This window comes from Pantoea sp. USHLN256 (assembly GCF_037149875.1).
Lineage (GTDB): Bacteria > Pseudomonadota > Gammaproteobacteria > Enterobacterales > Enterobacteriaceae > Pantoea > Pantoea nemavictus.
Window position 1 is genome coordinate 171,999 of record NZ_JBBCQO010000006.1, and the last position, 57,671, is coordinate 229,669.

The 57,671-nt window shown below is 55.1% G+C and carries 49 protein-coding genes and 4 tRNA genes (2 of these 53 cut by a window edge); 39 read left to right on the forward strand and 14 right to left on the reverse strand.

Going from position 1 to position 57,671, the window contains the following annotated elements:
- Both bcsQ and bcsR read right to left on the reverse strand, forming a co-directional pair.
- Positions 1–228: the 5' end (the start) of a cellulose biosynthesis protein BcsQ gene (gene bcsQ, locus WFL93_RS16455; protein WP_336778588.1), read on the reverse strand. 504 nt of this gene lie to the left of the window's left edge; the window shows 228 of its 732 coding nt (coding positions 1–228); the start codon lies at positions 226–228; the stop codon falls past the left edge of the window.
- Positions 228–422 carry a cellulose biosynthesis protein BcsR gene (gene bcsR, locus WFL93_RS16460; protein ID WP_009127769.1) on the reverse strand — a complete coding sequence of 65 codons (195 nt, stop codon included), beginning with the start codon at positions 420–422 and terminating at the stop codon, positions 228–230. The genes bcsQ and bcsR overlap by 1 nt, the downstream gene beginning before the upstream one ends.
- 175 nt (positions 423–597) lie before the next feature.
- Between bcsR and bcsE the strand changes: the two genes are divergently transcribed.
- The 6 genes from bcsE (at position 598) to WFL93_RS16490 (ending at position 9,785) form a co-directional block, all read left to right on the forward strand.
- Complete coding sequence (gene bcsE, locus WFL93_RS16465) at positions 598–2,154, forward strand: cellulose biosynthesis protein BcsE (protein WP_336778589.1); 1,557 nt, start codon at positions 598–600, stop codon at positions 2,152–2,154.
- Positions 2,145–2,333, forward strand: a complete 189-nt coding sequence (locus WFL93_RS16470) for a cellulose biosynthesis protein BcsF (protein ID WP_336778590.1) — start codon at positions 2,145–2,147, stop codon at positions 2,331–2,333. The genes bcsE and WFL93_RS16470 overlap by 10 nt, the downstream gene beginning before the upstream one ends.
- On the forward strand, positions 2,326–3,942 hold the full coding sequence (bcsG, locus tag WFL93_RS16475) for a cellulose biosynthesis protein BcsG (RefSeq protein WP_336778591.1): 1,617 nt from the start codon (positions 2,326–2,328) through the stop codon (positions 3,940–3,942). Before WFL93_RS16470 ends, bcsG begins: the two co-directional genes overlap by 8 nt.
- A 566-nt stretch (positions 3,943–4,508) precedes the next feature.
- Positions 4,509–6,521, forward strand: a complete 2,013-nt coding sequence (gene hmsP / locus WFL93_RS16480; RefSeq protein ID WP_180823714.1) for a biofilm formation regulator HmsP — start codon at positions 4,509–4,511, stop codon at positions 6,519–6,521.
- A 229-nt stretch (positions 6,522–6,750) separates the two neighbouring features.
- A complete protein-coding gene (locus WFL93_RS16485) occupies positions 6,751–8,031 on the forward strand; it encodes a dicarboxylate/amino acid:cation symporter (RefSeq protein WP_009127778.1) in 1,281 nt (426 codons plus the stop codon).
- A gap of 245 nt (positions 8,032–8,276) precedes the next feature.
- Positions 8,277–9,785 carry a M16 family metallopeptidase gene (locus WFL93_RS16490; RefSeq protein WP_180822806.1) on the forward strand — a complete coding sequence of 503 codons (1,509 nt, stop codon included), beginning with the start codon at positions 8,277–8,279 and terminating at the stop codon, positions 9,783–9,785.
- Between the two features lie 134 nt (positions 9,786–9,919).
- On the opposite strand, the gene WFL93_RS16495 is transcribed toward WFL93_RS16490, so the two are convergent.
- Positions 9,920–10,789 carry an alpha/beta hydrolase gene (locus tag WFL93_RS16495; RefSeq protein ID WP_049852298.1) on the reverse strand — a complete coding sequence of 290 codons (870 nt, stop codon included), beginning with the start codon at positions 10,787–10,789 and terminating at the stop codon, positions 9,920–9,922.
- A 386-nt stretch (positions 10,790–11,175) separates the two neighbouring features.
- Positions 11,176–12,108: a sugar kinase gene (locus WFL93_RS16500; protein WP_336778592.1), complete on the reverse strand. Its 933-nt coding sequence runs from the start codon at positions 12,106–12,108 to the stop codon at positions 11,176–11,178.
- A 282-nt stretch (positions 12,109–12,390) separates the two neighbouring features.
- On the opposite strand from WFL93_RS16500, the gene pdeH reads away from it, so the two are divergent.
- Positions 12,391–13,164 (forward strand): cyclic-guanylate-specific phosphodiesterase, encoded by a 774-nt coding sequence (gene pdeH / locus WFL93_RS16505; RefSeq protein ID WP_336778593.1) that lies wholly within the window; start codon positions 12,391–12,393, stop codon positions 13,162–13,164.
- A 62-nt stretch (positions 13,165–13,226) separates the two neighbouring features.
- Positions 13,227–15,287: an AsmA family protein gene (locus WFL93_RS16510; protein ID WP_336778594.1), complete on the forward strand. Its 2,061-nt coding sequence runs from the start codon at positions 13,227–13,229 to the stop codon at positions 15,285–15,287.
- Here WFL93_RS16510 and ppiC read toward each other — a convergent pair whose 3' ends face one another.
- Positions 15,288–15,569 carry a peptidylprolyl isomerase PpiC gene (ppiC, locus tag WFL93_RS16515; RefSeq protein WP_036621218.1) on the reverse strand — a complete coding sequence of 94 codons (282 nt, stop codon included), beginning with the start codon at positions 15,567–15,569 and terminating at the stop codon, positions 15,288–15,290.
- Between the two features lie 78 nt (positions 15,570–15,647).
- On the opposite strand from ppiC, the gene rep reads away from it, so the two are divergent.
- Positions 15,648–17,669, forward strand: a complete 2,022-nt coding sequence (rep, locus tag WFL93_RS16520) for a DNA helicase Rep (RefSeq protein WP_009127791.1) — start codon at positions 15,648–15,650, stop codon at positions 17,667–17,669.
- Between the two features lie 158 nt (positions 17,670–17,827).
- On the opposite strand, the gene ppx is transcribed toward rep, so the two are convergent.
- A complete protein-coding gene (gene ppx / locus WFL93_RS16525; protein ID WP_336778595.1) occupies positions 17,828–19,312 on the reverse strand; it encodes an exopolyphosphatase in 1,485 nt (494 codons plus the stop codon).
- Between the two features lie 7 nt (positions 19,313–19,319).
- On the reverse strand, positions 19,320–20,615 hold the full coding sequence (gene rhlB, locus WFL93_RS16530) for an ATP-dependent RNA helicase RhlB (RefSeq protein ID WP_009127796.1): 1,296 nt from the start codon (positions 20,613–20,615) through the stop codon (positions 19,320–19,322).
- A gap of 117 nt (positions 20,616–20,732) precedes the next feature.
- Between rhlB and trxA the strand changes: the two genes are divergently transcribed.
- The 18 genes from trxA to WFL93_RS16620 all read left to right on the forward strand — a co-directional run bounded on the left by trxA (position 20,733) and on the right by WFL93_RS16620 (position 36,326).
- Complete coding sequence (gene trxA / locus WFL93_RS16535) at positions 20,733–21,065, forward strand: thioredoxin TrxA (protein WP_008105741.1); 333 nt, start codon at positions 20,733–20,735, stop codon at positions 21,063–21,065.
- Positions 21,066–21,410: 345 nt separating this feature from the next.
- Positions 21,411–22,670 carry a transcription termination factor Rho gene (rho, locus tag WFL93_RS16540; RefSeq protein WP_008105744.1) on the forward strand — a complete coding sequence of 420 codons (1,260 nt, stop codon included), beginning with the start codon at positions 21,411–21,413 and terminating at the stop codon, positions 22,668–22,670.
- Positions 22,671–22,947: 277 nt separating this feature from the next.
- Complete coding sequence (wecA, locus tag WFL93_RS16545; protein ID WP_009127802.1) at positions 22,948–24,033, forward strand: UDP-N-acetylglucosamine--undecaprenyl-phosphate N-acetylglucosaminephosphotransferase; 1,086 nt, start codon at positions 22,948–22,950, stop codon at positions 24,031–24,033.
- A 21-nt stretch (positions 24,034–24,054) separates the two neighbouring features.
- On the forward strand, positions 24,055–25,104 hold the full coding sequence (gene wzzE / locus WFL93_RS16550; protein WP_336778596.1) for an ECA polysaccharide chain length modulation protein: 1,050 nt from the start codon (positions 24,055–24,057) through the stop codon (positions 25,102–25,104).
- 10 nt (positions 25,105–25,114) lie between these two features.
- Positions 25,115–26,239 carry a non-hydrolyzing UDP-N-acetylglucosamine 2-epimerase gene (gene wecB, locus WFL93_RS16555; RefSeq protein ID WP_049852305.1) on the forward strand — a complete coding sequence of 375 codons (1,125 nt, stop codon included), beginning with the start codon at positions 25,115–25,117 and terminating at the stop codon, positions 26,237–26,239.
- Between the two features lie 2 nt (positions 26,240–26,241).
- Positions 26,242–27,501 (forward strand): UDP-N-acetyl-D-mannosamine dehydrogenase, encoded by a 1,260-nt coding sequence (wecC, locus tag WFL93_RS16560; protein ID WP_009127808.1) that lies wholly within the window; start codon positions 26,242–26,244, stop codon positions 27,499–27,501.
- Positions 27,498–28,574 carry a dTDP-glucose 4,6-dehydratase gene (rffG, locus tag WFL93_RS16565; RefSeq protein ID WP_336778597.1) on the forward strand — a complete coding sequence of 359 codons (1,077 nt, stop codon included), beginning with the start codon at positions 27,498–27,500 and terminating at the stop codon, positions 28,572–28,574. The genes wecC and rffG overlap by 4 nt, the downstream gene beginning before the upstream one ends.
- A gap of 24 nt (positions 28,575–28,598) precedes the next feature.
- The gene (rfbA, locus tag WFL93_RS16570; RefSeq protein ID WP_180822812.1) at positions 28,599–29,480 is read left to right on the forward strand and encodes a glucose-1-phosphate thymidylyltransferase RfbA; all 882 of its coding nucleotides are present in this window, start codon (positions 28,599–28,601) and stop codon (positions 29,478–29,480) included.
- Positions 29,458–30,156: a dTDP-4-amino-4,6-dideoxy-D-galactose acyltransferase gene (gene rffC / locus WFL93_RS16575; RefSeq protein WP_336778598.1), complete on the forward strand. Its 699-nt coding sequence runs from the start codon at positions 29,458–29,460 to the stop codon at positions 30,154–30,156. The genes rfbA and rffC overlap by 23 nt, the downstream gene beginning before the upstream one ends.
- On the forward strand, positions 30,153–31,283 hold the full coding sequence (gene rffA / locus WFL93_RS16580; protein ID WP_336778599.1) for a dTDP-4-amino-4,6-dideoxygalactose transaminase: 1,131 nt from the start codon (positions 30,153–30,155) through the stop codon (positions 31,281–31,283). Before rffC ends, rffA begins: the two co-directional genes overlap by 4 nt.
- Positions 31,283–32,536, forward strand: a complete 1,254-nt coding sequence (wzxE, locus tag WFL93_RS16585) for a lipid III flippase WzxE (protein ID WP_336778600.1) — start codon at positions 31,283–31,285, stop codon at positions 32,534–32,536. Before rffA ends, wzxE begins: the two co-directional genes overlap by 1 nt.
- A complete protein-coding gene (locus tag WFL93_RS16590) occupies positions 32,533–33,597 on the forward strand; it encodes a TDP-N-acetylfucosamine:lipid II N-acetylfucosaminyltransferase (protein WP_336778601.1) in 1,065 nt (354 codons plus the stop codon). The genes wzxE and WFL93_RS16590 overlap by 4 nt, the downstream gene beginning before the upstream one ends.
- Positions 33,598–33,599: 2 nt before the next feature.
- Positions 33,600–34,943 (forward strand): ECA oligosaccharide polymerase, encoded by a 1,344-nt coding sequence (gene wzyE / locus WFL93_RS16595; protein ID WP_009127825.1) that lies wholly within the window; start codon positions 33,600–33,602, stop codon positions 34,941–34,943.
- Between the two features lie 28 nt (positions 34,944–34,971).
- Positions 34,972–35,706, forward strand: a complete 735-nt coding sequence (wecG, locus tag WFL93_RS16600) for a lipopolysaccharide N-acetylmannosaminouronosyltransferase (protein WP_049852313.1) — start codon at positions 34,972–34,974, stop codon at positions 35,704–35,706.
- A gap of 159 nt (positions 35,707–35,865) precedes the next feature.
- A tRNA-Arg gene (locus WFL93_RS16605) sits at positions 35,866–35,942 on the forward strand.
- Between the two features lie 92 nt (positions 35,943–36,034).
- Positions 36,035–36,110, forward strand: a tRNA-His gene (locus WFL93_RS16610).
- Between the two features lie 16 nt (positions 36,111–36,126).
- Positions 36,127–36,213, forward strand: a tRNA-Leu gene (locus tag WFL93_RS16615).
- A 36-nt stretch (positions 36,214–36,249) separates the two neighbouring features.
- Positions 36,250–36,326: transfer RNA gene (locus WFL93_RS16620), tRNA-Pro, on the forward strand.
- A 576-nt stretch (positions 36,327–36,902) separates the two neighbouring features.
- On the opposite strand, the gene hemY is transcribed toward WFL93_RS16620, so the two are convergent.
- The 4 genes from hemY to hemC are packed head-to-tail and all read right to left on the reverse strand — an operon-like array spanning position 36,903 to position 40,934.
- Positions 36,903–38,099, reverse strand: coding sequence for a protoheme IX biogenesis protein HemY (hemY, locus tag WFL93_RS16625; RefSeq protein ID WP_336778602.1), 1,197 nt, complete (start codon positions 38,097–38,099; stop codon positions 36,903–36,905).
- 2 nt (positions 38,100–38,101) lie between these two features.
- On the reverse strand, positions 38,102–39,232 hold the full coding sequence (gene hemX, locus WFL93_RS16630) for a uroporphyrinogen-III C-methyltransferase (protein ID WP_009127830.1): 1,131 nt from the start codon (positions 39,230–39,232) through the stop codon (positions 38,102–38,104).
- Positions 39,233–39,255: 23 nt separating this feature from the next.
- Positions 39,256–39,996, reverse strand: coding sequence for a uroporphyrinogen-III synthase (gene hemD / locus WFL93_RS16635; protein ID WP_009127832.1), 741 nt, complete (start codon positions 39,994–39,996; stop codon positions 39,256–39,258).
- Complete coding sequence (hemC, locus tag WFL93_RS16640; RefSeq protein WP_336778603.1) at positions 39,993–40,934, reverse strand: hydroxymethylbilane synthase; 942 nt, start codon at positions 40,932–40,934, stop codon at positions 39,993–39,995. Before hemC ends, hemD begins: the two co-directional genes overlap by 4 nt.
- Positions 40,935–41,251: 317 nt before the next feature.
- Between hemC and WFL93_RS16645 the strand changes: the two genes are divergently transcribed.
- From WFL93_RS16645 to WFL93_RS16685, 9 genes are all read left to right on the forward strand, one after another.
- Positions 41,252–43,813 carry a class I adenylate cyclase gene (locus tag WFL93_RS16645; RefSeq protein ID WP_036621210.1) on the forward strand — a complete coding sequence of 854 codons (2,562 nt, stop codon included), beginning with the start codon at positions 41,252–41,254 and terminating at the stop codon, positions 43,811–43,813.
- Between the two features lie 134 nt (positions 43,814–43,947).
- Positions 43,948–44,151: an LPS translocon maturation chaperone LptM gene (gene lptM, locus WFL93_RS16650; protein WP_009127837.1), complete on the forward strand. Its 204-nt coding sequence runs from the start codon at positions 43,948–43,950 to the stop codon at positions 44,149–44,151.
- A 29-nt stretch (positions 44,152–44,180) separates the two neighbouring features.
- Positions 44,181–45,005: a diaminopimelate epimerase gene (dapF, locus tag WFL93_RS16655; protein WP_009127839.1), complete on the forward strand. Its 825-nt coding sequence runs from the start codon at positions 44,181–44,183 to the stop codon at positions 45,003–45,005.
- The gene (locus WFL93_RS16660) at positions 45,002–45,706 is read left to right on the forward strand and encodes a DUF484 domain-containing protein (RefSeq protein ID WP_336778604.1); all 705 of its coding nucleotides are present in this window, start codon (positions 45,002–45,004) and stop codon (positions 45,704–45,706) included. The genes dapF and WFL93_RS16660 overlap by 4 nt, the downstream gene beginning before the upstream one ends.
- Positions 45,703–46,611, forward strand: coding sequence for a tyrosine recombinase XerC (gene xerC / locus WFL93_RS16665; protein ID WP_009127843.1), 909 nt, complete (start codon positions 45,703–45,705; stop codon positions 46,609–46,611). Before WFL93_RS16660 ends, xerC begins: the two co-directional genes overlap by 4 nt.
- A complete protein-coding gene (yigB, locus tag WFL93_RS16670; RefSeq protein ID WP_009127845.1) occupies positions 46,611–47,327 on the forward strand; it encodes a 5-amino-6-(5-phospho-D-ribitylamino)uracil phosphatase YigB in 717 nt (238 codons plus the stop codon). Before xerC ends, yigB begins: the two co-directional genes overlap by 1 nt.
- A 172-nt stretch (positions 47,328–47,499) precedes the next feature.
- The gene (uvrD, locus tag WFL93_RS16675) at positions 47,500–49,662 is read left to right on the forward strand and encodes a DNA helicase II (RefSeq protein WP_049852314.1); all 2,163 of its coding nucleotides are present in this window, start codon (positions 47,500–47,502) and stop codon (positions 49,660–49,662) included.
- A 311-nt stretch (positions 49,663–49,973) separates the two neighbouring features.
- The gene (gene corA, locus WFL93_RS16680) at positions 49,974–50,927 is read left to right on the forward strand and encodes a magnesium/cobalt transporter CorA (protein ID WP_009127850.1); all 954 of its coding nucleotides are present in this window, start codon (positions 49,974–49,976) and stop codon (positions 50,925–50,927) included.
- 169 nt (positions 50,928–51,096) lie between these two features.
- Positions 51,097–52,149, forward strand: a complete 1,053-nt coding sequence (locus tag WFL93_RS16685) for an AbrB family transcriptional regulator (RefSeq protein ID WP_180822823.1) — start codon at positions 51,097–51,099, stop codon at positions 52,147–52,149.
- On the opposite strand, the gene rarD is transcribed toward WFL93_RS16685, so the two are convergent.
- A complete protein-coding gene (rarD, locus tag WFL93_RS16690; RefSeq protein WP_049852315.1) occupies positions 52,120–53,019 on the reverse strand; it encodes an EamA family transporter RarD in 900 nt (299 codons plus the stop codon). The genes WFL93_RS16685 and rarD overlap by 30 nt on opposite strands.
- A gap of 22 nt (positions 53,020–53,041) precedes the next feature.
- Positions 53,042–53,512 carry a thioesterase family protein gene (locus WFL93_RS16695; protein ID WP_008105780.1) on the reverse strand — a complete coding sequence of 157 codons (471 nt, stop codon included), beginning with the start codon at positions 53,510–53,512 and terminating at the stop codon, positions 53,042–53,044.
- 165 nt (positions 53,513–53,677) lie between these two features.
- Between WFL93_RS16695 and pldA the strand changes: the two genes are divergently transcribed.
- The 3 genes from pldA to rhtC are packed head-to-tail and all read left to right on the forward strand — an operon-like array spanning position 53,678 to position 57,043.
- Positions 53,678–54,556: a phospholipase A gene (gene pldA, locus WFL93_RS16700; RefSeq protein ID WP_009127855.1), complete on the forward strand. Its 879-nt coding sequence runs from the start codon at positions 53,678–53,680 to the stop codon at positions 54,554–54,556.
- Positions 54,557–54,580: 24 nt separating this feature from the next.
- Positions 54,581–56,407 carry an ATP-dependent DNA helicase RecQ gene (recQ, locus tag WFL93_RS16705; protein ID WP_336778605.1) on the forward strand — a complete coding sequence of 609 codons (1,827 nt, stop codon included), beginning with the start codon at positions 54,581–54,583 and terminating at the stop codon, positions 56,405–56,407.
- A 12-nt stretch (positions 56,408–56,419) separates the two neighbouring features.
- The gene (gene rhtC / locus WFL93_RS16710; protein WP_336778606.1) at positions 56,420–57,043 is read left to right on the forward strand and encodes a threonine export protein RhtC; all 624 of its coding nucleotides are present in this window, start codon (positions 56,420–56,422) and stop codon (positions 57,041–57,043) included.
- 73 nt (positions 57,044–57,116) lie between these two features.
- Here rhtC and rhtB read toward each other — a convergent pair whose 3' ends face one another.
- Positions 57,117–57,671, reverse strand: the 3' portion of a protein-coding gene (gene rhtB, locus WFL93_RS16715) for a homoserine/homoserine lactone efflux protein (protein WP_009127860.1). The gene runs 69 nt beyond the window's last position; the window shows 555 of its 624 coding nt (coding positions 70–624); the start codon falls outside the window, past its right edge — the gene reads right to left on this strand; its stop codon occupies positions 57,117–57,119.

The following is a 57,671-nucleotide window of genomic DNA, read 5'->3' on the forward strand; positions in this document are numbered from 1 at the left end:
TTGATAGCGCTGGGCGCATTGCTGCCACGCTTGCTGTTCAAACAGCGCGGGCGCCCAGCCCTGCGAGGTGTTGATGGGCAGATTAAAGTGGGCGGCCAGCTGATTGACCGGTGAAAAATCGATGATCAGCACCGATTCCCCCAGCGCATTGAGCGCCCAGCCTAATGCCGCGCTGAGCGAGGTGGCGCCGCAGCCGCCACGTATACCTTGCAGTGCAATCATCGGCATTAACGATCGGGCTCCTGGGCGGCGCTTATTTCACGCAGCAGCGGCCAGCGCGCCATAATGCTATTCAGGCGCGCTTCACGGGCAATATCAATGTAGCGAAATGCCTTAAGAGAAAAGGCCGCGCTTAAGGCATTAATGTCATCATGATCTTCGCTGCCAGACGCGCTCAGCGAAAAAGCATTTTCTATTTTCATTACTTTTTTGCCACCCAAAATCGACAACGGATGAATTGTGATTCTATTTTTTGTAAAGTCTAAACCAGAATATTGCGACGAACTGTGCAGCGATGCGGTTATTTTTTATTTCACCAGTTCCAATCGTTGCCGTCTAGATTAAACTCGCTGCGAGGGTAGCGATCGCGAATAAAATATGAAAAATCACTATGCGCTTGGCCTGCAACAGATTCAGCAGGAATTAAATACCCTGCAAACGCCAGGGTTTTATTGGATTACCAGCCAGCGTCAGGAGGATGCCCGGCTGTTGCTGCGTCAGGTCATTAGCCAGCAAGATGCCGCCACGCTTATCAGCGCAGATGAGAAGCCGCAGGCGCTGTTAACGCCCGATCCGATTGGCGGTCCGGCGCGAATGCCATTATTTTCCCTGCCCGCCAATAAAACCAGCCTGCAGCAGTTTGAGAGCGATCTTTCCCGCGTGCTGAATAATCGCAGTGGCATCGTGCTGTTTTATAGTAATGCCGCCTTGTGGCGTAAATTATCGCAGGATGAGCTGACTATTTGGCTTAAGCGCATGCGTCGTTTGTTAAGTAAAAAACAAATCACGCTGTTAATGATCACCTCCGGTGCTTCAATAATTCACTTACGTAATCATCTGCAAGGTTATTTTCGCCAGCTTGATGGTCTCGCACATTTAGAGTTTCAGCAGGACAGTTGGCAATATCGAATTAACTGGTGGTACGCCGCCGACAAATTACTGGCCGACCGCGCTATCCGTTTGAGTTATGTCGACAATCAATTTATTGCCGTTAATGAAGTGGAACAAAATATTCCCCTAAGCCGTAACGATGAAAACCAATTTCTGGCGCAGGAAGGTGTGCTGGAAGGGGCGCCGCCGCTCTCGGTGCAGTGGCAGCTGTTTAGCGATAATGACCGCGTGTTTTCGCGTGCCCAGCAGGCAAACGCCGCCACGGTCATCTTTAGCCTGGTCCATAACCAGGACATCAATACGCTAGCGAACATGGTCCATAGTTTGCGCCGATCGCGCGGCAGTGCGCTGAAGATTGTGGTGCGTGAAATCAGTACCACGCTGCGCTATAGCGATGAACGTTTGTTGCTGGCCTGCGGTGTGAATGCCATCGTGCCGAACGCCGCCGGTTTGTCGCGCTTTCTGACCACGCTGGAAGGTATTCAGGGACAGCAATTCTCACGACATGTGCCCGCAAATCTCAGCACACTGATGCAGGCGCTGCAGCCGTTGCAGCAAAAAGGCTATCTGCCGCTCGAGGCGTTTTGTGCGGCGGTGCAGCAGCTAATGAGCAACACGCTGCTTCCCGAGAACGATAAAGGCTTGATGGTGGCATTGCGTCCGGTGCCGCAGCTGAAACCCGAGCAGATTCTGACGCTGTGCAAACCCCGGCGCTTCGGCGATTTGGTCACGCTGATTAACGATCGCATCTATCTGTTCCTCTCTTCATGCCGATTCAATGACCTGGATATTGCGCTGAAATCGATCTTCTCGCTGCCGCACGATGAGCTGTTTAGCAACCGCATGGTGTGGTTTGAAGACAATCAGATTTTATCGGAGGCGCAGAAAATTCGGCAGCTGACGCCGGTGGCGCTGCGCGATGTCACCGAGCAGCCGCTAGCCGTCGCGCCGGTCAGTGCCCCTGCAGCAGCCACCGCGCGCGCCGCACAAACGCCGCAGCCGATCACGCTCAATCTTGATGGAGCAGAGCGCCGATGCTGCTGATGGATTGGGTGCAGGTGGCGATCCTGCTGTTACTGATTTTACTGTTGCTGAAATCACTGTTTGGGCGCGGAGTCGCGCGCCGCAGCATCAACCCGCTGATGCGATGGTTGCCCACCCGCGCGCTGAAATCAGAAGGCCAGTGGCAACGCAAAGCGAAGAAAACGGATAAACATGGATAACAGATTGACGTGGCGCGGCCTTGGTGGCTGGAATTTTTACTTTCTGATCAAATTTGCCCTGCTGTGGTACGGCTATCTCAATTTCCACGCGCTGAGTAATCTGGCCTTTGTGGCATGGCTGCTGTTGCCGCTGCCGGGTTTGCGTCTGCATCGCCTGCGCCAGTGGATTTCTCTGCCGATTGGCGTGGCGCTCTTCTGGCACGATACCTGGCTGCCGGGACTCAATTCGATCATGAGTCAGGGAAGCCAGCTCGCCGGCTTTTCGCCTGGTTACCTGCTGGACCTGCTCAACCGCTTTATCAACTGGGAGATGATTGGCGCGGGCTTGGTACTGCTGGTGCTGTATCTGTTTATCGCGCAATGGATTCGCGTCACCGTGCTGGTGACGCTGATGCTGATCTGGCTGAATGTGCTGACCATCGCCGGACCAGCAGTGAATTTACTGCCGAGCCGCGCGGCAGCGCCCACTGTGAAGCTCGATAATGCGCCAGCGGCGAAAGCACCGGATGGCCTTGATCAATCCGCGCCGCCGACCAGCGCCAATTTAACCGCATGGCTGAACCGCTTTTACGAGAGTGAGCGCCAGCGTGCGACGCACTTCCCGGAAGCGCTACCTGCCGATTCGCAGCCGTTCGATATTCTGGTCATCAACATCTGCTCGCTGTCGTGGTCTGATTTGCAGGTGACGCAGCTACGCAATCATCCGCTGTGGCAGCACTTCGATATTCTGCTCAATAACTACAACTCGGCCACCGGCTACAGCGGCCCGGCGGGGATTCGTCTGCTGCGCGCCAGCTGCGGGCAAAGCTCGCACAGCGATCTGTATAAAGCCACCGATCAGCGCTGCTATCTGTTTGATAATCTGGCGAAGCTGGGCTTTAAGCAGCAGCTGATGATGGATCACACCGGCGTGTTTGGTAACTATCTCAAAGAGCTGCGCGAAGAGGGCAATCTGCAGGCGCCATTGATGTCGCAGGCGGGTATAGCGCCAGAAGTGACCTCGTTTGACGGCTCGCCGGTGTTTAATGATGCGCAGCTGATGCAGCGCTGGCTCGACGATCGCAGTAAGAGCAGCGATGCGCGCAGCGCGACGTTCTATAACCTGATTCCGCTGCACGATGGCACGCGCGAACTGGGCAGCACGCGCAGCGCCGACTGGCAGCCGCGTGCCAAAGTGCTGTTCGACCAGCTCGATGCCTTCCTGACTAATCTGGAGAAGTCCGGCCGTCGCGTGATGGTGCTGGTGGTGCCGGAACACGGCGCGGCGCTGCAGGGCGACAAAATGCAGATGTCGGGATTGCGTGATATCCCCAGCCCGGATATCACCCATGTGCCGGTTGGCATTAAGTTTGTCGGCATGAAGGCAGCGCATCAGGGCCAGCCACTCAGCGTTGAGACGCCAACCAGCCTGATGGCGATCTCTGAAATTGTGTCGCGCGTGGTGGATGGCCAGCGATTTAACGCGCCGAACGTCAATATGTCGCTGCTGACCGATAATTTGCCGCAGACGCCGGTGGTGTCGGAGAACGATAATGCGGTGGTGGTGATGTATCAGGGCAAGCCGTGGATCCGCCTGAACGGCGGCGATTGGGTGGCGTATCCGCAGTAGTTCGGCGCGGGCATTAGTGAGGTCGCCATGAATGGCGACCCTACAGGCGTTCCAGCGATGATAATTCAGGGATAGGCATTGATGCTGCAGCGCGGGTGTTGAGGCGACATCCCAGCCCGCTGAGCGAGTGAGGGATTCCAGGGCGAGCCGCAGGGATGCGGCGAGAGGCGGCGCTGAGCAGGAGCGAATCGCCGCCGGTCCGTCAGGAATCGTGAGGAAGCGAAGGCACCGCGAAGCGGCGGGATGGGCTGGCGCAGGGCCCGGGAGTGCAGAGGGCGCGGCCAGGCGTCCTCTGCTCGGTCGCCGCACGACATAGCTGAAACTGCCTCAGCCGATGGCGAACGAAAGTCGCTCGACGCTTAACTGATCGGCATTACGCCATGAATGGCGACCCTACAAGATGGGCATTCATTTGCAATAACACCTGCCTAATTCCGAATCACTTCATAAATAACCCAACTTGCTTACTTTTCACCGATATCCCGGCGAAAAAAACGCATGAACTGGGATATACTCGCTGCGAATTTCATCTCATGACACGCCTTTGATGGCCTGGAGAAGTTTTGTTGCGCGTCAGTCGTTCTCTAACGATAAAGCAGATGGCGACGGTTTCCGCCGTGGCGATGGTGACCATCTGCATTTTTATTGTCATCCAGCTCTTTCACTTTGTGCAGCAGCGCAGGATTGACTACGCCCAACAAATGGAAAATGTGGCGCATACCGTGCGTCAGCCGCTCTCCGATGCCGTGTTGAAAGCCGATATTCCGCAGGCCGAGCGCATTCTCAATACCTTGAAACCCGCCGGTATTTTATCGCGCGCCGATGTGGTGCTGCCGAACGCGTTCCAGGCGCTACACGCCGATTTCGCGCCGGAAAAACCGGTGCCGCGCTGGGTGGCGCGCCTGTTTGAGCTGCCGGTGCAAATCACGCTGCCGCTCTATTCGGTTGAGCGCTCTGGCTTGCCAAAGCCGATTGCGTATCTGGTGCTGCAGGCCGATTCGTCGCGCGTCTATCAGTTCCTGCTCAGCACGTTATCCACCATGATCACCACCTATCTGCTGCTGGCGCTAATCCTTTCGATCTCCATCAGCTGGTGCATCAACCGCCTGATTGTGCATCCGCTGCGCGATATCTCGCGTGATTTGCAGGAGCTGCCGCCGCAGGCGATTTTGACGCACAAAATGACGCTGCCGCATAACCATCGCGACGATGAAATCGGCATGCTGATTCGCAGCTACAATCGCAATCAGCAGGTGCTGGAGTCGATTCACGACGAAATGAGCCGTATGACTACCCATTTCGCCGTGACGGATCTGCCTAATCGCGCGCTGTTCCTTGCGCTGCTCGAACAACACATGAGCCATCAACGTAACCGCCAGGCGTGGGGACTGATGGTGATTCGTATCGAGACGCTGCAGGAAGCCAACGGCGTTTTGAGCGATGAGCAGCGCGATACGCTGATGTTGACGCTAGTGGAGAAGATTCGCAGCACCGTGGACGATCACGTGCTACTGGCGCAAACCGGGCCGAGCGACTTCGCCTTGCTGATGAAGCGCGCGCACAATCCGTTCCGCGCTATGCGCCTGGCGCGCAATCTGATGATTCGCATCAATCAGCCGGTGAACCTGCAACAGCTGCAGCTGCGGCCTAATGCCAGCATTGGTCTGGCGCTGCATGAAGAGAACAGCATCTCGGCCAGCGAGCAGCTGGATCGCGCTACATCGGCGATGATGTCGGCGCGCCATCAAGGCAAAAACCAGATTCTGTTCTTCGACCCGGCACTCACCGAGCGCGCGCAAAAGCGCTTAACGCAGGAACATGACATTCTGCAAGGTTTGCAGGAGGATCAGTTCTCCCTCTATCTGCAGCCGCAAATCAATATGGAAACCGGTGAATTGGCCGGTGCCGAAGCGCTGCTGCGCATGCGCATGCCGGATGGCAGCTATGGCTTATCGGAAGAGTTTATTGCCAGCGCTGAAGAGATTGGCGTGATTTCGGCGATTGGTCGCTGGGTGTTTGAAGAGGCTTGCCGCATTCTTGCCGGCTGGCAGAAGCAGGGCATTAACATCCCGCTCAGCGTTAACATCTCGGCGGTGCAGCTGCGCGATGCCAGCATGGTGAGTCATTTGCAGGGCTTACTGGAGCGCCATCGCATTGCGCCGGGCAACTTCGTGCTGGAAATTACCGAAACCGCACAGATTGGTGATGCCGAACAGGCGATTGCGCTGCTGCGCTCACTGCAACAAACCGGCGTGGCCGTCGCGCTTGATGATTTCGGCATGGGTTACTCCAATCTTAACTACCTGCATCAGTTTAAAGCGCTGCCGGTGAACAAGCTGAAAATGGATCGCAGCTTCGTCGCGGCACTGCCCGATGATGACACCATGGTACGCATCGTGGCGGCGATTGCCGACATCATTCACCTTGATGTGATCGCTGAAGGTGTGGAAACCGCCGAACAGCGTGACTGGCTGCTGGCGCGCGGAATTACTATAGGGCAGGGCTACTTATATGCTGAAGCGCTGCCGCTCAACGTCTTTAATCAACGCTGGCTCCAGACCCCGCAACTCCCTGAATAATCACCTTGGTTATTGATTTTCCTTATAAAATTACAGCGAAGCGCTAAGCTGAAGCGTTTCAGTTCATAGTTAGAGTTTTGTAACTTTTGTAAGGAATGTTAGGGGATATTAATCTTGTTAACAGGGTGTTATTTTCCTCGCCATCGGTAAGGTTTTACGCTTCTGGCGGCTTGCCGCATGCGTTACTCCACAACAATGGCGGTGCAAACCGTCTTACTGGACACCTGTTATGAAAATCTTAAAAAGCCTCTACTTGCAGGTCATAGTTGCCATTGGCATCGGCGTCCTGTTGGGCCACTTCTATCCTGAGTTAGGCGCACAAATGAAGCCGCTCGGAGATGGTTTCGTTAAGCTGATCAAGATGATCATCGCCCCCGTTATTTTCTGTACGGTGGTGACCGGTATTGCCGGCATGGAGAGCATGAAAGCCGTTGGACGTACTGGCGCGGTTGCGCTGCTGTACTTTGAAGTGGTCAGCACCATCGCGCTGATCATCGGTTTGGTGGTGGTCAACGTGGTGCAGCCGGGTGCGGGCATGAACGTTGATCCGGCCACGCTGGATGCCAAAGCGGTCGCGGTTTACGCCCAGCAGGCGGAGCAGCAGGGCATTGTCGCCTTCTTACTGGATGTGATCCCGAATAGCGTGGTCGGCGCCTTCGCCAGCGGCAACATTCTGCAGGTATTGCTGTTCGCTATTCTGTTCGGCTTTGCGCTGCATCGTCTGGGCAGCGCCGGCACGGTGATGTTTAACGTTATCGAAAGCTTCTCGAAAGTGATCTTCGGCGTTATCAACATGATCATGCGTCTTGCGCCAATCGGAGCCTTTGGTGCCATGGCCTTTACCATCGGGAAATATGGTGTGGGATCGTTGGTGCAGTTGGGCCAGCTGATCATCTGCTTCTATATCACCTGCGTGCTGTTCGTGGTGGTGGTGCTGGGGCTGATTGCCCGCTTCGCCGGCTTCAACATCTTTAAATTTGTCGCCTACATCAAAGAAGAGCTGCTGATCGTACTCGGCACGTCCTCTTCCGAGTCTGCGCTGCCGCGTATGCTGGATAAGATGGAGAAACTGGGATGTAAGAAATCGGTGGTGGGCTTGGTTATCCCTACGGGTTACTCCTTCAACCTTGATGGCACTTCGATTTATCTCACCATGGCGGCGGTGTTTATTGCGCAGGCGACCAATGCGCATATGGATGTGTTCCATCAAATCACGCTGTTAGTGGTGCTGCTGCTCTCCTCTAAAGGCGCAGCGGGTGTCACCGGCAGTGGCTTTATCGTGCTGGCGGCAACCTTGTCGGCGGTGGGACATCTGCCGGTAGCCGGTTTGGCGCTGATTCTGGGTATCGACCGCTTTATGTCGGAAGCGCGTGCGCTGACCAATCTGGTCGGTAACGGCGTGGCGACCATTGTGGTAGCCAAGTGGGTTGGCCAGCTGGATGAGAAGCAAATGAACGCGACGCTTTCTTCAGCGAAAAAGGTGAAAAACGCATCAGAAACCGCTGCGTAAAAGGCTATTTGCGTTAATTTGCCGAGAAATGCCCGCTGTCGCTTGCCCTGACAGCGGGCATTTGCATAATAAACCCCATTGATTTTTTTCCCGATTTTTTGCCTCGTTGCGCGACATCCTGACCTTCTCGTGGTCAAAGAGTCTGTTATTAAATAAACGTGGCGGCAAACTGCCGCACCGGTCACCCCAGATGTGGCCGAACATGCCGCGCTAACGAGCGTTGATCTGTTTGAGTAGGGGTTCACATGCAGGGCACCAGAATTCGGCTTTTGGTTGGCGGATTGCTACTGGCAGCATCCGGTTTTGGCGTGCAAGCCGAGACGCTCCAACCCGATCCCGCCTGGCAGGAAGGTAAACTGGACAATGGTTTTAGCTGGCAGCTGCTAACCACACCGCAACGTCCCAGCGATCGCATTGAACTGCGCCTGATTGTTAACACCGGTTCGCTGGTGGAGAGCGCACAACAAACCGGCTACAGCCATCTTTTATCGCGTTTGGCGATGGTGCATAACGCCACGCTGGACACCAATCAGCAACGCGCGCTATGGCAACAGGCCATGGATCCGCAACGTCCGCTGCCGCCTGCCATCTCTTCGTACGATTACACCCAATACAATCTCAGCTTGCCAAACAACCGTCCGGATCTGTTGAAAGAAGCACTCAACTGGCTGGCGGCAACCGCCGGTAAAATGACGATTAATGAGCAAGTGGTGTCAACCGCGCTGACGGCGACCGATCCCATCGCGACCTGGCCCACGAATACCCAGGATGTGTGGTGGCGCTATCGCCTGAAAGGTTCGGCGATGCTGGCGCACGATCCCGGCGAGCAGCCGCGCGCGCCGGTGGATATCGCCCAGCTCAACAGTTTCTATCAGCAGTGGTATACGCCCGATGGCATGACGCTGTATGTGGTCGGCAATGTTGACAGCCGCAGCATGGCGGAGCAGATCAATAAAGCCTTCTCGCCGCTGAAAGGCAAGCGCGTGGCACCTGCTGCGTTACCGACGCTCTCACCGCTGCCGCATCAGCCGGTTAATCTGGTGAATGGCGGGATGAGTCAGGATCGCCTGTCGCTGGTATGGGATACGGCGTGGCAACCCATCCGTGATTCGCAGAATTTGCAGCGCTACTGGCAGAGCGATTTGGCGCGTGAAGCGCTGTTCTGGCACGTGCAGCGCGCTCTGGCGGACAGCAAAGCGCAAAGCGTACAGGTTGGCTTTGACTGCCGTGTGCTGTATCAGCGTGCGCAGTGCTCGATCAACATGGACAGCCCGAATGCCTCGTTGCCACAGAATATGAATCAGGTGGCGAAAGAGCTGGCGGCGGTGCGTGATAAAGGATTGCCGCAGGAGGAGTTTGATGCGCTGATGGCGCAAAAGCTGCTGGAGCTCAACAAGCTGTTCGCCACTTACGCACGCACCGATACCGATATTCTGATGGGACAGCGTCTGCGCTCGCAGCAAAATGCGGTGGTGGATATTGCGCCAGAGCAGTATCAGAAACTGCGCCAGACGTTCCTCAGCGAAATGACGCGTGACCAGTTAAATCAGGAACTGCGCCAGCAACTGTCGCAGGAGCTGACCATGGTACTGATTCAGCCGCAGGGTGAAGCCGAGACTAACGTCAAGATGCTGCAGGAAAGCTGGGATAAAGTGATGAAACTGCCAGATGCGCCAGCGGCACCCGCTAGCCCGGAAGAAGTAAAACCAGACAACAGCGCCGGCGCGTCGGAACAATCTCCACCTTCCTCGTGACATCCCCTAAATAATTCAAGCTGCAGCAAGGCGGCAAGTGGGCAAATCCCCAGGAGCTTACGTTAGTAAGTGACTGGGGTGAGCCCACGCAGCCAACGCCGCTGCAGCTTGAAGTATGACGGGGATGACGGGGATTATTTGGCTCTAAGCCACTCTGTCACCAGCATCGGCCAGCTGGCGAGCGGAAGGTCCGCCACGCCACGGATACCAAATCCGTGGCCGCCTTTCTGGTAGAAGTGAATCTCCACCGGCACCTTGTGCTCCCTTAGCGCGCTGAAAAACACCATGCTGTTATTCACCGACACCGACTCATCGTCGGAGGCGTGAATCAGCAGCGTCGGTGGCGTTTGTGCATGCACACGCGTTTCCAGGGAATACGCCTCAATCATCTTTTGATCCGGCCACGCGCCGAGCAAGCGGGTGCGCGCGCCTTCGTGGGCCAGACCTTCACGCATGCTGATCACCGGATAGAGCAGCACCATCGCATCCGGGCGCGGCGAGAAGCTGTCGGCCTGATCCTGCACCGGATAGAGTTTATCGCCGAAGCGTGTGCCGAGACTGGCGGCAACGTGTCCGCCAGCCGAAAAGCCCATCATCACGATGTATTTACCGTTCATGCCGCGCTGTGCACGTTCACGTAGCACGCGCACCGCACGCTGCGCGTCGGCCAGCGGCGCGTCTGGGCCTTCATGATGTCCGTCGTACGGCAGGCGGTAGGTCATCACCGCCAGCGTGTAGCCCATTGAGGTGAAGAAGGTTGCGAGCGCGCTGCCTTCACGGTCAATTAGCACGCGCTGATAACCGCCGCCTGGCGCGACTAACAGCGTGATACCGTTCGAGGTTTCCGGATGCCAGAGGGCAATTTCCGGGCAACGCACGCCGGTGGCGGCGCGGTCATAAGGTTCGTACTCTTTGGCGAGATCGACGATCTGCGGCTGAGCGCGCGAATCGCTCGCGCCTGGCGCATCACCGTGTGGCCAGATATTGATGATTTCTGTGTGCATAAGTCAGTCCTGAGCGAGTCATGTTGTCGTTATTCTTTTCGCGGCCGGAGTCACAGCGTCCTGCTGTTATTGATTAAAACATGGTCTCTTTTGCGGCTGACGTCCAGCCGAAAACCGGCGATTTCGCCAGTTTCAGACTATGCCTGGCGGCCGGTTTTCGTGGCATAACACATTGAATTTAAATCACTCTGATAAGCGTATTTGAAGCGGTGCAGCGGGTAATGTTACAGAAGTGGATGAGCTAAGTGATTAGTGGAAATTAGCAGGGAAAAATACTGCGTTAAGGCAAACTTTGGGGGCGAGGTTGTTAGCGGTATTTATGAATTTGGTCGTCATAAATGACGACCTTACAATATGCGTAGGGTGCGCATTCATGCGCACCTCGATTAACGTGGCATCGCGCTCAGCGGAATAATAGCGCCGCGATGCTGGATCACCGTGCTGGCGGTGAGATGACCGCGCGCTGCGGCATCTTCGGCGCTGCCACCGGCTAAACGCACCGCCAGATAACCGGCGCTGAAGGAGTCGCCTGCGGCGGTGGTATCGACCACTTTCTCTTTCGCCAGCTTGATCGCGGCAACTTCCCGCAGCGGTTCGTCGCCGACGGCCACCAGACAGGAGTCGGCACCGCGCTTAATCGCAATCTCCTGCACGCCGGCGGCGCGCGTTCGGGCAATCACCGTTTCCAGCGGCTGCTCGCCCCATAGCAGATCTTCATCGTCGAGCGTGAGGAAGGCCATATCGGTGTGGCGCAGCATCTCGGCATACGCCTGCTGCGCGCTGGCTTTGTCGGCCCACAAACGCGGACGGTAGTTATTGTCGAAAATCACCTTGCCGCCGTTCTGACGACAGGCGCTGAGCAGCGCCATAAGTTTGTTGCGACTGGCTTCCGGCAGAATCGCCAGGCTAATGCCGCTCAGATAGAGATAATCATAGTGTGCCAGCTGCTGGCAGATGTCATCCGCCTGCGCGCTATCCAGCCAGAAGCGGGCGGCCGCGTCGTTGCGCCAGTACCAGAAGGTACGCTCGCCATGTTCATCGGTTTCGATGAAGTACAAACCGGGCATTTTATTGTCGAGGTGCTGAATCAGTTGGGTTTGCACCTGCTCTTGCTGCCAGGCAGCGATCATCTGATCGCTAAAGCTGTCGGTACCCAGTGCGGTGACATAATCCACGCGCAGCTGCTGGTTATCTGACAGACGGGCCAGATATACCGCTGTGTTCAGCGTATCGCCGCCAAAACCGCGTTTGATGTTCTCACCTTTTTCGGACAGTTCAATCATGCATTCGCCAATAATGGCGATTTTTTTCTGCGTCATGGTCTTCGGCCTATAGTGAATTCTGCCTTAGTCTCGCGTCTGGTATGGCAGTCGTCAATGGTTTTTAAAACGATGTTTTAATTTAACTTAAGGCAGTGAACTGCCGGTGCTACGGCGATTTAACGGCCAAAGCGCGTTTTATTTTGCCGATTAAGCGCGAAGCACGCTGTTACACTCATCTATTCATGGGACTAATGAGATCGATAAAGTTATCCCTGCGATCGCCGATACTTGCCGCTGAGATGCTATTTGCAGGCACTCGACACCAACCAGGAAAAAACCATGGTGATGAAGAATTTGAGTCATCGGCTGCCTGTTTCAAATGAACTGGAGCAACAACAGGAAACGCGTCTCTTCTGGCAGCAGTGCCAACGATTCTATACTTTCCAGCCGATTTATCAGGTCTCAGGCCGCTTGCTGGCCATTGAATTATTGACGGCGGTAGCGCATCCCTCCGCGCCAGAAAAAAGGCTGTCGCCCGAAGACTATTTTGAAGCCCTGACTATCGCGCAGCGGCTCGGTGTCGTCCAAGAGCAGCTGGAGCTGCTGATAACATGGTCACCCTTTTTCCATCAGCGTCAGCTGGTGGCTTCGGTGAATATCGATGGTCCAACGCTGATGGAAATTGAGCAGCATGAGTTGATTCGCGCGCTGATCGCGCAGTTGCCGTGGGTGCGCTTTGAACTCACCGAACATCATGCTCTGCCGCAGGAAGAGATGGTGGCGAAGATGCCGGAACTCGGCCCGCTGTGGCTGGATGATTTTGGCTCTGGCATGGCGAACTTCTCCGCGTTGACCGAACTGCGTTATGACTACATCAAACTGTCGCGCGAGCTGTTTATGCTGCTGCGTGCCAGCGATGAAGGCCGCTCCATGTTCTCTATGCTATTGGCGCTAATTAATCGCTACTGCAACGGCGTTATCGTGGAGGGCGTGGAAACTGAAGAGGAGTGGCAACAGGTGCGCAGCTCGCCGGCAATGGCGGCGCAGGGCTATTTCTTCTCGCGTCCGGTGCCGTTTAGCGAGCTGGAACGTATGGCACTTGAGCTTCCCTGATCCCGTTCTGCAGCGTCTCGACTATCCTTAGTCGAGACGTGGAAGGGCAAGGAGGAAGCAATATGTCACGTACCCGAAAGATCCTGAGCTGGGTGGTCGGGATTTTTTTATTATTGGTTGTAGTGATTGTGGTGATCATCGCCACCTTTGACTGGAACCGCCTAAAACCAACGATAAATCAGAAAGTTTCTGCTGAACTCAATCGTCCTTTCGCTATTCGCGGCGATCTTGGCGTGGCATGGGTGCGCAATCGCGAGGAGCCCGGCTGGCGCAGTTGGGTGCCGTGGCCGCAGGTACATGCCGATGATGTGATGCTGGGCAATCCGCCGACGGTTCCTGAAGTCACCATGGTGCATTTACAGCGGGTAGAAGCGACGATCGCGCCGTTGGCGTTGCTGCATAAGCAGATCTACCTGCCGTGGATAAAGATGCAGCAGCCCGACGCGCGGCTGGTGCAAACCGCGGACAAAAAGAACAACTGGACCTTCGATTTAGCCAGCAGCGATAACAGCGAGGCGAATGCCGCGCCGTCTGCCTGGTCCTTCCGCCTCGACAACATTCTGTTCGATAAAGGGCAGGTACGTTATCGCGATGCCATCAATAAAGCCGATGTCACGGTCACCATCAACCCACTGGGCAAACCGGTGCCGTACGCACAGGTGGCGGGCGGTAACGACCAGCAAAAAGGCGCGGGTGATTTTGTCTTTGGCTGGCAGGCGAACGGCACCTACAACAATGAGAAGCTGGAGGGTGACGGCAAAATTGGCGGCATGTTATCGCTGCGCAGTAAAACCACGCCGTTCCCGCTACAGGCGGATGTGCGTAATGGCAGCACGCGCGTGCGCATTGACGGCACCTTGCAAGATCCGCTCAATCTCGGCGGCCTGGATGTGCGCCTGCGCTTCTCCGGTGACACGCTGGCGAACCTGTATGGCCTGACGGGCGTACTGCTGCCCGATACGCCGCCGTATGAAACCGACGGTCATTTGATTGCGCGTTTCAACGAGGAGAAAGGGCCGCTGTTCCGCTACGAGAAGTTTAACGGCCACATCGGCGACAGCGATATTCACGGTTCGCTCAGCTATCGTCAGGGCAAACCGCGTCCAACCTTAACCGGTGAACTCACTTCGAACCAGCTGCGCATGGCGGATTTGGGGCCGCTGATTGGCGTCGATTCAGGTAAAGGCAGCGAGAAGACGCAGCAGGCGAAAGCGCAGCGCGGTGAAGCTGCAGCGCAGCCCGCCGACCGCGTGTTGCCGCATGACAAGTTCGATACCAAAAGCTGGGACGTGATGGATGCGGACGTGAAGTTCAGCGGCAAGCGCATCGAACACAGCAGCAAGCTGCCGTTGAGCGATCTTTACACGCATGTACAGCTAAAGAATGGCGACCTGCTGCTCGATCCGCTGCGCTTCGGTATGGCGGGCGGCAGCATTAACTCCACCATTCATCTGGAAGGCGATCGCAGCCCGATGCGCGGACGCGCCGATCTGCATGCGCGTAAACTGCGTCTGCGTCAGCTGTTCCCGGATGTCACCGCGATGCAAAACAGTTTGGGTCAGCTGAATGGCGACGCCACGCTGAGCGGCATCGGCAACTCGGTGGCGGATCTGTTGGGCACCAGCAATGGCGAAATGAAACTGCTAATGAATGATGGCTTGATTAGCCGCAGCCTGATGGAGATTGCGGGCCTGAACGTTGGGAATTATGTGGTAGGGAAACTGTTTGGCGATGATGAGGTGAAGATTAACTGCGCGGCGACCGATCTGAATATTCGTCAGGGCCTGGCAACGCCGAAGCTGTTCCTGCTGGATACCGAGAATGCGGTGATCAACGTGACCGGCAACGTCAACTTCGCCAACGAACGTATGGACTTGTCGATTAATCCGGAGAGTAAAGGGATTCGCATCATCACGCTGCGTTCGCCGTTATATGTGCGCGGCACCTTCAAAAATCCGGATGCCGGGGTGAAAGCCGGGCCGCTGATTGCGCGCGGTGCCGCAGCGATTGCGCTGGGTGCTGTAGTTGCACCGGCCGCAGCATTGGTTGCGCTGATTTCGCCAAGCGATACGGACGACAACCAGTGCAGTAAGGTGCTGCAGCAGATGAAGAATCAGAAGTGATCAGTTACGCCACAGCACTTTGATGATGTGGTAGCCAAAGGCGGTTTTCACCGGTCCGTAAGGTTGCAGCAGCGGACAGGTGAAGACCGCCTTATCAAATGCCGGCACCATTTGCCCTTTGCGAAATTCACCTAAGTCGCCGCCGTTGCGGCCAGAGGGGCAGGTAGAGTGCTTTTTCGCCAGTTGCTGAAAGTTTGCGCCTTTCTCCAACTGGGCCAGCAAGGATTTTGCCTGCGCTTCCTCTTTCACCAGGATATGTAAAGCCGCCGCGGTTTTCGCCATCATTTTGTCTCGTTGTGTATAATCGTCGCGCGAGCATTATACCCACCTTTCTTTCGAATCAACTGAGCGAATTCCGTTATGCGTCTAAACCCCGGCCAACAACGCGCTGTCGAATTTGTCACCGGTCCTTGTCTGGTGCTGGCCGGTGCGGGTTCAGGTAAAACCCGTGTGATCACCAATAAAATCGCCCATCTGATCCGCGAGTGTGGCTATCAGGCGCGCCATATCGCCGCCGTGACCTTTACCAATAAAGCGTCGCGCGAGATGAAAGAGCGTGTGGCGCAAACGCTGGGGCGCAAAGAGGCGCGCGGCCTGATGATTTCAACGTTCCACACGCTGGGACTTGAGATCATCAAGCGCGAGTACAAAGCGCTGGGAATGAAATCCAGTTTCTCGCTATTCGACGATCAGGATCAGCTGGCGCTGTTGAAAGACCTGACCAAACAGTGGTTGGAAGAAGATAAGACGCTGTTACAGCAGCTGATTTCAACTATCTCCAACTGGAAGAACGATCTGGTCGATCCCCAGGGCGCAGCGGGTTTGGCCAAATCGCAGCGCGACCAGATTTTTGCCCACTGTTATCAGCTGTATGACCAACATCTGAAATCCTGCAACGTGCTGGATTTCGACGATTTAATCGCGCTGCCGACGCTGCTGCTGCAGCGTAATCAGGAAGTGCGTGAACGCTGGCAGCAGCGTATTCGCTATCTGCTGGTGGACGAATATCAGGATACCAACACCAGCCAGTATGAATTGGTGAAGCTGCTGGTCGGCGCGCGGGCGCGTTTTACCGTCGTGGGCGATGACGATCAATCAATCTACTCGTGGCGTGGTGCGCGACCGCAAAACCTGGTGCTGCTGCAAGAGGATTTCCCGGCGCTGGAAGTGGTGAAGCTGGAGCAGAATTACCGCTCGACGCAGCGCATCCTAAAATCGGCCAACATCCTTATCGCCAACAACCCGCACGTGTTTGAGAAGCGCCTGTTCTCTGAACTGGGGCAGGGCAGCGAGCTGAAGGTGCTCAGTGCCAATAATGAGGATCATGAAGCGGAGCGCGTGGCCGGTGAACTGATTGCGCATCACTTCATCAACAAAACCGCCTACAAAGATTACGCCATTCTCTATCGCGGCAACCATCAGTCACGCGTGTTTGAGAAGCAGTTGATGCAGAACCGTATTCCTTATCGCATCTCCGGCGGCACCTCGTTTTTCTCGCGTCCGGAAATCAAGGATTTACTGGCTTATCTGCGCGTGCTGACCAATCAGGAAGATGACAGTGCGTTTCTGCGCATCGTGAATACGCCGCGTCGGGAGATTGGTCCGGCAACGCTACAAAAGCTGGGCGAATGGGCCAATCTGCGCAATAAAAGCTTGTATCACGCCAGCTTTGATATGGGCCTGGAGCAAACGCTGAGCGGGCGCGGATTGGAACATCTGCAGCGCTTCACGCACTGGCTGAATGAGATTATCCAGCTGACGGAACGCGAGCCGGTTAATGCGGTGCGCGACCTGATTCGCGGCATTGATTACGAAAGCTGGCTGTTTGAAACCTCTCCCAGCCCGAAAGCGGCTGAGATGCGCATGAAGAACGTCAACCTGCTATTTCAGTGGATGACCGAGATGCTGGAAGGGGACGAACTGAACGAACCGATGACGCTGGCGCAGGTGGTGACGCGCTTTACGCTGCGCGACATGATGGAGCGCGGTGAGAGCGACGAGGAGCTCGATCAGGTGCAGCTGATGACGTTGCACGCGTCAAAAGGGCTGGAGTTTCCGTATGTCTATCTGGTCGGCATGGAAGAGGGGTTATTGCCGCATCAGAGCAGCATCGATGAGAACAATATCGAAGAGGAGCGTCGTCTGGCGTATGTGGGCATTACGCGCGCGCAGAAAGAGCTGACCTTTACGCTGTGCCGCGAACGCCGCCAGTACGGTGAACTGATGCGCCCGGAGCCGAGCCGCTTCCTGCTGGAACTCCCGCAGGACGATGTGGTGTGGGAGCGCGAGAAAAAAGTGGTGAGTGCAGAAGAGCGTGTGAAGACCGGACAGACGCGCGTTGCCGGGTTAAGAGCGATGCTTGAGAACGCGAAGAAGGGGTAATTATTTCGTTAGACCCACAAGCCTGGCCTCTGACGAGAACCGTTGCGAGCGCAGCGGAGGCAAGGCGAAGAGTTCACGGCAAAGCGGAGTTTACCTGTCGTAAATGAGCATTTGACGTGAACTCTTCAACGCAGCATCAGCAAGCAGAGCAGGTTCGATCAGGAGATGGTTAGCAACCAGTGCACATATGACTGATAATGGCTCTCCTGCTCCAGCAGCTCGGAACGCAGCGGATGCACTTCGCGCCACCCTACTGGCAGTGTCAGATGCAACGCATCATCGTCCGCCTGCAAACGCACGGCCGGTAAAGTGTCATCACGGCGACGACTCGAGAAAATAATCGCTAAACGCAGCAGACGGCTTAATCGCTCCGCCATACGTGGTGGAACGGCATTTTGTTGCGTCAGTAACGCAAGATCGATGCTGCCGCTTTGATTCTGCAACAGGCAAGCCAGCATTTTTTTCTGTGCGGGAGTGAAACCAGGAAGATCAAGATGACGAATCAGATAGGCGGCGTGCTGCGGTGCCTGACGGAAATCGACGCTCAGGCCAATTTCGTGGATTGAGCAGGCGCTCAGCAACAGGTCGCGACATCGGTTATCCAGCTTCCAGCTGCTGCTCACCTGACGGAAGAAACTCTCTGCTAGCTGACGTACGCGACCAGCCTGCTCAATATCAATGGCAAAACGACGTTGCACATTTTGCAACGTGCGGCTGCGGATATCGCGATCAACCGGCAGATGCAGCATGCCATACACTAAACCTTCGCGCAGTGCGCCGCCAGCCAGCGTCATACCTTCAATGCTGAGTTCCTGGAAGATGGCGATGAGGATCGATAATCCGCTGGGGAAGACTAATGCGCGCTCTAGCGTCAATCCTTCAATTTCCAGCTCTTCCAGCTTGCCACATTGAATCGCGCGCTGTTTCAGCTGCTGCAGCTTGCTCAGGGTGATGCGCTCATCCATGCCCTGCGCCATCATAATTTCCTGCAGCGCCTGCACGGTACCGGATGCACCCACACAGATTTGCCAGCCTTTCTCGCGTAGCGCAGCGGCTACTGGGCGGATCATCTCACGCGCCGCCGTTTCAGCTTGCTCGAAATTCTCTTTCGCCAGATGACGATCGCTGAAATAGCGTTCGAGCCAGGTTACGCAGCCCATCGATAAGCTAAAGAGCGTGGTAGCGTGCGAGCCTTCGCCGGTCACCAGTTCTGTGCTTCCGCCGCCGATATCAACCACTAAACGCTGATCGGAACCGCCAGTAGTATGCGCAACACCTTGATAAATGAGGCGAGCTTCCTCTTCGCCGCTGATGACATTCACCGGGCAGCCAAGAATTTGTTCAGCGGTAACGAGAAAATCTTGCGCATTTTCTGCAATGCGCAGCGTGGCGGTTGCCACCACGCGGATCTGTTCCGGGGGAATATCCTGCAGCTGTTCGGAGAACAACTTCAGACACTGCCAGCCGCGATGCATCGCCTCTGCAGAGAGATGATTGGCTTTGTCGAGACCGGCTGCCAGACGCACTTTGCGTTTTATCCGCGCGACGGTCTGAATACTGCCAGACACCTCGCGCACCACCAACATATGAAAGCTGTTAGAACCTAAATCAATCGCTGCATAAAGTGACGATGCGCTTAGCATGGTGTGCTTAACCTGAACGCTTACGGTTGCTATTGCGCGGCGCGCCGCTGCGACGGTTACTGTTGTTACCGCCTCGGCGTGGACCGTTTCCTGTGCGGCTGCGTTGCAGGCGCTTCGGTGGTGGCAGTTCGTTTAGCAATGCATCGCTGTTGTACTTGCTGACCGGAATACCGTGGCCAATGTACTCTTCAATCGCCGGCAGGTTCAGCGCGTACTCTTCACACGCCAGGCTGATGGAGTGACCGCTGGCTCCCGCGCGGCCCGTACGGCCAATGCGGTGTACGTAGTCTTCGCGATCGTCTGGCAGATCGTAGTTGAACACATGCGTTACCGCAGGAATGTGCAGACCACGTGCGGCGACGTCGGTAGCGACCAGGATATCGACATCACCTTTGGTGAAATCGTCGAGGATGCGCAAACGTTTTTTCTGTGCAACATCACCGGTCAGCAGACCGACGCGATGACCATCGGCAGCCAAATGGCCCCAAATGTCTTCACAGCGATGTTTGGTGTTGGCGAAAATAATGGCGCGATCGGGCCACTCTTCTTCAACCAGCGTTTGCAGCAAGCGCATTTTCTCTTCGTTAGAAGGGTAGAAAAGCTCTTCTTTAATGCGATGGCCGGTTTTCTGCTCGGGTTCCACTTCCACGTATTCGGCGTTGTTCATGTGCTCAAACGCCAATTCACGCACGCGGTAAGACAAGGTGGCAGAGAACAGCATACTTAGGCGTTGGGTGGCCGGCGGCATGCGGCGGAACAGCCAACGAATGTCTTTAATAAAGCCGAGATCGAACATACGATCGGCTTCATCCAGCACAACAACCTGAATGGCGCCAAGGTTGACATGGTTCTGCTTGGCATAGTCGATCAGACGTCCGGTGGTGCCCACCAGGATGTCGACGCCATCTGCCAGCACTTTCAGTTGTTTATCGTAGCCGTCGCCACCATAAGCCAGGCCCAGCTTTAAGCCAGTTACCTTCGCTAACGGTTCAGCATCGGCATGAATTTGTACGGCGAGCTCACGCGTTGGGGCCATGATCAGCGCACGTGGCTGATTGATCTGGCGACCTTCTGCGGCAGGATGAGAAAGAAGATAATGAAACGTTGACGTCAGGAACGCCATCGTTTTGCCGGTACCGGTTTGCGCCTGACCCGCGACATCACGCCCTGAAAGCGTAAAAGGCAACGCGAGCGCCTGGATAGGCGTGCAGTTAGAAAAGCCTTTGGTATCAAGGGCTTCTACCACCTGAGGGTGCAGGGCGAAGTCGGAAAACTTCTGTTCAGTTAAGTGTGTTTTGCTCATAGTGTGGTAGAATATCAGCTTACTAGCGCTTTACGAAAGCGTATCCGATGAAATAAAGTCAACCTACGTTGGTATAATTTACGCCAATTCGCCAGGCACAATCTTTTGGAGTTAAACATGAGCAGCGATAAGATCGTTCACTTGACCGATGACAGTTTCGACACAGACGTACTGAAAGCAGACGGTGTCACTCTGGTAGATTTCTGGGCTGAATGGTGTGGTCCTTGCAAAATGATCGCCCCAATCCTCGACGAAGTCGCCGAAGAGTACGAAGGTAAGCTTACCATCGCTAAGTTGAACATTGATGACAACCCGGGTACTGCGCCTAAATATGGCATCCGCGGTATCCCAACTCTGCTGCTGTTCAAGAACGGCGAAGTGGCGGCAACCAAGGTTGGCGCACTGTCTAAAGGCCAGTTAAAAGAGTTCCTGAACGCCAACCTGGCCTAAGCCCGGCGCGGTGTTTGTTCCGCAGTGGTGAATTTTTTCGCCACTGCTGGACGTCTCACTTTAAGCGTGTTAAGTTGAGTTCACTGCATTACGCTCTTACCTTGTAGTTTGCATCTAAGTTTTCCCTTGTCAGACCCTACTCGCAATGAACGTTATCGTGGTTTGGCAATCTGATGACTAGCACATTCGGCATCATCTTTCGACCGTCTCCTCGTTTCCTATCGCCACATCTGACGATAATCGTCGAGCTGAGTTGAAAAAGAGCCATTAACAGGCATGGAATTTTTGCCATACCACTCACGACAATCATTTCGAGAATTACCCCGAGTTTAAGAACCCATCACTATGAATCTTACCGAATTAAAGAATACGCCGGTTTCTGAGCTGATTACCCTCGGCGAAAATATGGGGCTGGAAAACCAGGCGCGTATGCGCAAGCAGGATATTATTTTCTCTATCCTGAAACAGCACGCAAAAAGCGGCGAAGACATCTTTGGTGATGGTGTGCTGGAGATACTGCAGGACGGATTTGGTTTCCTCCGTTCTGGAGACAGCTCCTACCTCGCCGGTCCCGATGATATCTACGTCTCTCCTAGCCAAATCCGCCGCTTCAACCTCCGCACTGGTGACACCATTTCTGGCAAGATTCGTCCGCCAAAAGAGGGTGAACGCTACTTTGCGCTGTTGAAAGTTAACGAAGTTAACTACGACAAGCCGGAAAACGCGCGCAACAAGATTCTGTTCGAAAACCTCACGCCGTTGCATGCCAGCAAACGCATGCGTATGGAGCGCGGTAATGGCTCGACTGAAGACCTGACAGCACGCGTGCTGGATCTGGCTTCGCCGATTGGTCGTGGTCAACGTGGTCTGATCGTGGCGCCGCCGAAAGCGGGTAAAACCATGCTGCTGCAGAACATTGCGCAGAGCATTGCCTACAACTATCCAGATTGCCTGCTGATGGTACTGCTGATTGACGAACGTCCGGAAGAAGTGACCGAGATGCAGCGTCTGGTTAAAGGTGAAGTCATCGCTTCTACCTTTGATGAGCCAGCTTCACGTCACGTGCAGGTTGCTGAGATGGTAATTGAGAAGGCCAAGCGTCTGGTTGAGCACAAAAAAGATGTCATCATCCTGCTCGACTCCATCACTCGTTTAGCGCGTGCCTATAACACTGTGGTACCTGCATCAGGCAAAGTCCTGACCGGTGGTGTGGATGCCAACGCCCTGCATCGTCCAAAGCGTTTCTTCGGCGCGGCACGTAACGTGGAAGAGGGCGGTAGCCTAACCATTATCGCCACCGCACTGGTTGATACCGGTTCGAAGATGGACGAAGTGATTTACGAAGAGTTTAAAGGTACAGGTAACATGGAATTGCACCTCTCGCGTAAAATCGCTGAGAAGCGTGTGTTCCCAGCGATTGATTACAATCGTTCAGGTACCCGTAAAGAAGAGCTGCTCACCACTCAGGAAGAGCTGCAGAAGATGTGGATCTTGCGCAAAATCATCCATCCTATGGGTGAAATCGACGCAATGGAGTTCCTCATCAATAAACTGGCTATGACCAAAACCAACGACGAATTCTTCGATATGATGAAGCGTTCATAAGTTGCATGTGTAGAGCCGCTAAGCCAAGCGGCTCTTCGCACAATTTGCCAGGAATTATTGCTAACGCCACGTCTTAACGTGGCGTTTTTTATTTATGGGCATTAGGATTAGCCCAGCAGGAAGCATTTATAATGACTGCGGCAGAAATTTGCTGATTTTTTAAGCTGTCGGATTTTTCTGCAGCAAAATTCGGAATAGGGATGAACGGCAATAGCTGGCATTTTGCATATTGTTGTCCACGATTTTAGCTGAGAGCATTAACGTGAATTTACTCACTATGAGTACAGAGCTTGGCCTAACTTTTCTTTTCTCTTTAGCCTTTATCTTTATTGCTCGCAAAGTGGCGAAAAAGATTGGGTTGGTGGATAAGCCTAATTTAAGGAAAAGACATCAAGGTGTTATTCCATTAGTTGGCGGGATTTCTGTTTATGCAGGTGTCTGTTTTGCCTTTTTGATTACCAAATCATATATGCCAAATGGATTTCTCTACCTGATCTGCGCAGGAATTTTGGTGCTGGTGGGCGCTCTGGATGATCGTTTCGATATTAGCGTCAAGTTTCGCGCTTTTGTACAGGCGGTTATTGCTGTTGTGATGATGTTTGGCGCCAAGCTGTATCTGCTGAGCCTCGGATTTATTGTTGGCCCAGTGGAATTCATCGTTGGCCCATTTGGGTACGTCCTCACGCTTTTTGCCGTCTGGGCCGCTATCAATGCATTCAACATGGTTGACGGCATTGACGGTTTACTCGGTGGATTATCATGCGTCACCTTTGGTGCCATGGGAATCATTCTTTATTTTGATGGAATGGTTAGTCTTGCGATGTGGTGCTTCGCCATGATTGCCGCCACCATTCCTTATATCCTGCTTAATCTGGGATTCCTGGGACGGCGTTACAAAGTCTTCATGGGGGATGCTGGCAGTACCATGATCGGTTTTACGATTATCTGGATATTGTTAGAGACGACCCAGGGACTGAGCCATCCAATTACCCCTGTCACCGCACTTTGGCTGATCGCGATACCTTTAATGGACATGATTGCGATCATGTACCGTCGTTTACGCAAAGGCATGAGCCCTTTTTCTGCAGATAGACAACACATTCATCATCTCATCATGCGAGCTGGATTTTCATCCCGACAAGCTTTTTTGCTGATTACTGTCGCTGCTGCATTATTAGCCGGGATTGGCGTATTAGGTGAATATCTGGCGTTCATTCCTGAATGGGTGATGCTCGTCTTGTTCTTAATGGCATTTCTTCTTTATGGCTACTGCATTAAGCACGCCTGGCGTATGGCTCGTCGATTGCGTCGTATTAAACGTCGTTGGAACAAAGCCACTTCGGGTAAAAATTACTCCCGGTAAGCGCCCAAATAAGGATTTTTTATGAACTCTGCCATTGTGGAGAACGAACTGGATATGCGTGGCCTCGCTTGCACGCTGTGGCGTGGCAAGCGCTGGATTGTTGGCCTGGCCGTGCTGTTTGCACTGCTGGCATGGCTGGCTTCCATGTTGATGAAGCAGGCGTGGAGCACCACTGCGGTCACCGATCGTCCAACGGTGAATATGCTGGGTGATTTCTTTGTTCAGCAGCAATTCCTCAATAATCTGGATGTCCGCACCAATACGCTCAATCTCAGTTCACCCGTGCCGACCGTAATGGACGAGGTTTATCAAGAGTTCACCATGCAACTGGCATCATGGGATACGCGTCGGGATTTCTGGCAGCAGACTGAATACTTCAAAAGTCGTAAAAGCGGCAATGCGCACAATGATGCGGCGTTGCTCGATGACTTGATCACCAACATCCAGTTCACGGCGGCCGATCCGGCGCGCAATATCCTGGACAACATTAAGCTGGTCGCCGAAACCGCCGGTGATGCTAACAATCTGCTGCGTCAATATATTGCGTACGCCAGCGAGCGTGCGGCGCGTCATCTGAATGCCGAGCTGAAAGGTGCCTGGCAGGCACGCAGCGTGCAGCTGCAGTCGCAGGTTAATCGTCAGCAAGAAGTGGCGCAGGCGGTGTTTGCGCGTCAACGCCAGCGTATTGAGCAGGCGCTGAAAGTGGCGAGCGAGCAGGGTATTAAAGAGAACCGCGCGCCGGCAACGGGTGAAGCATTACCAGACAGCGATCGTTTCCTGTTAGGGCAGCAAATGCTGCAGGCACAACTCGATACCCTACAAGCCAGCGGACCTGCTTACGATTTAAGCTATGATCAAAATAGAGCGATGCTGAGTACACTGCAGACCGGACCGCGACTGGATAAACAATTCCAGACTTATCGCTATCTGCGCACGCCGGAAGAGCCGGTATCGCGCGACAGTCCGCGTCGTCTGTTTATGATGATCATGTGGGGCGTCATTGGCGCGCTGGTCGGTGCGGGAGTGGCGCTGGTGCGTCGTCCGCGTTTAACGTTACCAACGAGCCACTAAGAGAAGTCATGTGAAAGTTCTGACCGTATTTGGCACGCGTCCTGAAGCGATCAAAATGGCTCCGCTGGTGCAGGCGCTGGCGCAGGATGCTGCGTTCGAGTCGCGCTTGTGCGTCACCGCTCAACATCGTGAAATGCTCGATCAGGTGCTGCGTCTGTTTCAGCTTCAGCCCGATTATGATCTGAATATCATGCGCCCCGAGCAAGGGCTGACGGAGATCACCAGCCGCATTTTGCAGGGCATGAAAACCGTATTAGCTGATTTTCAGCCAGATGTGGTGTTAGTGCACGGTGACACCACCACCACGTTTGCTGCCAGCCTGGCGGCGTTTTATCACCAAATACCTGTTGGTCATGTAGAAGCGGGCCTGCGCACGGGTAATCTGCTGTCGCCGTGGCCAGAAGAGGCCAATCGTACGCTTACCGGACATCTGGCGAGCTACCACTTCACGCCGACGGAAAATTCGCGGCAGAACCTGTTACGCGAAAATCTGCCCGATGCGCGTATCTTCGTTACCGGCAACACGGTGATTGATGCGCTGCTGTGGGTACGCGATCGCGTGCTTGATGATGCCGATCTTAACGCTCGCCTTGCGGCGCGCTATCCGTTCCTCGACCAGGACAAAAAGCTGATTCTGGTCACCGGCCACCGCCGCGAAAGCTTTGGCGACGGATTCGAACGTATTTGCAGCGCGCTGGCGCAGATAGCGCGCCAACATCCAGAGGTGCAAATCGTTTATCCGGTACATCTCAACCCTAACGTCAGCGAGCCGGTAAACCGCATTCTGAGCGGCATTGATAATATCATCCTGATTGAACCGCAGGAGTATCTGCCATTTGTCTGGCTGATGAATCGCTCATGGCTGATTCTCACTGATTCTGGCGGCATACAGGAAGAAGCGCCATCGCTCGGCAAGCCCGTGCTGGTGATGCGCGATACCACCGAGCGGCCAGAAGCCGTTGCAGCCGGCACGGTGAAACTGGTGGGCACCGATATCAGTAAGATTGTCGCGGAAGTCAGCCTGCTATTACAGGATGATGAAGCCTGGCAGGCAATGAGCCGCGCGCACAACCCGTATGGCGATGGTCATGCCTGCGCGCGCATCTTGCAGGCCCTAAAACAACACAGAGTATAACCATGCGTTTTGAAACCATTTCCGTTATCGGACTGGGCTATATTGGGCTGCCAACGGCGGCCGTTTTTGCCTCACGGGGAAAAAAAGTCGTGGGCGTGGATATTAATAGCCGCGCTGTCGAAACCATTAATCGCGGCGATATCCATATCGTTGAACCTGAGCTGGGTGATGTGGTGCGCGACGCGGTGCGAGACGGATATCTGCGCGCCACTACGCAGGCAGAAGCCGCCGATGCTTTTCTGATTGCGGTACCCACGCCGTTTATCGGCGACCATCAACCGGATCTCAGTTATGTGCAGGCCGCCGCGTTGTCCATTGCGCCGGTATTAAAGGCGGGCGATCTGGTGATTCTCGAATCGACGTCGCCAGTCGGCGCAACTGAGCAAATGGCTGAGTGGCTGGCGGCGGCGCGTCCAGACCTGCGCTTTCCGCAGCACGGTGATGCATGCGACGTGTTTATCGCTTACTGTCCGGAGCGCGTATTGCCCGGCAAAGTGATGGTCGAACTGCTGGAAAACGATCGCGTGATTGGTGGTATGACGCCAGCCTGTTCCGCGCGGGCCAGTGAGCTGTACCGCATTTTCCTGCGCGGCGAATGCGTGGAAACCCATGCGCGCACCGCCGAGATGTGCAAACTGACAGAAAATAGCTTCCGCGATGTGAATATCGCGTTTGCCAATGAGCTGTCGCTGATTTGTGCAGAGCAAGGCATCAACGTGTGGGAGTTGATTGCGTTGGCGAATCGCCATCCACGCGTCAATATTCTGCAGCCTGGGCCGGGCGTGGGCGGTCACTGTATTGCCGTCGATCCCTGGTTTATCGTGGCGCAAAATCCCGAGCAGGCGCGACTGATTCGTACCGCGCGTGAAGTGAATGATGCCAAGCCCGGCTGGGTGCTGGATCAGGTAAAACAGGCGCTGGCGGAGTGCCTTACCGCCAGCGGCAAACGTGCCAGCGACGTCACCATTGCCTGCTTTGGGCTGGCCTTCAAACCGAATATTGATGATCTGCGCGAAAGCCCGGCGATGACGGTGGCTCATCTGATTGCCGAATGGCACAGCGGTCAAACCTGGGTGGTTGAACCGCACGTAACGGCCATCCCGCAGCGTCTGGCGCACGAAGCCACATTGGTCGCAACCGAAGAGGCGCTGCAACAGGCGGATATTCTGGTGATGCTGGTCGATCACGCGCAGTTCCGTGCGGTTGATGCTACACAGATTGCGCAGCCGTGGATCGTCGATACTAAAGGTGTCTGGCGATGAAACAGTATTTGGTTACCGGTGGTGCAGGATTTATCGGTTCGGCGCTGGTACGTTTTCTGATTGAAAACACTGACCATCGCGTTGGGGTGGTCGATAAGCTGAGTTACGCAGGCAATCTGGCCTCGCTGGCGCCGGTACAGCAGGATGCGCGTTTCGCCTTCGAGCAGGTGGATATTTGCGATCGTGCCGAACTGGATCGCGTGATGAAGCAGTACCAGCCGGATTGCATCATGCACCTGGCGGCGGAAAGTCATGTCGATCGTTCAATTGACGGCCCAATTGCCTTCGTCGAAACCAATATCGTTGGCACCTATCAACTGCTGGAAGCGGCGCGTCATTACTGGAATGGCATGGCGGATGAGCGCAAAAAAGGCTTTATTCTGCATCACATCTCTACCGACGAAGTGTTTGGCGACCTGCACGGCAGTGACGATTTCTTTACCGAAACGACGCCATATGCGCCAAGTAGCCCTTATTCAGCCACTAAGGCCAGCAGCGATCATCTGGTACGTGCCTGGCTGCGCACTTATGGTTTGCCGGTGATCATCACCAACTGCTCTAACAATTATGGTCCGTATCATTTCCCGGAGAAGTTGATCCCACTCACCATCATCCATGCGCTGGCCGGTAAACCGTTGCCGGTATATGGCAATGGCAGCCAGATTCGCGACTGGTTGTATGTGGAAGACCATGCGCGAGCGCTTTATCGCGTTGTCAGCAGCGGCAAAGTAGGTGAAACCTACAATATCGGCGGCCATAATGAGCGACGCAATCTTGAGGTGGTAGAAACGCTGTGTGATTTGCTGGATGAACTGGCCCCCCAGCAGCGAGCACCACATCTCGCTCGTTATCGTGACTTAATTACTTTTGTCAGCGATCGTCCCGGACACGACTTACGTTACGCCATCGACGCCAGCAAAATTGCACGTGAGCTTGGCTGGACGCCGCAGGAAACGTTTGAAAGTGGCATTCGCAAAACGGTGCAGTGGTACCTGGCGAATCCACAATGGTGGCAGGCGATTCTTAATGGCAGCTATCGCGGTGAGCGACTGGGCCTGGCCGCACCGCGCTAAACTATCCATTCAGAAGGAGCAGCGATGAAAGGCATCATTTTAGCCGGAGGTTCGGGTACGCGTTTGCATCCGATTACTCGCGCCATCTCGAAGCAGTTGTTGCCGGTATACGACAAGCCGATGATTTACTATCCGCTGTCTGTGCTGATGTTGGCCGGAATTCGCGAAATTCTGATCATTACCACGCCGGAAGATCGCGCTCACTTTGAACGCTTGCTGGGCGATGGCAGCGAATTTGGCATCCAGCTGGCGTATGCCGAACAACCTAGCCCGGACGGGCTGGCGCAGGCATTTATCATTGGTGAATCCTTTATCGGTGACGACCCGTGCTGCCTGGTGCTGGGAGACAATCTTTATTTCGGTCAGGGCTTCAGCCCCAAACTGAAGAAGGTGGCCGCACGCAGCCGCGGCGCTACCGTGTTCGCATATCAGGTGATGGATCCCGAGCGTTTTGGCGTGGTGGAGTTTGATGATGACTTCAACGCGCTCTCAATTGAGGAAAAGCCGCAGCAGCCGAAATCGCGCTGGGCGGTAACGGGCCTCTATTTTTACGATAATCGCGTGGTGGAGTTTGCTAAACAGGTTAAACCTTCCGCGCGGGGTGAGCTGGAAATTACCGCTATCAATCAGATGTACCTCGATCAGGGTGAGCTATCTGTTGAGCTATTGGGCCGTGGTTTTGCCTGGCTGGATACCGGAACACATGACAGCCTGATTGAGGCGAGCATGTTTGTGCAGACGGTTGAAAAACGCCAGGGGTTTAAAATTGCCTGCCTGGAAGAGATTGCATGGCGCAACGGCTGGCTAAGCGACGCACAGTTGCTGGCAGCGGCACAGGCGCTCACCAAAACCGGCTACGGCCAGTACCTGCTGGATGTTCATCATGCCCGTCCGCGTCAATATTAATCCCCTTACGTGGGAAAATGACTTCTTCGGCCAGAACAGCGCTCGTTTAACGCTGGATGGCGATCTGCCGCTGGCGGAAGCGCTTGAACAGCCGTATGCGCTGTGGCAAACCAAAGTGCCTGCTGAGCGTGTTGAGGTGATCGATGCGTTGAGTCAACACGGCTTTCAGTTGGTTGAAGGTGAAGCCGACCTCGCCATCGGTATCAAACTTACCGAGCGGCAAACCGGGGTGCGCATCGCGCGGGAAGCGCAAATCCCAGCATTGCGAGCCGCCGCAGCGCAGGCGTTTAGCCAAAGCCGCTTTCGCGCGCCGTGGTTTGATGCGGCTGACAGCGGGCGTTTCTATGCGCAGTGGATTGAGAACGCCGTGCGCGGCACCTTCGATAACCAATGCCTGGTAGCCTGCGATGAGCAGGGCGCGCTGCAGGGTTTCGTTTCAATGCGCGAAGTCGACGGCGATATGCGTATTGGTCTGCTAGCGGTATTGCCCGACGCGCAAGGCTGTGGCGTGGGCCAGCGTTTACTGCTCGCTGCCGCTGACTGGGGCCGCGTGCGCCAGCTTGCGCATCTGCGCGTAGCCACCCAGCTCAGCAATCTCGCGGCGATGCGCCTCTATTTACGCAGCGGTGCGCGGCTGGAAAGCACCGCTTACTGGTTCTACAGGAAAGCCACATGATCCCCTTTAATGCACCGCCGATTGTCGGCAGCGAAGTTGAATACATGCAGTCGGCGATGGCCAGCGGCAAACTGTGCGGTGACGGCGGCTTTACTCGTCGCTGCCAGCAGTGGATGGAGCAACATTTTGGCAGCAAAAAAGTGTTGCTGACGCCGTCGTGCACCGCGTCGCTGGAGATGGCCGCGCTGCTGATCGATCTGCAGCCCGGCGATGAAGTGATCATGCCGAGCTACACCTTCGTCTCCACCGCCAATGCCTTTGTGCTGCGCGGCGCGACCATTGTGTTTGTCGATGTGCGTCCCGATACGCTGAATATTGACGAAACCTTGATTGAAGCAGCGATCACGCCGAAAACCCGCGCTATCGTGCCGGTACATTACGCGGGCGTGGCCTGCGAAATGGACAGCATCATGGCGCTGGCAGCGAAGCATAAACTCTATGTGATCGAAGATGCCGCGCAGGGTGTGATGTCGCAGTACAAAGGACGCGCGCTCGGCACCATCGGTCATATTGGCTGCTTCAGCTTCCACGAAACCAAAAACTACACCGCGGGCGGTGAAGGCGGGGCGACGCTGATCAATGAGGCGCAGCTGGTAGAGCGTGCTGAGATCATTCGCGAAAAGGGCACCAACCGCAGCCAGTTTTTCCGTGGTCAGGTGGATAAATATACCTGGCGCGATATTGGCTCCAGCTATTTGATGGCGGATCTGCAAGCCGCCTATTTGTGGGCGCAGCTGGAAGCGGCGGAGCATATTAATCAGCAGCGCTTGCGCCTATGGCAGCGCTATTATGATGCGCTGCAACCGCTGGCAGCAGCCGGTCGTATTGAACTGCCGGTGGTGCCGGAGCATTGTCAACACAATGCGCACATGTTCTACATCAAACTGCGCGACAGCAACGATCGTCAGGCGCTGATCAACTGGATGAAAGAAGCGGAAATCCTCACGGTGTTTCACTACATCCCGCTGCACTCATCGCCGGCGGGTGAACGCTTTGGCCGCTTCCACGGTGAGGATGTGTTTACCACCGCTGAAAGTGAGCGCCTGCTGCGTCTGCCCTTGTTCTATAACCTCTCGGATAATAACCAGCGCACGGTGATCAGTTCGCTGTTGAGTTTCTTTGCCTGATGTCGTTAGCCAAAGCCTCAGTCTGGACCGCCTCCTCCACGCTGATAAAAATCGTTGCCGGCTTGTTGGTGGTGAAGCTGTTAGCGATCAGTTTTGGACCGGAAGGTATCGGGCAGGCGGGTAACTTCCGCCAGTTAATCACCGTACTCGGCGTGCTGGCAGGCGCGGGTATCTTCAACGGCGTCACCACTCTGGTGGCGCAGCATCAGCAACAGCCGCAACAATTACGTGCGGTCACCGGCACGGCGTCGGCGATGGTGCTGGGCTTTTCTACGCTGTTGGCGCTGGTTTTTTTACTGGCGGCACGGCCCATTAGCGCGGCGCTATTTGGTCATGCTGAATACGAAAATGTGGTGCGCATTGTCGCCTTTCTCCAGCTCGGCATTGCCTGGGCTAACCTGACTCTGGCGCTGCTTAAAGGTTTTCGCGATGCGCGCGGCAATGCGCTGGCGCTTATCGCTGGAAGCCTGATTGGCGTGCTTGGTTATGTATTGTGCTGGTGGCTGGGCGGTTACGCTGGTGCGCTGGTCGGTTTGGCGCTGGTACCGGCGCTGGTCGTCTTTCCTGCCCTGATCATGCTGCGACGCCATCGCGACTTATTACCGCTGAGCTGGCTTAAGCCCACATGGCAGCCCGAGCTGGCGCGTAATTTGGCGAAGTTTACGCTGATGGCGCTGATTACCTCATTCACCTTGCCGGTAGCGTGGGTGATGATGCGAAATTTGCTGGCAGAACAGCAAGGTTGGGCGCAGGTCGGCTTATGGCAGGGCGTTACCAGCATCTCCGATGCTTATTTGCAGTTTATCACCGCCACCTTTAGCGTCTGGTTGCTGCCTACGCTGGCGCGTCTGGAAACTAAGCCGCAGATAGCGCGTGAAATTGGCCGTGCGCTGCGCTTTGTTTTGCCAGCCGTCGCCGCTGCCAGTTTCTGCGTGTGGCTGCTACGCGATGTAGCTATCTGGCTACTGTTTTCGCCGCAGTTCAGCGCCATGCGTGACCTTTTTGTCTGGCAGTTGTGTGGTGACGTCTTTAAAGTCGGCGCCTATGTTTTCGGATATCTGGTGATCGCCAAAGCGTCGCTGCGCTTTTATATTCTGACTGAAATTAGCCAGTTTGCGCTGCTAACCGGCTTCTCCCATTGGCTGATCCCGCTGCACGGCTCCGCTGGAGCCGCGCAGGCTTATATGGCCACCTACGTACTCTATTTCGCCCTTTGCTGTGGCACCTTCTTGATTTATTGCCGGAAAAAATGACTTTATTTCACGTGTTGGGATCGGATATCCCGCATCACAATCATACGGTGCTGCGTTTCTTTAATGACGTGATGAGCGCCGAGATGCCTGGCGATACGCCGCGTCAATTTATGGTGGTTGCCAGCGCGCCAGAAACGCTGCATGCCTATTCGTCACTGCAGATTGAAACCTTCACCAGTAAGCGTGCATTGGCGCAGGCGGTGGTGGCGCGCGCAGCCGATCGTTCGCAGCGCTTCTTCTTTCATGGCCAGTTCAATCCGGGCATTTGGCTGGCGTTACTGAGCGGCAAACTGCGCCGTCAGCAGGCGTTCTGGCATGTGTGGGGCGCGGATCTCTATGAAGAAGGACGCGGGCTCAAGTATCAGCTGTTTTATCTGCTGCGCCGCCTGGCACAGGGGCGCGTAGCGCAAGTATTTGCTACGCGAGGTGATTTGCACCATTACCAGCAACGTCATCCGCGCGTTCCGGCTTCACTGCTCTATTTCCCGACGCGCATGCCAGATATGGCAATCCCCGCGTCGCTGGAAACCTGTGATTTCACCATCCTGCTTGGTAACTCTGGCGATCGCAGTAATCACCACATTGCCGGTCTAGAGGCGATTCGTGCGCAGTTTGGCGAACGGGTAAAAATTGTGGTGCCGCTCGGCTATCCGGAAAACAATCATGGCTACATTGATGAAATTGCTGCGACAGCACAGCGCTTGTTTCCGGCGGGGCAGGTCACTTTACTGCGTGACAAAATCGACTTTGATGCCTATCTGAGATTGCTTAGCCGCTGCCAGCTCGGCTATTTTATGTTCGAACGTCAGCAAGGCATTGGCACACTTTGTCTGCTGATTCAGGCTGATATTCCCTTCGTGCTGAACCGCAAAAATCCGTTCTGGCGCGATCTCAGTGAACAAGGCTTGCCGGTATTGTTTAGTGAAGATGCGCTGGATGCGGCCAGTATCGCTGAAGCACAGCGGCAACTGAAGCAGTGTGATAAATCATCGATTGCCTTCTTTGCCCCGGGTTATCTGGCAGGCTGGCGCGATGCGTTAACCCTGAGTGAAAGGAAATGAACATGAGCCTGATGCAGTTTAGTGGTCTGCTGGTGGTTTATCTGTTTTCGCTGGGTTTCATTCTGACCTTAACCTGGCGAGAATTTAAACGGGTGCGCTTCAATTTCCACCTGTTCTTTACCATTCTCTTTTTACTGACCTTCTATTTTGGCTTCCCGCTGACCAGCGTGCTGGTGTTCCGCTTTAACGTCGCGGTGGTGCCAGCGGAATATCTGTTGCAGGCGCTGCTGGCCGCCACCAGTTTTTATGCCATCTATTACGTCAGCTACAAGGTACGGCTGCGGCCGGCTAATGCGCCAGCGCGCAAACCCTGGCTGGAAATGAACCGGGTCGAAACCCATCTAACCTGCCTGCTGCTGGCGCTGGTGGCCATTGGCACCGTAACAGTGTTCTTTATGCACAATGGCTTGCTGTTGTTCAGGCTGTCGGCGTACAACCAGATTTTCTCCAGTGAAGTGTCCGGCGTGGCGCTCAAGCGCTTCTTCTATTTCTTTATTCCGGCGATGTTGATTCGTTACTTCCTCAAGCCAACGCAGCGCCAGTGGCTGTGGTTTTTACTGGTATCGGTCGCATTTGGATTACTGACCTACGCGCTGGTGGGCGGCACGCGCGCCAATATTATTATCGCTTTTGCGCTGTTCCTGTTTATTGGTATTACGCGTGGCTGGATCACCTTGTGGATGCTGGTCGGCGCCGGCGTGATGGCGATTGGCGGCATGTTTTGGCTGGCGTTGCGTCGCTACAACCTTGATGTGGTGGGTGATGAGGCGTTTTACACCTTCCTTTATCTGACGCGCGATACCTTCTCGCCTTGGGAAAATCTGGCACTGTTACTGCAAAACTACGACAAAATCGATTTTCAAGGATTGGCGCCGATTTGGCGTGATTTCTACGTGTTCATCCCCAGCTGGATGTGGCCAGGGCGTCCATCAATGATTTTGAACAGCGCCAATTACTTTACCTGGGAAGTGTTAAACAACCATTCTGGCTTAGCTATTTCACCTACGCTGCTTGGTTCGCTGCTGGTGATGGGGGGCGTGTGGTTTATCCCGATCGGCGCGGTTGCTGTGGGCCTGCTTATGAAGGGCTTTGATAACCTTTATCTGTATGGTCGTGATACCAGTAACCGATATAGCGGGGCGATTTTGCAGAGTTTTTGCTTCGGCGCGGTATTTAACATGATCGTGCTGGCACGTGAAGGGCTGGATGCTTTTGGCTCGCGCGTGGTGTTCTTTTGTCTGATTTTTGCTGCCTGCATGTGGGTGGCTAAATTGTTGTACTGGCTGTTGGCGCGCGCGGGGCTAATTCGTCCGCGCAGTGAGCCGGTTTTACACAGCCCATCTTAACTTCTGGGCACAACGGGAAATTCATACCATGGAAACCGATAAGCCGCGCTATAGCCTGCGCGGAGTCGATCTTCACGCCTTCAACGATATGGCGAGCTTTCTGCGCTTTCTTTTGCCCGATGGTAAGCCGCGCAGCGGCACATTGGTGGCGATAAATGCAGAGAAAATGCTGACGCTGGAAGAGGATGCGCAGTTACGCTCGTTGATTGCTGAGGCGGAATTCAAATATCCGGACGGCATCAGCATCGTCCGCTCGCTGCGCAAAAAATATCCCCAACTGCAGGTCAATCGCATTGCGGGCGCGGATCTTTGGGAAGCGTTGATGGAGCATGCTGGGCGCAGCGGCATTCCAGTCTTTCTGATTGGTGGACGTCAGGCAGTGTTGCAGGAAACCTGCGACAAGCTGCGTCGGCAGTGGAATGTGAATATCGTTGGCAGTCAGGATGGTTACTTTGCCCCTGAAGATCGCGAGGCGCTGTTTGCCCGTATTGCGGCAAGCGGCGCGCAGATTGTTACGGTAGCGCAGGGTTCGCCGCGTCAGGAGTTGCTGATGCGTGATTGCCGCGCACATTGGCCGCATGCGCTCTATATGGGCGTGGGTGGCACTTATGATGTTTTCACTGGGCACGTTCAGCGCGCGCCGATCTGGTGGCAAAAATCCGGATTGGAATGGCTTTATCGTCTCATTCGTCAACCTTCACGTTGGCGTCGCCAATTAAAGCTGCTGAAATATTTACGCTACCATTGGCGCGGCGATCTCTGAAATTGCTGATTTTTCCAGCAGAATTGACAGGGTAAGCGCCTCAAACTGCAGTAATTATCGATGGAATGCACAAAGCGTAATCAAACGCGTTTTTTTTATAAAAAAGGGCTGGACAGCATGAGGTCAAGCCCGTAGTATGCCCATCCGCAACGGCGCTACGCGCCCGTAGCTCAGCTGGATAGAGCGCTGCCCTCCGGAGGCAGAGGTCTCAGGTTCGAATCCTGTCGGGCGCGCCATTTAGTTTGTGCGCAAGAGCTTCGGTGGTTGGGTTAACCGCGTTATGCAGTGAATTTACGTAAGCGTGACACGTTTACGCACCAGATTTATGGTGGCTATAGCTCAGTTGGTAGAGCCCTGGATTGTGATTCCAGTTGTCGTGGGTTCGAGTCCCATTAGCCACCCCAGATTTTGCTCGGTCACGCGATGGTGGCGGAATTGGTAGACGCGCTAGCTTCAGGTGTTAGTGTTCTTACGGACGTGAGGGTTCAAGTCCCTCCCTTCGCACCAGGCAAAATTACGCAGTAGCGGTAAAAAGTAAAAAATCGGCGAGTAGCGCAGCTTGGTAGCGCAACTGGTTTGGGACCAGTGGGTCGGAGGTTCGAATCCTCTCTCGCCGACCATATTCGAAAAGCCTGCTTGAGAAAGCAGGCTTTTTTCGTTTCTGCCCGCCAAACGCGCCTCACTTCGTAATTAACGCTCCCCGAACGCACCATTCTGCGCTTTGTCGCTATTAAGCAACATCTAACCCTTTGATTTTTAATAGCATGACAATTCCTTGCATTGCTTGTCGCTCTGCAGAGACAGCTTTTAACGCTTTCGTCGTGATTTGCCGACAGTTATGCGTACACCATCGGTTTATCTTACTGATATAAAATAACTTATTATGTAATCTGCAGTTTTGGCACAGCTTGTGCAATACTATTCCTGTAGATGCTCATTCCACCTCTTATGTTTGCTGATGCTACATAAACCTGGGAATGATGCAGAGCCCCTTACGGCATCCGTTGTCCAGCCTGGCAGTATTTGCGCACGCTTTACTGCAGTAAGAAGGACATTACGTTGAGTCGGATGCCATCAGTTGTCTTAATGACCTGATCTTACACCTGCTTATGGCAGGTGTTTTTTTATCTACGTTTGCCACAGGCGAAAAAAAAGCCGGGACAAGCCCGGCGTGCACAAAAGTAACAATCGTATAATCAGGTGCTGGGATTGGTCTTCAGCGTGAGTAACAAGCCTTCCCGACGCATTTTCGCGGCGTCTTCCGGGCGATGCAGACGATCGTAAACATCCGCCAGCCAGGCATAATCAAAGGCATCCGGTCGCTGCGCTAACGCTTGCTGGAATGCCTCTGCCGCCTGCTGCCATTCACCATGACGCATCAGCATCTGACCCAGCGTACTGTGCAACAGTGGCGTAGCGCCGTGCTGTTTAATCTGCTGGCGCAGTGCTTTCTCTAGCGATTGCGGATCGCCGCTTTTAATACGCGGCATCAGCAGCACCAGACGATCGTCATACTGGCGTTTCAGGCCGTCCAGCACGATGCTTTGCGCCGTATCCGGGTCGTCACACTCAATCAGATGTTCCACCATCGCCACTTGCAGTGCGGTTTCCTGACGCGTTTTACGACTCTGGTTCTGCCACCACTTTTTCAAACCATCGCTACCCTGATCGGCCATCGCCTGATTCATCAGGCCCAGCCAGGCTTGCTGCTGCAATGCGTCGCGCTGTGCTTCATCGTTGATCTGCACTTTTTGCATTGCAGGCAAGATATCGAGCAGTGCACCCCACGCGCCGGTACGTACATAGGCTTGTTCTGCCAGACGAAGCACTTCCGGATGGCGAGGCGCCACTTCCAGCAGGCGGTCGACGCCGTGACGAGCAGCATGATCTTCATTACGCGCTAATTGCAGACGCACGCGGGTGATTTCAACCGGAATGGTATCGTTCACCGACAACTCGGCGGCACGCTCCAGATGCTGGTTAGCGCGAATTTCATCACCACGTTGCTGTGCCGCTTCCGCAGCCAGCAAGTAGTTTGCGACCGGCTGATCGGCGTGGTCGGCATTTTTCGACAGCAGTTTTTCTGCCTGCTTGAAATCGCCTTCTGCTAGCTTCATCAGCGCGCTTTGCGTGTGACGCTGCGCGCTACGACGCTTGCGGCCCGTAAACCATCCGCGCGTGCGTGCGCCAGTGCGGAACAGGCGACGCAGAATCCACTCGACTAACAAAATTACCAGCAGGCTGAGGATCAAGATAATCGCCAGTCCCGTCACACTGGTTTCGATGTTCCAGTTGTCGGTCTGAATCAGCACATAGCCTTGATGGCCAGCAACTATCGGCCCGATTACAATGCCCGCAATCAGCAGCAGGAAAAGCACCAATACTTTAAGCATGGTTAGCCTCCCTGTTGGTCAGCGGCAACCGATGGCTGAGCCAGCAAATTACGCACACGGGTTTGCATCAGTTTTTCCAGCAGCGGCTGACTTTCCAGCGTGTCCGGCACATCCATCGAAATGCTTTGCTGGCTCAGTTCATCTAACTGAGCGAGGAAGGCTTTGGTGGCGGCATCATTGGTGTCGTACCAGGCGCGTACCCAGGTTGAGACGGCATCAATAGACTGTTTATAAATTTCGTCCTGATGACGTGGTACAGCCTGAGCAGCAATGAGCAGACGCGAACGGATGTTTTCACGCAGATAAACGTCCTGATTGGGTGCCAGCAGCGGCTGCGCGGTGTTATCGCGACGACGGATGGTGATGAAATCATCCATAAAGTTATGCCAGCTTTTCACCAGGTTTTGTCGCCACTCGTGCAGTGAGCTAGAGAGTTCACCGCCATCGGCATCCATCGGTGAATCATCGCTGTCGTTATCGGCCAGGCGCAGATTATCAACGCCGTTCGACAGCTGATTGAGCTTGAGAATGGTGCCGTCATAATCAACCTGGCTGACTGCGGAGAGCGAGCTGATATCCTGCGTCAACGCACGACGCACGTTCATCACGCTTGGATCGTTCATATCCGCCAAACTGGTATCGGCACTTTTCAGTAACGCTGCTGCGGTAGTGACATCCTGATCGCTCCACAGTTTGCGGCCAGCCAGTTTGACGAGATAATCCGCCTGAGCCAGCAGCCAGGTGCGGGTATCGTTACCCGAAATGGTGGCGACTTTATCACGCAGGGTTTCCAGCTCTTTAGCACTGTTGTCCTGCTGCGTGCGCGTCTCTTGTAAGGCGCTGTTAGCGCTCTCCAGTTGTTGCGTCAGCTGCTGTTTATCGCTGCCTAGTTGCTGCTGCAAGGCGCTCAGCTGCTCAGTCAGATTCTGATTAGTTTGAGCCTGTAAATCGGCCTGGTGTTTCCCATTGAGGTAAAGTCCCGCCCCAATCGCCAGCGCAATGACAATCGCCACCGCACTCAGCACCTTGCCATCGCTCTTTTTATCGCGAGGAGGCTTGGTTGCTGGAGAGGGAGAATTGTCCGCTGGGGTGGTTTCTTCAACCATGGCGGAGGAGGCTTTTTGTTCCGTCATTATGGCTCATCCCATTGTTAAGTTCAGCGTAACGCGCGCAGCAGCGCATCGTTATCGGCACCATCGGCTACATCAATGTCCTGCCAGCCTAATTCAGCGGCTTGCGTAGCCAAACGTTCACTGACGACTACAAGTCGACAGTGCAGTAACCATTCCCGTCGATCAATCGGCGGAAACAGAGAAAAGAGTTGTTGTAACATTTCACCGCTGGTGACCACCAGCGTTGTAATCCCGCGATCGCGCCAGCGGCGGCCTTCAATCGCGCCGTTATAGTGTTTTTCACAGCGCTGATAACACTCGCAATACTGCACTTCAGCACCGCGTTCAATCAGCGTTTCTGCCAGTAATTCGCGGCCTGGGCTGCCCCGCAGAATTAATGCGCGTTTGCCGTTTACCTGCTGCAAGCGATTCAGACGCACCAGTTCTTCACTGGTCTCCCGCGCATGAGGGTAGTCTACTTTCAGATTACTGACGGTGTGCAATGCCAAAGCGGTGCTGCGACCGATAGCATAATAGTTGAGTGCTTCGGGCCATGCTGTGGCGTGGTGCTGTAAAGCGGGTTGGGCGAAGGTCACGACCTGCTGCGATAGCAAAAATACCAGATCGCCCGGCTGCAGTGCGGCAAGTTGATGCGGCAGATGTTGAAGATCGCGACCCGGCGTGAATTCAATGAGCGGAAAACTCCATGCCAGCTTCCCCAGGTTTCGCAAGCGCGAAACCAGTTCGGTAGCAGCCGGTTCCGGACGGGTCACGAGGATGGTCATGCGGGAGGTTGTCCCTGATAAACTTCACGCAAAATGTCGCGCGCGCCGCCTTCAAGCAGCTCTTCAGCTAACGAAATGCCCATTTGTTCGGCCTGATCGCGTGGACCACGACGCTCGCCTACCACCATCTGATTGCCGTCAGGTGAACCGACTAAACCGCGCAGCCATAACTGATCGTCTTCCAGTACCGCGAAGCTACCGATCGGCACCTGACAACCGCCTTCCAGCCGCGTGTTCATCGCGCGTTCAGCGCGCACGCACACGGCGGTATCATCGTGATTCAGCGCCTGCAGCAGCGTAATCAATTGCGCATCATCAACGCGGCATTCGATGCCGACAGCGCCCTGGCCAACGGCAGGCAATGAGATCTCTGCGGGCATCGCCTGGCGGATGCGATCTTCCAGGCCTAAACGCTTCAGTCCTGCCGCAGCAAGAATGATGGCGTCGTATTCCCCAGCATCAAGTTTACCGAGACGGGTTCCAACGTTGCCGCGCAGCGAACGGATGACTAAATCTGGACGACGCGCGCTAATCTGGCACTGGCGACGCAGACTGGAGGTACCGACCACCGCGCCCTGCGGCAGTTCATCAATGCTGTGGTAACGATTAGAGACAAAAGCATCGCGTGGATCTTCACGCTCGCAAATGGTCACCAGACCGAGCCCTTGTGGAAAATCGACCGGCACATCCTTCATCGAGTGCACGGCAAGATCGGCACGGTCTTCCAGCATTGCCAACTCAAGCTCTTTGACAAAAAGCCCTTTGCCGCCCACTTTGGCCAGCGGCGTATCAAGGATGACATCACCTTTCGTGACCATCGGCAGCAGCTCTACCTGTAGCCCCGGATGGGCGGCCATCAGGCGCTGTTGGACATATTGTGCCTGCCACAGAGCGAGAGGACTTTGTCTGGTAGCAATTCTGAAAATTTTGTTTAACATGCTGTTAACCATTTTGATCGTTCATCGAATATCCTATCATTGATAGGGGAATGCTGTCAGTTTCAACGGATTGAAAAGGCCGCGATGTCAGACTCAGCCTGAAATAATCAGGATCTCAGTCTGAAGTCGAAGTCTGAAAAAAGCAGTGCTACGTTCGGAACATGCTAAACTGTTAAGTAGCGCAACTTTCTTTACGGTCAATCCTCCAGGTGTTAGATTGATCACGTTTCCAGCAATAATTTGCCCAATATCTTTATTATTAAGCGGCAGATTGCGGAAACAGGGTGCTTAACACTGGGACAATCAGGCGAAACGTCTTGTACCTCTACATTGAGACACTGAAACAGAGACTGGATGCGATTAACCAGCTGCGCGTCGATCGCGCACTGGCTGCTATGGGGCCTGCTTTCCAGCAAGTCTACAGTCTGCTGCCAACATTTTTGCACTACCATCATCCGCTGATGCCGGGCTACCTCGAAGGTAGCGTTCCGCATGGCGTTTGCCTCTTCACGCCCGATGAAAATCAACAGCAGCTGCTGCAGAGCTTAACAAGCGGTCAGCCGCTCGATCTTAGCAATGCCGTTGCTGGCGAACGCCCAATTACCGGTATTTACTCCATGGGCAGTACCTCGTCCGTTGGGCAAAACAGCATCTCCGATCTCGACATCTGGGTGTGCCATCAATCCTGGCTGGATAATGAAGAGCGCCTCAATCTGCAGCGCAAGTGTACGCTTCTGCAGAAATGGTGTGTGTCGATGGGTGTGGAAGTCAGCTTCTTCCTGATTGACGAGAACCGTTTCCGCCACAATGAAAGCGGCAGCCTCGGCGGTGAAGATTGCGGCTCGACCCAACATATTCTGCTGCTGGATGAGTTTTACCGTACCGCCGTGCGTATGGCGGGTAAACGCATCCTGTGGAACATGGTGCCTGGCGAAGAAGAGCACCATTACGACGATTACGTCATGTCACTCTATTCCCAGGGCGTGTTGACGCCAAATGAGTGGCTCGACCTTGGCGGCCTTGGCACGCTGTCGGCGGAGGAGTACTTCGGCGCCAGTTTGTGGCAGCTGTATAAAAGTATCGATTCTCCGTACAAAGCGGTGCTGAAAACCCTGCTGCTGGAAGCCTACAGCTGGGAATATCCCAATACGCAGCTCCTGTCGATGGATATCAAGCAGCGCCTGCATGATGGCGAAATTGTCTGCTTCGGACTCGATCCCTACTGCATGATGCTGGAACGCGTGACGCGCTATCTCACCAGCGTTGATGACATGGCGCGCCTCGATTTAGTGCGTCGATGTTTCTACTTAAAAGTGTGTGAAAAGCTCTCCAGCGAAGATCACCATCATCAGCGTACTGGCTGGCGTCGCGAGATTCTTTCGCAGCTGGTGAAAGAGTGGGGCTGGGATGAAGAGAAGCTGGCGGTACTGGATAACCGATCGCAGTGGAAAATTGAACGGGTACGCGAAGCGCACAATGAGCTGCTGGATGCGATGATGCAGAGTTATCGCAACCTGATCCGCTTTGCGCGTCGCAACAATTTAAGCGTCAGCGCCAGCCCGCAAGATATCGGCGTGCTGACGCGTAAACTGTATGCCGCGTTTGAGGCGCTGCCAGGTAAAGTCACGCTGGTTAACCCGCAGATTTCACCCGATCTCTCGGAAGAGAATCTCACCTTTATTCACGTCCCGGCGGGCCGCGCTAATCGCGCCGGCTGGTATCTGTACAACCAATCGCCGGACATGAGTTCAATCATCAGCCATCAGCCGCTGGAATATAACCGCTATCTGAACAAGCTGGTGGCGTGGGCGTGGTTCAACGGTTTGCTGACCAGCAAAACGCGCCTGCACATGAAAGGCAACGATCTGTGCGACCTACCGCGTCTGCAGGAACTGGTCAACGATGTATCGAGCCACTTCCCGTTGCGCGTACCGGCTCCAACGCCAAAAGCGCTGTATAGCCCGTGCGAAATACGTCATCTGGCGATTATCGTCAATCTGGAACACGATCCCACCTCGGCATTCCGCAATCAGGTGGTGCATTTTGATTTCCGTAAGCTGGATGTGTTCAGCTTCGGTCAGCAGCAGCAATGCCTGATTGGCAGTATCGATCTGCTGTATCGCAACTCATGGAATGAAGTGCGTACGCTGCACTTCAACGGCGAGCAGGCGATGATTGAAGCGCTGAAAACCATTCTCGGCAAAATGCATCAGGATGCTGCACCGCCGGATACGGTGGAAGTGTTCTGCTACAGCCAGCATCTGCGCGGGTTGATCCGTACGCGCGTGCAGCAGCTGGTTTCGGAGTGTATTGAGCTGCGTCTGTCGAGCACGCGTCAGGAACCGGGCCGCTTCAAAGCGTTGCGTATGGCGGGCCAAACCTGGGGCTTATTCTTCGAGCGCATGAGCGTGTCGGTGCAGAAGCTGGAAAACGCCGTCGAATTCTATGGCGCGATTTCCAATAACAAGCTGCACGGCTTGTCGATCAAAGTGGAGTCGAACCAAACGCCGCTGCCGCCGGTGGTTAACGGTTATGCCAGCGAAGGCATCATTCAGTTCTTCTTTGAAGACACCAATGACGATCGCGGCTTCAACATCTATATCCTCGATGAAACCAACCGCGTTGAGGTTTATCACCATTGCGAAGGCAGTAAAGAAGAGCTGGTACGTGATGTGAGTCGTTTCTACTCATCGTCACACGATCGCTTTACCTACGGCTCCAGCTTTATCAATTTCAACCTGCCGCAGTTCTACCAGATTGTGAATACGGGCGAGCGTTTCCAGGTGATTCCATTCCGCAGCCAAACGCTGACGCAGCTCTGCGCCACGCAGCCTGATAACGACAACGGCGACTTCCAGCCGCGCTACCAAATGCATTGATCCTGCCCGCGTTCGCGCGGCGGGATGCGCTGTAACTCTGACCTGCTGCTGGATTTGCGGCTATTTCCTGTTGCTTTTACATCGTCAACTGCGATGATAAGCAACCATGGCTTAAGGACAGAAGAGCAGACAGAATGATACGAGTGATAAGTCAGCTGGGTATGGCGCTGGCACTGGTCAGCCTGGTAGGCTGTGGCCTAAAAGGACCGCTATATTTCCCGCCGAAAGATCAGCCTAACAAGCCTAATCAGCAGGTCACCGAGCAGCAGCAGAAAGCCGCTCAGGATGCTGATGTCGGCGGTTTGGTCACCAGCCAGCCTGGTTCGCAGGCGAACTAAACTCTATGAGTAATCCGGCGGAGCAGAAAATGCAGTTCTCAAAAATGCACGGTCTCGGCAACGACTTTATGGTTGTGGATGCTGTGACACAAAACGTCTTTTTTTCGCCGGAACTGATTCGCCGCCTGGCGGACAGAAATCTGGGGATCGGTTTTGATCAGCTGCTGATCGTCGAACCGCCTTACGATCCGGATCTCGATTTTCACTACCGCATTTTCAACGCCGATGGCAGCGAAGTCGCGCAGTGCGGCAATGGTGCGCGCTGTTTCGCACGTTTCGTGCGCCTGAAAGGATTGACCAACAAAAACGACATTCGCGTCAGTACCCAAACTGGCCGCATGGTGCTCAGCGTCACCAATGATGAGCTGGTGCGCGTCAATATGGGCCAGCCCAACTTCGAACCGCAAAGCGTACCGCTGCGGGCCAATAAAGCCGAGAACCTTTATTTGCAGCGCGTTGCCGAGCAAACCGTAATGTTTGGCGCAGTCTCGATGGGCAATCCCCATTGCGTAATTCAGGTGGAAAGCGTGAAAACCGCGCCGGTTGAAACGCTGGGTCCAGAACTGGAAAGCCACGAGCGCTTCCCGGAGCGCGTAAATGTCGGTTTTATGGAAGTGGTTAATCGTGAGCATATCCGCCTGCGCGTGTACGAACGTGGCGCGGGTGAAACGCAGGCTTGCGGTAGCGGCGCGTGTGCGGCGGTTGCCTGCGGCGTTCAGCAGGGCATTTTGGCGGAGAATGTGCGCGTCGATCTTCCCGGCGGAACGCTGCATATCGCCTGGAAAGGGGAAGGGCAGCCGCTGTTTATGACCGGTCCAGCCACACACGTCTACGATGGGTTTATTCATCTATGAAAAATGTCGAAGAGCAAACCGCAAGTGAGGTTTTGCTGGACGATCAATCGGTAAGCGCATTTCTGCGTCAAAATCCCGATTTCTTTATTCGTAACGCGCGCCAGGTCGAACAGATGATGGTGCCGCATCCGGTACGCGGCAGCGTTTCGCTGGTGGAGTGGCATATGGCGCGTCAGCGCAACCACATCCAGCAGCTGGAAGAGGAGATCACGCTGTTGATGGAGCAGGCCACCGCCAACCATCAGCTGTTTGATCGCCTGCTGTCGTTGCAAGGCCATCTCGCCGCCGCTGACAGCCTGCAAGAGATGCTGACGCGTCTGCATCGCTGGGCGCGCGAACTCGGTTTGGCAGGTGCGCATGTGCGCCTGTTCAATGATAAATGGCACATCGGCGCACCCTCTGATTTCACCCAACTCGGCTTGTCTCGTCAGGCATTCGAACCGCTGCGTATTCAGCGCTTTGGCGATGAGCATCACTATCTTGGCAGTCTGAATGGCCCGGAATTGTTGCTGTTGTTACCGCAGGCTAAAGCGATTGGCTCGGTGGCGATGTCGTTGATGGGCGAGCGCGGCGAGCTGGGCATATTGATGTTCACCAGCCGCGATAATCAGCATTATCAGGCGGGGATGGGCACGTTGCTGCTGCAGCATCTGGCGCAAATGTTGCCGGATTTGCTGTTACGCTGGGTAGAGCGCGCATGAGTAGCGTCAGTCCGCTGCTGCCTGCTGTGGATGACTTTCTGCGATATCTGAAGGTCGAACGCCAGCTCAGCCCGCTGACGCAAAAGAATTACCAACGGCAATTGCAGGCGATTATGGCAATGGCCGATGAAATGAAACTGGCGAGTTGGGCGCAGCTGGAGCCGGCGCAAGTGCGCACACTGGCAGCGCGCAGCCGTCGCGGCGGTTTGGGCGCCAGCAGCCTGGCATTACGCATGTCGGCGCTGCGCAGTTTTCTTGACTGGCAAGTCCATCAGGGCATGCTGAGCGCCAATCCCGCCAAAGGGATTTCCACGCCGCGCAATGCGCGCCACCTGCCGAAAAACATGGATGTCGACGAAGTTAACCAACTGCTGGAGATCGACCTTAACGATCCGCTGGCGGTGCGCGACCGTGCGATGCTGGAAACCATGTACGGTGGCGGATTGCGTCTCTCCGAGCTGGTCAATATGGATTGCCGCCATATAGATTTGGAAGCGGGCGAAGTGCGGGTACTGGGTAAAGGCAGCAAAGAGCGCCGCGTACCGATTGGCGGCACGGCGGTGACGTGGATTCAGCACTGGTTACCGCTGCGCGATAGCTTCGCGCCGCAGGACGATGCGGTGTTTGTCTCCAGCCGCGGCAGCCGGATTTCAACGCGCAATGTGCAGAAGCGCTTTGCCGAATGGGGCATTAAGCAGGGCGTTGCCAGCCATATTCATCCGCATAAACTGCGCCACTCGTTTGCCACGCATTTGCTGGAATCGAGCGGCGATCTGCGCGCGGTGCAGGAACTGCTCGGCCACGCTAACCTGGCGACCACGCAAATCTACACCCATCTGGATTTCCAGCATCTGGCGACGGTTTATGATGCGGCCCATCCGCGTGCCAAACGAGGAAAGTCTTAATGAAGTTTTATCGTCCGCTCGGCCCGATCAAAGCGATCACCTTTGATCTCGACGACACGCTGTATGACAACCATCCCGTCATCCGCAAAACCACTGCCGAATCGCATGCTGCACTGCAGGCTTATCACCCGGCGCTACGTGAATTCACGCCGGCGGATTATCAGGCGTTGCGTAATGAGTTGCTGGCGCGCGAGCCGGAAATTTATCACGACGTGTCCGAATGGCGCCGCCGCTCGGTCGAGCTGGCGCTGCTCAATGTCGGCTTATCCGCAGCAGAGGCTAGCGCCGGTGCCAGCGACGTGATGAGTGTATTCCATCAGTGGCGCAGCGAAGTCACGATGCCAGATGAGACGCACCAAACGCTGACGTGGCTGGGCGAGCGCGTACCGCTGGTGGCGATCACTAACGGCAATGCCTGCCCGGAAAAGCTCGGCATCGATCACTACTTCCAGTTCGCGCTGCGAGCCGGTCCGCACGGCCGCGCCAAGCCGTGGCAGGATATGTATCACCTTGCCGCTGAGCGTTTAAACATCGCGCCCGAGCACATTCTGCACGTTGGCGACGATCTCACCACCGATGTTGCCGGTTCGCTGCGTGCGGGCATGCAAGCCTGCTGGATCAATCTGCGTGAAGGCAATCTGATGAAAATTGGCGATGCGCGTCTGCTGCCGCACGTGGAAATTGATCGGTTGGCATCTTTAACCTCGCTGCTATAATAGCTGTAAATTTATCCAGTCGTATCCATCATCATTCAAGTTGGCGCTGCGTTGGCTGCACGTGCTCACCCCGGTCACTTACTTATGTAAGCTCCCGGGGATTCACACACTTGCCGCCTTGCGGCAAGCTGAATGATTTTGGATACGTATCTTAATTCTTAAAACGGTGCTTATGGACGTTTCTGAACTGCTTGACGGCTTGAATGACAAACAGCGCGAGGCGGTCGCCGCACCGCGTAGCAATCTGCTGGTGCTGGCCGGAGCAGGCAGTGGCAAAACCCGCGTGCTGGTGCATCGTATCGCCTGGCTGTTGTCGGTAGAGAACTGCTCGCCCTATTCGATTATGGCGGTGACCTTTACCAACAAAGCAGCGGCGGAGATGCGCCACCGTATCGATCAGCTGATCGGCACCAGCCAGGGCGGCATGTGGATTGGTACCTTCCACGGCCTGGCGCACCGTTTACTGCGCGCGCATCACCTTGATGCCGGTCTGCCGCAGGATTTCCAGATTCTCGATAGCGATGATCAGCTACGTCTGCTCAAACGCCTGATCAAAGCGATGAACCTTGATGAGAAACAGTGGCCTGCGCGTCAGGGCATGTGGTACATCAACGGCAAAAAAGATGAAGGCCTGCGTCCCAAACATATCGAAAGCTACGGCAATCCGGTGGAGCAAACCTGGCTGCGCATCTATCAGGCGTATCAGGAAGCCTGCGATCGTGCCGGATTAGTCGATTTCGCCGAGCTGCTGCTGCGCGCCCATGAACTGTGGCTCAATAAGCCGCATATCCTGAACCATTACCGCGAGCGTTTCAGCAACGTGCTGGTGGATGAATTCCAGGATACCAACAACATTCAGTACGCGTGGATTCGTATGCTGGCAGGCGATACGGGCCGCGTGATCATTGTCGGCGATGACGATCAGTCGATTTACGGCTGGCGCGGTGCGCAGGTGGAGAACATCCAGCGCTTCCTGCAGGACTTCCCAGGCGCAGAAACCATCCGTCTTGAGCAGAACTATCGCTCGACCAACAACATTCTGAAAGCCGCTAACACGCTGATCGCCAACAACAATGGCCGCCTCGGCAAAGAGCTGTGGACCGACGGTAGCGACGGCGAAAAGATTTCGCTCTACTGCGCGTTCAATGAGCTGGACGAAGCGCGCTTTGTGGTGAATCGCATCAAAAGCTGGCATGAGAACGGCAACGCGCTGCAGGATTGCGCCATTCTCTACCGCAGCAACGCCCAATCACGCGTGCTGGAAGAGGCGCTGCTGCAAGGCAGCATGCCGTATCGTATTTATGGCGGCATGCGCTTCTTCGAGCGTCAGGAGATCAAAGATGCGCTGGCCTATCTGCGTTTGATGGCCAATCGCAATGATGATGCGGCGTTCGAGCGAGTCGTGAATACGCCGGTGCGCGGCGTGGGCGATCGCACGCTAGACGTGGTACGCCAGACCGCGCGCGAACAGCAACTGACAATGTGGCAGGCAACGCGCGAGCTATTACAGAATAAAGCCTTGGCCGGACGCGCCGCATCGGCACTGCAACGCTTCTGCGAACTGGTGGATTCACTGGCCACAGAAACCGCCGAAATGCCGCTGCATGTGCAAACCGATCGCGTGATTAAAGACTCCGGTTTATGGATCATGTATGAGCAGGAGAAGGGCGAGAAAGGCCAGGCGCGTATCGAAAACCTTGAGGAACTGGTAACGGCAACGCGCCAGTTCAGCTATCAGGATGAAGACGAAGATCTCATGCCGCTGCAGGCCTTCCTGTCACATGCGGCGTTGGAAGCGGGCGAAGGCCAGGCCGACAAGTGGCAGGATGCGGTACAATTGATGACCATGCACTCGGCAAAAGGGCTGGAGTTCAGTCAGGTATTTATCGTTGGCATGGAAGAGGGCATGTTCCCAAGCCAGATGTCGCTGGATGAAGGCGGGCGTCTGGAAGAGGAGCGCCGTCTGGCCTACGTTGGCGTGACGCGCGCGATGGTCAAACTGACGCTGACCTACGCCGAAACTCGCCGCCTTTATGGTAAGGAAGTGTATCACCGCCCCTCACGCTTCATCGGCGAGCTGCCGGAAGAGTGTGTGGAAGAGGTCCGTTTGCGCGCCAGCGTCAGTCGTCCGGTGAGTCATCAGCGCATGGGCACGCCGATCGCGCAAAATGACAGTGGCTTCACGCTCGGTCAGCGTGTGCGACATGCCAAGTTCGGCGAAGGCACCATTATCAACCTGGAAGGCAGCGGTGAACACAGCCGTCTGCAGGTAGCGTTTCAGGGCCAGGGAATCAAGTGGCTGGTAGCGGCTTACGCCCGTCTGGAAACGGTGTAGCGCGGTTGCGCTACCTTGACGACTTTTTCGTCTCAGCGTAACATGCGCGCACTATTATCATGAGAGGACAATGCCTTGGACGCGCCCAGTCGATGCTGGCTCAATCACCTGTTTAACAGGAACTCCTAAGGTTACCTCTTTTAGCTGGTAGCCTTAGCGGTTATCAGCGACCTCCCTTTTTACTCTCGTCGCATGAGTTAGCACTGATTTACCCTTGAAGCGAAAGTTTCCGTGTTCAGGCTTCGCCGTGCCCGCTATAAAAAAGTGGTTCACCGCCTTGTCCCATTCCAAAAAAATGGGGAGTTATTGCTATGCTGAGCGCATTTAAACTCGATCGTAATCGTCTGACGCGCATCGAGCTGGAAGAAGATAACGACAAACTCAACACCTCGGTGTGGGTCGATCTGATCGAACCCGACGACAGCGAACGCGATCGCGTGCAGTGTGAACTCGGCCAGAGCCTGGCGACGCGTCCGGAACTGGAAGACATCGAAGCCTCGGCGCGCTTCTTCGAAGACGAAGACGGCCTGCACATTCACTCCTTCTTCTTCTTTGAAGATGCCGAAGACCATGCCGGCAACTCCACCGTGGCATTTACCATTCGCGAAGATCGCCTGTACACGCTGCGTGAACGTGAACTGCCGGCGTTCCGCCTCTATCGCATGCGTGCGCGCAACCAGACGCTGACCGATGGTAACGCCTATGAACTGCTGCTCGATCTGTTCGAAACCAAAATCGAACAGCTGGCGGATGAGATCGAGAACATCTATAGCGCGCTGGAGAAACTCAGCCGCGTGATCATGGAAGGCCAGCAGGGCGAAGAGTACGACCAGGCGCTGTCGCGTTTGGCGGAGCTGGAAGATATCGGCTGGAAGGTGCGTTTGTGTCTGATGGATACGCAGCGTGCGCTCAACTTCCTGGTGCGCAAGGCACGTCTGCCGAGCAATCAGCTGGAGCAGGCGCGTGAAATCCTGCGCGATATCGAATCACTGCTACCGCATAACGAATCGCTGTTCCAGAAGGTTAACTTCCTGATGCAGGCGGCGATGGGCTTCATCAACATCGAGCAGAACCGCATCATCAAGATCTTCTCGGTGGTTTCGGTGGTGTTCCTGCCGCCAACGCTGGTGGCATCAAGCTACGGTATGAACTTCGAGTTTATGCCTGAACTGAAATGGAGCTTTGGTTATCCGGGCGCGATCAGCCTGATGATCCTCGCCGGACTGGCGCCGTACCTCTATTTCAAGCGCAAAAACTGGTTGTAACCTGCTGCACGCCTTGGTCGTCATGAATGACGACCCTACAAAATCGCTCCTGAAAACGTAGGGTCGCCATTTATGGCGACCGGAAAGCGCTTAGCAGTAGCCCATAAACTAGCGCTGTTCCCCATTTCTGCGTAACCTGTTGGTTCTGTTTTCTTTCTGATTCCACCTTATGGCGCGCTTCTCCCTGCGACTTCAGTGGACCATTCTGCTGATTGCATCGTTAGTACTGGGGATCATTCTCCAGCTGTTCCACCTTCCTGCGGCCTTGCTGCTTGGTCCGATGATCGTCGGTACCGTTATGGGCTTGTGCGGCGCTACCGTTCGCATCGATAAACGTTTCTTTGTGCTGGCACAGGCAGTGCTTGGCTGCATGATCGGCCAAAGCTTATCGCCAGGGATTCTCACGCCGCTAATCCAGGATTGGCCGGTGGTGCTGGCGGTGCTGGTGTTGACGTTAGCGGCCAGCGGCCTGTCGGGTTTTCTGCTGGTGCGCTTCAGTAATTTGCCGGGACCCACCGGCGCATGGGGATCGTCGCCCGGCGGCGCCTCGGCGATGGTGGCGATGGCCGGTGATTTCGGTGCGGATGTGCGGCTGGTCGCGTTTATGCAGTATTTGCGTGTGCTGTTTGTCGCGACGGCTGCGGCGGTGGTGGCGCGCATTGGCCTCGACTCCAGCGGTGGCGCGGCGGATCTGGTGTGGTTTCCCACACTGCAAAGCAGCTTCCTGTTAACGCTGGTGGTGATGTTTGCCGGTGCCTGGCTCGGGCAACGGTTACGCATTCCTTCGGGTGCATTGCTTCTACCGGCGCTGATTGGGGCGGTGCTGCACGGCACCGATGTGGCGACCTTGCAGGTGCCGGAATGGCTGCTGGCGCTGGCCTATGCGCTGATTGGCTGGAGCGTAGGATTGCGTTTTACCCGCCCGATCTTCCTGCTGGCGCTGCGCACCTTGCCACAAATGCTGGTGTCGATATTTGGCTTGATGCTGTTGTGCGGGGGATTAGCCTGGATGCTGACGCGCGTGCTGCATGTTGATCTGATGACCGCATATCTGGCAACCAGCCCGGGTGGGCTGGATACCGTCGCGATAATCGCTGCCGGCAGCCGGGTCGATATCGCTTTTGTCATGGCGCTACAGACACTGCGTCTGTTCACCATCTTGCTAACCGGCCCGGCGCTGGCGCGTTTTATTTCACGCTATGCGCACCCGCGAGCGAGCTGAAAACGCCACCGCATCAATAATAAACACGGCGAGTGCCAACCAGATAAAGCCGAAGGTTACCATCTTGTCGGGTGTCAGGCTCTCGCCGTAGAAGATCACCGCCAGCAGGAACATCAGCGTCGGGCCAAGGTACTGGAAGAAACCCACGGTCGATAAGCGCAGGCGCGCGCAGGCTGCCGCAAACAGCATCAGCGGAATGGTGGTAATGATTCCCGCGGCGATCAGCTTGAGATTGAGGCTCATGGCGTTAGCACTGAGATGGCTGGTGGCGCTGTCGGCGAAGCCAAACAGATAAATTGCCGCCAGCGGAAACAGCCACAGCGTCTCGATCAGCATGCCGCTCTGCGCATCCACCTGAATCTTTTTGCGTACCAAGCCGTACAAGGCAAAGCTGAATGCCAGGCCAAGACCGATAATCGGCAGCGAACCGAATTGCCACAGCTGCACCAACACGCCGGTTGTCGCCAGCAACACCGCCAGCCACTGCAAGCGACGGAAGCGCTCGCGCAGAAACAGCATGCCAAACACCACGTTAATCAGCGGGTTGATAAAGTACCCAAGACTCGCCTCCAGCATATGCTGATTGTTTACCGCCCAGATAAACAGCAGCCAGTTGCCGCCAATGGTTACAGCGGTCAGCGCCAGTAGCAGCACTTTTTTCGGCTGAGCCAGCACGCTGCGCACCTGCGTCCAGCTGCGGCTTAGGGTGATCAGCAGCAGCATAAACAGCGCTGACCAAATCACGCGATGCGTCATGATTTCGGTGGCAGGAACTTCTTTAACCAGCTTGAAGTAAGCCGGTGCGATGCCCCAAATGAAGTAAGCGCCAAGCGCGTAGCCGATACCCTGGCGAGTTTGTTGCGTATCCATCATCACATCCAAAAGGTGGCAATCAGCCAATCATATAAGTCGCGGTAGCGGTAGCGATGTAATCGCCTTGCTGGTTATGTAACTCCACGCGCGCTACGGCGACTTTATTGCCGCCGCGCAGCAGGCTGCTGGTGGCGATAAAGCGCTCACCGCGGCCGGGACGCAGATAATCCACCCGCATATCAATGGTGCCCATGCGTGAAAGGCGCTGGCGCAGCTCTTCTTCGGTAATACTTTCCTGGCGCGTCAGCGCATAGCTGACGCACACCAGCCCGGCGGCTACATCCAGCACCGAGGCAATCACGCCGCCGTGCAAAATTTGCTGCGCCGCATTGCCCACCAGCATGGTTTTATTGGCAAAGCCCAGTTCGGCATAATCCGCTTCCAGTCGATCCAGCTCTAATCCGAGCGCCTGATTGAAGGGCATGTGATAAACAAAAATTTCGCCAATCAGACGGCGCGCTTCCTGCTGTGTCAGCAACGGGGATGACATAATTCCTGCCTTAAAATGTTAACGAGTTGTGTATATTATGCCGCGTTCGAGCCGCTTTCCAGTTTCGGAAATCGGCGCTGATCAACCGCTGAATTTGCGTGTAGAATGGCCTGCTTTTTGAACCGTCCTTTGACGATTACGACACGCAGTTCTCTGGAGAATTCTATGCGTAAGCATTACGCCTTGCTGGCAGCGGCACTGATCCTTCCTGCCCTGGCGCAGGCCGACGAAGCCACGATAAAAGAGGTTCATGATGCACCGGCAGTGAGGGGCAGCATTATCGCTAACCTGCTGGAGAAACACGATAACCCGTTCGTGCTTTATCCTTACGAAAATAACTACCTGCTTTATACCTACACCACAGATATGAACAAAGAGGCGATCTCTTCGTACAACTGGGCAGACAAAGCGAAAAATGATGAAGTAAAATTCCAGCTCAGCCTGGCATTTCCGCTGTGGCGCGGCATTTTAGGCGATAACTCAGTGCTGGCCGCATCCTATACTCAGCGGTCGTGGTGGCAGCTCTCAAACCGTGGCGCTTCATCGCCGTTCCGTGAAACCGATTATGAGCCGCAGATTTTCCTCGGCTGGGCCACCGATTACACCTTCGCCGGCTGGACGTTACGCGATGTGGAAACCGGCCTTGTCCATCAGTCGAACGGTCGCAGCGAACCGACCTCACGCAGCTGGAACCGTGTTTATGCCCGCTTAATGGCAGAAAACGGCAACCTTCTCGCGGAGATCAAACCCTGGTATCGTCTGCCAGAAAGTGAAAGCAATGACGATAACCCGGACATCACCAAATACATGGGTTACTACCGCGCTAAGCTTGGCTACATGATGGGCGACAGCATTTTCAGCGTGGAAGGTAACTACAACTGGAACAGCGGCTTCGGCGGTGCAACCTTCGCCTGGAGCTACCCAATCTCTGAACACGTGCGCTTTTACACGCAGGTCTTCAGCGGTTATGGTGAATCTTTGATCGACTATAACCATCGCCAGACGCGTTTCGGCGTGGGCGTAACGCTCAACGATCTGTTCTAACCCGTAAAAAAATACAGGATTACCGTGGCAACATCGGCAGTGCTCAATCAGGAAATGCTGGCGCAGCAGGTATTACAAGATACCTTCGGCTATCAGCAGTTCCGTCCCGGTCAGCAAAACATCATTGAAACTGCGCTTGCAGGGCGTGATTGTCTGGTAGTGATGCCAACCGGCGGCGGCAAATCGCTGTGCTATCAAATCCCGGCGCTGGTGCGTGAAGGGCTGACGCTGGTGGTTTCACCGCTGATTTCACTGATGAAAGATCAGGTTGATCAGCTGCTGGCCAACGGCGTCGCTGCGGCGTGCCTTAACTCGACGCAGACGCGTGAGCAGCAACAGCAGGTGTTTGCGGATTGCCGCAGCGGCAAGTTGAAGTTGCTGTATGTCGCGCCTGAACGCCTGATGATGGACAACTTCCTCGACAGCTTGCACCAGTGGAATCCGGTGATGCTGGCGGTGGATGAAGCGCACTGTATTTCGCAATGGGGCCACGATTTCCGTCCGGAATATGGCTCGATCGGCCAGCTGCGTCAGCACTTCCCGCATCTGCCGGTAATGGCGTTAACCGCCACCGCCGATGAAACCACGCGTAACGATATCGCCCATCTGCTGCAGATGGACGATCCGCTGATTCAAATCAGCAGCTTTGACCGTCCGAATATTCGCTACACGCTGGTGGAGAAATTCAAACCCACCGAACAGTTACTGCGTTATGTGCAGGATCAGCGCGGCAAAAGCGGCATTATTTACTGTAACAGCCGTGCCAAAGTGGAAGACACTGCCGCGCGGCTGCAAAGTCGCGGCTTGAGTGTTGGCGCCTATCACGCCGGCATCGATAGCGCGCAGCGCGCCAGCGTGCAGGAAGCGTTTCAGCGTGATGACTTGCAAATTGTGGTCGCCACCGTGGCGTTCGGTATGGGCATCAACAAACCCAACGTGCGTTTTGTGGTGCACTTCGATATCCCGCGCAACATCGAATCCTATTATCAGGAAACCGGCCGCGCCGGACGAGATGGCCTGCCTGCCGAAGCGATGATGCTCTACGATCCGGCGGATATGGCGTGGCTGCGTAAATGTCTGGAAGAGAAAGTGCCCGGCCCGCTGCAGGATATTGAACGCCACAAGCTCAACGCGATGGGTGCATTTGCGGAAGCGCAAACCTGCCGTCGTCTGGTGCTGCTGAACTATTTCGGCGAAGGTCGCCAGCAGCAGTGCGACAACTGCGATATCTGCCTCGATCCGCCACGTCGCTACGACGGCTTGCTGGAAGCGCAAAAGGCGCTGTCGAGCATCTATCGTACCGGTCAGCGCTTTGGGATGGGCTATATTGTTGAAGTTTTGCGCGGTGCCAGTAATCAGCGTATCCGCGACAACGGCCACGATAAATTGCCCGTGTACGGTTTAGGCCGCGAACACAGCCATGAACACTGGATCAGCGTGCTGCGTCAGTTAATCCATCTCGGCATGGTGACGCAAAACATCGCCATGCACTCGGCATTGCAGTTGACCGAAGCGGCGCGTCCGGTACTGCGTGCCGAGGTACCGCTGATGCTGGCAGTGCCGCGCATCGTTACGGTGAAAACACGTGGCAGCAGCTCGCCGAAAGTGCACAGCGGCAATTACGATCGTCAACTGTTTGCCAAGCTGCGTAAGCTGCGCAAAGCCATTGCCGACGAAGAGAACATTCCGCCTTACGTGGTATTTAACGATGCCACGCTGATTGAAATGGCAGAACAAATGCCGATTAGCGCGTCAGAAATGCTCAGCGTGAACGGCGTCGGTCATCGCAAACTGGAACGTTTTGGTAAGCCGTTCCTGGTGATGATCAAAGAACATGTTGATGAAGGTTAAAGGAAAAAATTCATGCTGATGTTATTCGCTACCGTGGCGCTGGTGCATCTGGTTGCGCTGATGAGTCCTGGCCCGGACTTCTTCTTTGTGTCGCAAACGGCCGCGAGCCGATCGCGTAAAGAGGCGATGATGGGTGTACTGGGCATTACGTTAGGCATTGTGATTTGGGCTGGCGTCGCGCTGATGGGCCTGCATCTGATCCTCGAAAAAATGGCCTGGCTGCATGAGATTATTATGGTTGGTGGCGGATTATATCTGCTGTGGATGGGCTGGCAGCTGTTGCGCTCGGCGCGTCAGCGTCATAAGCAGCCACAAACGGAAGCGCCAGTGGTTGAGCTGCCGAAACGCGGCATGAGCTTCCTGAAAGGTTTTCTGACGAACTTGTCTAACCCTAAAGCGATCATCTACTTCGGTAGCGTGTTCTCGCTGTTCGTCGGCAACGACGTGGGCGCGATGGAGCGCTGGGGCTTATTCCTGCTGATTATTGGTGAGACGTTCGCGTGGTTTACGCTGGTGGCGGCGATTTTCGCCATGCCGTGGATGCGCGATAAGTATCAGCGGATGGCGAAGTGGGTGGATGGCATGGCGGGTGTGTTGTTTGCAGGTTTTGGCATTCACCTCATCATTTCGCGCTAAGCCTGGTTTACTTGCCATTTCGGCACCGAACTGGCTGCGCCACCGACGGCTTTGAGATCGGTGGCGATTTCCTCTAAGCCATTTTGCGGGCGCTGGCTAACAGCGCGCCTACCGCCATAAATAATCCACCAAAGGTACGGTTCAGCAGCTTCATCTGCTTCGGTCCTTTAATCCAACCGGCGATGCGTGTAGCCAGCGTGGCGTAACCAATCATCACGATGATATCGACCACGATGGTGGTGACGCCAAGTACCAAATACTGCATGAGCTGCGGCTGGTGCGGCTGAATAAACTGCGGGAACAGCGCGGCGAGAAACACGATGCTTTTCGGGTTGGTGAGATTCACCAGCACCGCACGCTTAAACAGGCGACGACGCGGCATCGCTTTGGCTACGGCATCAAGATCGATACCGCCCGCGGAACGCCATTGCTGAATCCCTAGCCACACCAGATAGGCTGCACCGGCCCACTTCAGCACTTCAAAGGCCAGCAGCGATTGGGAAAACAGCGCGCCCAAACCGGCGCCGACCAGCACGATATGAATGGCCAGGCCCAGCTGCAAACCGGTAATCGATGCCACCGCGCCGCGATAGCCGTGGCTGATGCCGGTGCTCATGGTGTTAATCGC

What these genes read in the sequence shown, in the direction of transcription:
- WFL93_RS16510 (WP_336778594.1), top strand. Translation starts at nt 13,227, where the DNA reads ATGTCACGTACCCGAAAGATCCTGAGCTGGGTGGTCGGGATTTTTTTA.
- uvrD (WP_049852314.1), top strand. Translation starts at nt 47,500, where the DNA reads ATGGACGTTTCTGAACTGCTTGACGGCTTGAATGACAAACAGCGCGAG.
- wecC (WP_009127808.1), top strand. Translation starts at nt 26,242, where the DNA reads ATGCGTTTTGAAACCATTTCCGTTATCGGACTGGGCTATATTGGGCTG.
- wzxE (WP_336778600.1), top strand. Translation starts at nt 31,283, where the DNA reads ATGTCGTTAGCCAAAGCCTCAGTCTGGACCGCCTCCTCCACGCTGATA.
- trxA (WP_008105741.1), top strand. Translation starts at nt 20,733, where the DNA reads ATGAGCAGCGATAAGATCGTTCACTTGACCGATGACAGTTTCGACACA.
- hemD (WP_009127832.1), bottom strand. Translation starts at nt 39,996, where the DNA reads ATGACCATCCTCGTGACCCGTCCGGAACCGGCTGCTACCGAACTGGTT.
- ppx (WP_336778595.1), bottom strand. Translation starts at nt 19,312, where the DNA reads ATGCTAAGCGCATCGTCACTTTATGCAGCGATTGATTTAGGTTCTAAC.
- wecA (WP_009127802.1), top strand. Translation starts at nt 22,948, where the DNA reads ATGAGTACAGAGCTTGGCCTAACTTTTCTTTTCTCTTTAGCCTTTATC.
- corA (WP_009127850.1), top strand. Translation starts at nt 49,974, where the DNA reads ATGCTGAGCGCATTTAAACTCGATCGTAATCGTCTGACGCGCATCGAG.
- rffG (WP_336778597.1), top strand. Translation starts at nt 27,498, where the DNA reads ATGAAACAGTATTTGGTTACCGGTGGTGCAGGATTTATCGGTTCGGCG.
- hemY (WP_336778602.1), bottom strand. Translation starts at nt 38,099, where the DNA reads ATGCTTAAAGTATTGGTGCTTTTCCTGCTGCTGATTGCGGGCATTGTA.
- rho (WP_008105744.1), top strand. Translation starts at nt 21,411, where the DNA reads ATGAATCTTACCGAATTAAAGAATACGCCGGTTTCTGAGCTGATTACC.
- WFL93_RS16590 (WP_336778601.1), top strand. Translation starts at nt 32,533, where the DNA reads ATGACTTTATTTCACGTGTTGGGATCGGATATCCCGCATCACAATCAT.
- bcsE (WP_336778589.1), top strand. Translation starts at nt 598, where the DNA reads ATGAAAAATCACTATGCGCTTGGCCTGCAACAGATTCAGCAGGAATTA.
- pdeH (WP_336778593.1), top strand. Translation starts at nt 12,391, where the DNA reads ATGGTGATGAAGAATTTGAGTCATCGGCTGCCTGTTTCAAATGAACTG.
- rhtC (WP_336778606.1), top strand. Translation starts at nt 56,420, where the DNA reads ATGCTGATGTTATTCGCTACCGTGGCGCTGGTGCATCTGGTTGCGCTG.
- wecG (WP_049852313.1), top strand. Translation starts at nt 34,972, where the DNA reads ATGGAAACCGATAAGCCGCGCTATAGCCTGCGCGGAGTCGATCTTCAC.
- ppiC (WP_036621218.1), bottom strand. Translation starts at nt 15,569, where the DNA reads ATGGCGAAAACCGCGGCGGCTTTACATATCCTGGTGAAAGAGGAAGCG.
- WFL93_RS16685 (WP_180822823.1), top strand. Translation starts at nt 51,097, where the DNA reads ATGGCGCGCTTCTCCCTGCGACTTCAGTGGACCATTCTGCTGATTGCA.
- rep (WP_009127791.1), top strand. Translation starts at nt 15,648, where the DNA reads ATGCGTCTAAACCCCGGCCAACAACGCGCTGTCGAATTTGTCACCGGT.
- WFL93_RS16660 (WP_336778604.1), top strand. Translation starts at nt 45,002, where the DNA reads ATGAAAAATGTCGAAGAGCAAACCGCAAGTGAGGTTTTGCTGGACGAT.
- WFL93_RS16470 (WP_336778590.1), top strand. Translation starts at nt 2,145, where the DNA reads ATGCTGCTGATGGATTGGGTGCAGGTGGCGATCCTGCTGTTACTGATT.
- rfbA (WP_180822812.1), top strand. Translation starts at nt 28,599, where the DNA reads ATGAAAGGCATCATTTTAGCCGGAGGTTCGGGTACGCGTTTGCATCCG.
- rffC (WP_336778598.1), top strand. Translation starts at nt 29,458, where the DNA reads ATGCCCGTCCGCGTCAATATTAATCCCCTTACGTGGGAAAATGACTTC.
- wzzE (WP_336778596.1), top strand. Translation starts at nt 24,055, where the DNA reads ATGAACTCTGCCATTGTGGAGAACGAACTGGATATGCGTGGCCTCGCT.
- dapF (WP_009127839.1), top strand. Translation starts at nt 44,181, where the DNA reads ATGCAGTTCTCAAAAATGCACGGTCTCGGCAACGACTTTATGGTTGTG.
- bcsR (WP_009127769.1), bottom strand. Translation starts at nt 422, where the DNA reads ATGAAAATAGAAAATGCTTTTTCGCTGAGCGCGTCTGGCAGCGAAGAT.
- rffA (WP_336778599.1), top strand. Translation starts at nt 30,153, where the DNA reads ATGATCCCCTTTAATGCACCGCCGATTGTCGGCAGCGAAGTTGAATAC.
- rhlB (WP_009127796.1), bottom strand. Translation starts at nt 20,615, where the DNA reads ATGAGCAAAACACACTTAACTGAACAGAAGTTTTCCGACTTCGCCCTG.
- wzyE (WP_009127825.1), top strand. Translation starts at nt 33,600, where the DNA reads ATGAGCCTGATGCAGTTTAGTGGTCTGCTGGTGGTTTATCTGTTTTCG.
- hemC (WP_336778603.1), bottom strand. Translation starts at nt 40,934, where the DNA reads ATGTTAAACAAAATTTTCAGAATTGCTACCAGACAAAGTCCTCTCGCT.
- bcsG (WP_336778591.1), top strand. Translation starts at nt 2,326, where the DNA reads ATGGATAACAGATTGACGTGGCGCGGCCTTGGTGGCTGGAATTTTTAC.
- WFL93_RS16490 (WP_180822806.1), top strand. Translation starts at nt 8,277, where the DNA reads ATGCAGGGCACCAGAATTCGGCTTTTGGTTGGCGGATTGCTACTGGCA.
- WFL93_RS16500 (WP_336778592.1), bottom strand. Translation starts at nt 12,108, where the DNA reads ATGACGCAGAAAAAAATCGCCATTATTGGCGAATGCATGATTGAACTG.
- pldA (WP_009127855.1), top strand. Translation starts at nt 53,678, where the DNA reads ATGCGTAAGCATTACGCCTTGCTGGCAGCGGCACTGATCCTTCCTGCC.
- lptM (WP_009127837.1), top strand. Translation starts at nt 43,948, where the DNA reads ATGATACGAGTGATAAGTCAGCTGGGTATGGCGCTGGCACTGGTCAGC.
- yigB (WP_009127845.1), top strand. Translation starts at nt 46,611, where the DNA reads ATGAAGTTTTATCGTCCGCTCGGCCCGATCAAAGCGATCACCTTTGAT.
- WFL93_RS16495 (WP_049852298.1), bottom strand. Translation starts at nt 10,789, where the DNA reads ATGCACACAGAAATCATCAATATCTGGCCACACGGTGATGCGCCAGGC.
- rarD (WP_049852315.1), bottom strand. Translation starts at nt 53,019, where the DNA reads ATGGATACGCAACAAACTCGCCAGGGTATCGGCTACGCGCTTGGCGCT.
- hemX (WP_009127830.1), bottom strand. Translation starts at nt 39,232, where the DNA reads ATGACGGAACAAAAAGCCTCCTCCGCCATGGTTGAAGAAACCACCCCA.
- xerC (WP_009127843.1), top strand. Translation starts at nt 45,703, where the DNA reads ATGAGTAGCGTCAGTCCGCTGCTGCCTGCTGTGGATGACTTTCTGCGA.
- WFL93_RS16695 (WP_008105780.1), bottom strand. Translation starts at nt 53,512, where the DNA reads ATGTCATCCCCGTTGCTGACACAGCAGGAAGCGCGCCGTCTGATTGGC.
- WFL93_RS16485 (WP_009127778.1), top strand. Translation starts at nt 6,751, where the DNA reads ATGAAAATCTTAAAAAGCCTCTACTTGCAGGTCATAGTTGCCATTGGC.